Below are 57,449 nucleotides of genomic sequence, written 5' to 3'. Positions count from 1 at the left end.
GACGCCGGACTCGACATGCAGCCGCTCGGCTTCGCGCTCGGCCAGATCCACGGCATCTACGTGCTCGCGCAGAACGCGCAGGGCCTCGTGATCGTCGACATGCACGCCGCGCACGAACGGATCCTCTACGAGCAGTTCAAGGCCGCGCTCGCGAACCGCGCGATCGCGGTGCAGTCGCTGCTGCTGCCGGTGACGATGTCGGCCACGCCGGTCGAGATCGGCACCGCCGAAGAGGAGCGCGAGACGCTCGACGCGCTCGGCTTCGACCTGGCGACGCTCTCGCCCACCACGCTCGCGATCCGCGCGGTGCCGGCGCTGCTGCGCGACGCCGACCTGCCGACGCTGGCGCGCGCGGTGCTGGCCGACCTGCACGAATTCGGCGGCTCGCGCGTGCTGACCGAGCGCCAGCACGAGCTGCTCGGCACGCTGGCCTGCCATCACGCGGTGCGCGCGAACCGGCGCCTGACGCTCGACGAGATGAACGCGCTGCTGCGCCAGATGGAAGCCACCGAGCGCGCCGACCAGTGCAATCACGGCCGGCCGACCTGGTACCAGCTCACGCTCGGCGATCTCGACCGCCTGTTCATGCGCGGCCAATGAGCGGCGCGACCGGTTCCGCACGCGTCACCGTCGCCTGCCTGCTCGGCCCGACCGCCTCGGGCAAGACCGCCGCGGCGCTGGCGCTGGCCCGGCGGCGGCCGGTGGAGATCGTCAGCGTCGATTCGGCGCTCGTCTATCGTGGGATGGACATCGGCACCGCGAAGCCGGACCGCGCCGAACGCGAGTGCGTGCCGCATCACCTGATCGACATCCGCGATCCGCTCGACGCCTATTCGGCCGCCGAATTCCGCGCCGATGCGCTGCGCGTGGTCGGCGAGATCCTCGCGCGCGGGCACACGCCGCTGCTGGCGGGCGGGACCATGCTCTACTACCGGGCGCTGACGCAGGGGCTCAACACGCTGCCGGCCGCCGATCCGGAACTGCGCGCGCGGCTCGACGCCGAGGCCGCGCGCGACGGCTGGCCGGCGCTGCACGCGCGGCTCGCGCAGGCCGACCCGGACACCGCCGCGCGGCTCGCGCCGAACGATGCGCAGCGCATCCAGCGCGCGCTCGAAATCCTCGAACTGAGCGGCCAGCCGATGTCGGCGCTGCTCGCCGCGCCGCCGCCCGCCAGCGACGAGGCCCGGCGCTACCGCTTCGTGCCGGTGGCGCTGGAGCCGTCCGACCGCGCCGTGCTGCATGCGCGGATCGCCGCGCGCTTCGACGCGATGCTCGCGGCCGGCTTCATCGACGAGGTGCAACGGCTGCGCCGGCGCGGCGACCTGCATCTCGGCCTGCCGTCGATGCGCTGCGTCGGCTACCGGCAGGCCTGGGAATACCTCGACGGCGCCACCGATCTCGCGACGATGCGCGACAAGGGCGTGTTCGCCACGCGCCAGCTCTGCAAGCGGCAGCTGACCTGGCTGCGCTCGATGCCGGAGCGCATCGTGGTGGACTGCAGCGCCGACGACGCCCCGCGGCAGGCCGTGGCCGCGCTCGAACGCGTGCTCGACACGGCGGCCTGAGCGGCACGGCGCCGGCTAGGCGCGCGGCGGCATCAGCGGGACGACGGGCAGCGCGACCGCTGCCACTCGCGCCAAGGGATACCGCGCCCACCAACAAAAAGGGCCGCGAATCGCGGCCCTTCCTGCTGCACGGCGCGAGCGCCGCGCCACCGATCCTCTTGCGGCCTCGGCCTCAGACCACCACGGTCTGCGCCTCGCCCTCGCGCGTGGCGCGCACCTTGCCGATCTTCCAGACCTGCTCGCCTGCGGCGCTCAGCTCGGCCACCGCCGCGTCGGCGTCGGCCGCCGAGACGATCACGGCCATCCCGATCCCGCAGTTGAACACGCGGTGCATTTCCGCGTCGGCCACGCCGCCGTGCTGCTGCAGCCACTGGAACAGCGGCGGCAGCGTCCAGGCGGTCTGGTCGAGCTCGGCCGTCAGGCCCTCGCGCAGCACGCGCGGGATGTTCTCGACGAGGCCGCCGCCCGTGATGTGCGCCATGCCCTTGACCGGCAGCTTCGCCATCAGCGCGAGCAGCGGCTTCACGTAGATGCGGGTCGGCGCGATCAGCGCGTCGGCCAGCGTGCGGCCGTCGAACGCGGCGTCGAGGTCCGGATTCGCACGCTCGATGATCTTGCGCACCAGCGAGAAACCGTTCGAGTGGATGCCGCTCGACGCGAGGCCCAGCACCACGTCGCCCTCGACGATCGTGCTGCCGTCGATGATCCTGCTCTTCTCGACCGCGCCGACCGCGAAGCCGGCCAGGTCGTATTCGCCGTCCGGATACATGCCCGGCATTTCGGCCGTCTCGCCGCCGATCAGCGCGCAGCCGGCCAGCTCGCAGCCCGTGGCGATGCCCTTCACGACCGTCGCGGCCGTCTCGACGTCGAGCTTGCCGCACGCGAAGTAGTCGAGGAAGAACAGCGGCTCGGCGCCCTGCACGAGGATGTCGTTCACGCTCATCGCGACCAGATCCTGGCCGACCGTGTCGTGGCGGTTCAGGTGGAACGCGAGCTTGAGCTTGGTGCCGACGCCGTCGGTGCCCGACACCAGCACCGGCTCCCGGTACTTCTTCGGCACTTCGAACAGTGCGCCGAATCCGCCGATCCCGCCGAGCACGCCGTCGCGCAGCGTTTTCTTGGCAAAGGGCTTGATCTTGTCGACGAGCGCGTCGCCCGCGTCGATGTCGACGCCGGCGTCACGGTAGGACAGACCTTGGGCGTCGGGAGCGGATTTCGGAGAAGTCATGGGGGAATGCGAGAAGGTCGGTAAAATGCGATTTTACCCGAAGCCGGACGCCCGGCCGAATTCCCCGCGTCGATCTCTCCAGGTAAAGCATCGTGTCCGAATCGTCCCCGTTTTCATCGCCGGCCCAGCGGCCGGCAGCGGCGCCCGCCGCGCCGCCGCGCGGGTCGCCCCCGGCCGGCCCGGCGCGCGGCGCGGGCACGATGCCGGCCGGCGCCCGGGCGCGCCGCGCGCGCGGACGGAGCGGCGGCGTCTCGCGCTGGATCGCCGCGACAGCGGCCGCGATCTCGCCTCAAACCGCGCCTCAAACCACGGCCGAAACCGCGACGACGACGGCGGCAGCGCCGCAACGGCAGCAACGGCGAACGCGCGGCATCGGCCCCACCGCCGTGGAAGCAGCAACAGCAGCAGCAGCAGCGACCGCCCGGCGCCCGTTCCCCGCCGCCGCACGGCGCGAGCCCGACCTCACCCGATCCGCACCGTGACCGCCACCCGTCAACTGACGCTCGACCTCGGCACGCCGCCGCCCGCGACGTTCGAGAACTTCACCATCGGGCCGAACGACGAGCTCGTCTCGCGGCTGCGCCGGCTCGACCTCGCGCTCGCCGCCGGCCCGGTGGCCGACCGCTCGTTCTACGTCTGGGGCGAGGCCGGCAGCGGCCGCAGCCATCTGCTGCAGGCGCTCGTCTACGACACCTCGTATGGCAGCGCGCGCTACCTCACGCCGCAAAGCCCGCTCGGCGCGATCGCGTTCGATCCGCGCGTCTCGCTGTACGCCGTCGACGACATCGACGCGATGAGCGACACCCAGCAGATCGCCTTGTTCAACCTGTTCAACGAGGTGCGCGCGCATCCGTCGAGCGCGTTCGTCGGCGCCGGCCCGGCCGCGCCGCTCGCGCTCGACGTGCGCGAGGATCTGCGCACGCGGCTGGGCTGGGGCCTGGTGTTCCATCTCGCGCCGCTGTCGGACGCCGACAAGGCGGCCGTCTTCAAGCAGGCCGCCAAGGCGCGCGGCATCGCGATCGCCGACGACGTGCCCGCCTACCTGCTCACCCACTACCGGCGCGACATGCCGAGCCTGATGGCCCTGCTCGACGCGCTCGACCGCTTCTCGCTCGAACAGAAACGCGCGGTCACGCTGCCGCTGCTGCGTGCGCTGCTGGCCGCGCTGGAGCGCGAGGCGGACACTTCCGGCCGGATCAAGTAGCTTCAAGTAAAATGCCCTTCCATGACAAATCTGGCACTCTTTGACCTCGATCACACGTTGATCCCGACCGACAGCGACCACGAATGGGGCCGCTTCATCGTCAAGCTCGGCCTCGTCGACGCTGACAGCTTCACGCGTCAGAACGATCGCTTCTACGCCGACTACAAGGCCGGCACGCTCGACATCCATGCCTATCTGGCCGCGGTGCTGGCGCCGCTCGCGCAGCATCCGCGCGCGCAGCTCGACGCGTGGCACGAGCAGTACATGCACGAGGTGATCCGGCCCGCGATGCTGCCGGCCGCGCTCGAGCTGGTGCGCGAGCACCAGCAGGCGGGCGATCTCTGCTGCATCGTCACCGCGACCAACGCGTTCGTGACGCGGCCGATCGCCGACGCGTTCGGCGTCGAGACGCTGATCGCCTGCGACGTCGAAACCGTCGACGGCGATCCGGCCTCGGCGCTCACCGGCCGCGCGACCGGCACGCCGAGCTTCCGCGAGGGCAAGATCGCGCGCACCGAGGCGTGGCTCGCCTCGCTCGGCAAACGCCTCGCCGACTTCGAACGCAGCTACTTCTACAGCGACTCGCACAACGACATTCCGCTGCTCGAGAAAGTGACCGATCCGGTCGCGACCAACCCCGACGACACGCTGCGTGCGCATGCCCGCGAACACGGCTGGCGCGTCCTCGACCTCTTCCAACCGTCGTGATCAAGAAACTCATCCGCAAGCTGCTCGGGCAGGACGATTCCGCCGCCCAGGACACCCCCGGCTCGGCCGACGCCGCCCCGCCCTCCACCGGCCCCGCGGCCGCCTCGCCGGCCGCCGTCGCCGCCGCGAAGAAGCAGGCCGCGCGCGATGCCGCGAAGGTCGCCGCGAGCCGCACCGAGCCGACCCTCGTGCCGGCCGCCGTGCATGGCATCGATCCGTCGCTGATCTCGCGCAACGCCGTGCGCGTGACCGACACGCTGCAGCAGGCCGGCTTCCGCGCGTTCATCGTCGGCGGCGCGGTACGCGATCTGCTGCTCGGCATCGCGCCGAAGGATTTCGACGTCGCCACCGACGCGACGCCCACCGAGGTGCAGCGGCTGTTCCGCCGCGCCCGCCTGATCGGCCGCCGGTTCCAGATCGTCCATGTCCAGTTCGGCCAGGAGCTGATCGAGGTCTCGACGTTCCGCGCGCTGGTGGACGCGCCGGCCGACGCGCCCGCGGCGGCCCCCGCCGACGCCGCGCCGCCGCGGCGCATGAAGCGCGACGAGCTGGACCGCCGCACCCATGCGGTGGACGCCAGCGGGCGGGTGCTGCGCGACAACGTCTGGGGCGAGCAGCACGAGGACGCGGCGCGCCGCGACTTCACGATCAACGCGATGTACTACGACCCCGCCACGCAGACCGTGCTCGACTACCACGACGGCATGGCCGACGTGCGCGCACGACTGTTGCGCATGATCGGCGATCCGGCCACGCGCTACCGCGAGGATCCGGTGCGGATGCTGCGCGTGGTGCGCTTCGCGGCCAAGCTCGGCTTCGACATCGAGCCGCACACGCGCGAGCCGATCCAGCCGCTCGCCGACCTGATCAACAACGTGCCCGCCGCGCGCCTGTTCGACGAGATGCTGAAGCTGCTGCTCTCGGGCCACGCGCTCGCCTGCCTCAGGCAGCTGCGCAGCGAGGGCCTGCACCACGGGCTGCTGCCGCTGCTCGACGTGGTGCTGGAACAGCCGCAGGGCGAGAAGTTCATCACGCTCGCGCTCAACAACACCGACGCGCGCGTGCGCGCCGGCAAGTCGGTGTCGCCGGGCTTTTTGTTCGCGACGCTGCTCTGGCACGACATGCGCCAGCGCTGGAACCAGAACGTCGCGAACGGCGAGTTCCCGGTGCCGGCGCTGCAGCGCGCGATGGACGACGTGCTCGAGATGCAGACCGAGAAGCTCGCGATCCACAAGCGCTATTCGGCCGACATGCGCGAGATCTGGGGCCTGCAGCTGCGCCTCGAGAAACGCTCGGGCCGCAGCGCCATGAGGCTGCTGGAACACCAAAGGTTTAGAGCGGGGTATGATTTCCTCCTCCTGCGCAGCGAGTCGGGCGAACTGGACCCGGCCGTCGCGCAATGGTGGACGGATTTCATCGACGGCGATGCCGCGGCTCGCGAGGCATTGCTCACGAACGGCGCCCCGCGCGACCCGGCGGCACCGCGCAAGCGCCGCCGCCGCGGCGGCGCGCGCAACCGCAGGCCGGCCGACGGCACCGTGCAAGAGGCCGACGCGCCGGACGCGCAGGACTGAGCCGTCGAACGACGTAGGATGTGGATGCCATGACGGTTGCTTATCTCGGGCTGGGCGCGAATCTCGGCGATGCGCGCCAGGCGTTGAAGGACGCGGTGGTCTGCCTCGCGCAGCAATGCACGTTGATCACCGTGATCGGCAAGTCGAGCCTGTACCGGACGGCCCCCGTGGACGCCGGCGGCGACGACTACTACAACTGCGCGGTCAAGATCGACACGCGGCTGCCGGCCCGCGAATTGCTCCGGCTCTGCCAGCAGATCGAGCACCACTTCGGTCGCGAGCGGCCGTTTCGCAACGCGCCGCGCACGCTCGACATCGACATCCTGCTGTACGGCGACCATCTGATCGACGAGCCCGACCTCGTCGTGCCCCATCCGCGCCTGACCGCGCGCGCGTTCGTGCTGGTGCCGCTGCTCGAACTCGATCCGGCGCTCGCGATTCCCTCGCGCGGCGCCGCCCAGGCGTTCCTCGCCGCGGTGGCCGACCAGCGTATCGAGAAGGTGCAGACCTGCCAGTGCCTGGTGGCGATGAAGGCCGCCAACGAGACGCGCCGCTGCCGATGAACGCGACGCCGCTGACCGTCACGCCGCCCGACCCGCGCCCGCCCCACCGCTACCTCGCGATCGAGGGGCCGATCGGCGTCGGCAAGACCTCGCTCGCCGCGCTGCTGGCCGAACGCTGGGGAATGGGCACGCTGCTCGAGCGCCCGCAGGACAATCCGTTTCTCGAACGCTTCTACCGCGAGGGCGCGCGCTACGCGCTGCCGGCGCAGCTCGCGTTCGCGCTGCAGCGCGCGCACCAGGCCGGCGGGATCGCCGCCGCGCAGGCCGCCGGCGCCGCGCTGGTGGCCGATTTCATGCCGCAGAAGAACGAGATCTTCGCGCGCCTGACGCTCGCCGACGACGAATGGCAGCTCTACCGCGCGCTGGCCGAGCGCATCGACGCGCCAGCGCCCGCGCCCGACCTGGTGGTCTACCTGCAGGCCAGCCCCGAGGTGCTGTACGCGCGCATCCAGAAGCGCGGCGTCGCGATGGAACTGCAGATCGGCGACGCCTACCTGCGCGCGCTGTGCGACGCCTACAACGAATTCTTCTATCACTACGACCGCACGCCGGTCCTCACCGTCGCGGCGGAACACCTGAATCCGCTCGACTCGCCGGACGACCTTGCCCTGCTGATGACGCGCATCGAGACGATGCGCGGGCGCAAGGAATCCTTCGTCAAGGGCGGCGCCGGCCGCTGAGGCGGATCGCGGCGCCGCCTGTTTTTCTCCACGAAACCGGACCCTCCATGACCTACCTCCAGGAATCGAGCCGCGCGGCCGTGACCGTGCCGAAACTGCAGGCCATGCGCGACGCGGGCGACAAGATCGCGATGCTGACCTGCTACGACGCGAGCTTCGCGTCGCTGCTCGATCGCGCCGGCGTCGACGCGCTGCTGATCGGCGATTCGCTCGGCAACGTGCTGCAAGGCCAGACCACCACGCTGCCCGTCACGCTCGACGAGATCGCCTACCACACCGCCTGCGTGGCGCGCGCGCAGCCGCGCGCGCTGATCGTCGCCGACCTGCCGTTCGGCACCTACGGCACGCCGGCCGAGGCGTTCGCGAGCTCGGTCAAGCTGATGCGCGCCGGCGCGCAGATGGTCAAGCTCGAAGGCGGCGAATGGCTCGCCGAGACGGTGCGCTTTCTGGTCGAGCGCGCGGTGCCGGTGTGTCCGCACCTCGGGCTCACGCCGCAATCGGTCCATGCGTTCGGCGGCTTCAAGGTGCAGGGCAAGACCGAGGCCGGCGCCGCGCAGCTGCTGCGCGACGCGCAGGCGCTGGAGCAGGCCGGCGCGCAGCTGATGGTGCTGGAGGCGGTGCCGACGCTGGTGGCCTCGGAGCTGACCGCGGCGATCCGCACGCCGACCATCGGGATCGGCGCCGGCCTCAACTGCTCGGGCCAGGTGCTGGTGCTGCACGACATGCTCGGCATCTTCCCCGGCAAGCGCCCGCGCTTCGTGAAGGATTTCATGCACGGCCAGCCGAGCATCTTCGCGGCCGTCGAGGCCTACGTGCGCGCCGTCAAGGACGGCAGCTTCCCCGGCCCGGAGCATTCGTTCTGAGGGTGGCGTAAGGCGCGCGGGCGGCGCGCCGCCAACGAAAACGAAAAAGGCGCGGCATCCCCGGTGGGTGCCGCGCCTTTTTCATGTCACGCATTCACTGGAACGTGCGACGCCGCGCGTCGCGCCGTTGTGTCCTCAGGCGCGACGCAGCGTGGCCGGCACCGCGCCGCGCAGCGCGTTGCAGACCATCAGCGCGTCGGCGCGCAGCAGGTCGTCGGGCGTCATCACGCGCTCGCTCGCGTCCCAGGCCGCGTCGGCGAGCAGTGCCGCGCGCATCACGCCGGGCAACAGCCCGCAGGCGAGCTGCGGCGTATACCAGCGCCCGTCGAGCCGCACGAACAGGCTGGTGCGCCCGCCCTCGGTCAGCTCGCCGCGCTCGTTGACGAACAGCATGTCGAACGCGCCGGCCGCCTCGGCCTCGCGCCAGGCGCGATCGTATTCGGCGCGGCGCGTGGTCTTGTGCGCGAGCAGCGGATCGGACGACGCGGTCGGCGCGAAACCATGCTCGGCCGCGAGCAGCACCGTGACGCCGGGCGCGGCCAGCGCCGCCATCGGCGCCGCCACCAGTTCGAGCGTGCCGTCTTTGGCCAGCGCCGCGCGCAGGCGGATCGCGCCGTCGCCGTCGAACGACGCCACCCGCTCGGCGATCTGCGTCTCGAGCGCCGCGCGATCGCAGGCGAAACCGAGCGCCTCGGCACTGGCGGCGAGCCGCGCGAGGTGGCGCGCGAGATGGCGCACGCCGTCGGCGCGCGTCGCATGCATCGTCTCGAACAGCTGGAAGCCGGGGTCGGCATCGGTCAGGAAGCTGGCCTTCAATTCGCACTCCGCGTATTCGTCAGGGGCGGCGCTGTCGAGCACGATGCCGGCGCCGACGCCCATTGTACCGGCGCGCCAGCCGTCGGCGCGGCGCGCCGCGAGCACCAGCGTGCGGATCGTCACCGACAGGCAGAAGTCGCCGCAGGCGGCGCCGGGCGGCGCCGCGTCGAGCCAGCCGAGCGCGCCGGTGTAGAGGCCGCGCGGCGTCGATTCGAGCGCGTCGATCAGTGCCATCGTGCCGTGCTTCGGCGCACCCGTGATCGAGCCGCACGGGAACAGTGCGCGCAGCAGGTCGGCGAAGCCGGCCTCGGGCCGCGCCTCGGCCTCGACGGTCGAGGTCATCTGCCAGACCGACGCGTAGGGCTCGACGGTGAACAGCGCCGGCACGCGCACCGAGCCCGTCACGGCCACGCGCGAGACGTCGTTGCGCAGCAGGTCGACGATCATCAGGTTCTCGGCGCGGTTCTTCGCGTCGCCGGCGAGAAACGTCGCGGCGCGCGCGTCGGCGGCGGGATCGGCCGAACGCGGCGCGGTGCCCTTCATCGGCCGCGTGCGCAGCCGCGCGCCGGCCTTCTCGACGAACAGCTCGGGCGAGCACGACAGCACCCAGCGGTCGCCCGGCAGCGCGACCAGCGCGCCGTAGCGCACCGGCTGGCGCGCGCGCAGCCGCCGGTACAGCGCGAGCGGCGAGCCGTGCGCCTCGAAGCCGAGCCGATAGGTGTAGTTGACCTGGTAGGAATCGCCGGCGCGCAGCGCGGCGTGGATCGCGTCGATCGCCGCGTCGAATTCGCCGCGCGTGACGCTCTTGCGTAGCCGCGCGACGCCGGCCGCCGAGGGCTCGCCACCGGGGCCGCCGCCTCCAGCGTCGTGCGCGGCGAGCCACGCCTCGACCTCGTCGCGCGAGAGCCGCGCGAGCGAGGTGAACAGCAGGAAGCGCAGCGCGCCGTCGGCCTCGGTGTCGCCGGCCACGCCGCGCTGCAGGTTGCGGCCGAACGCGTAGTCGCCGAGCACCACCGCGTGCAGGCCGCGCGCCGCGTCGGCCGCCACCGCCGCGCAGACGGCGTCGAGTGCGGCCGGACCGGTGCAGACGCGCTGGTGCGAAAAGCCCGTGTACAAACGACTCGACCGCGCGGACGCGGTCGAGTCGCAGTCGTCGAGCAGCGCGAACGGCGCGCCGGCTCCGACTTCAGTCATGTTGCCACCCTTCCGATCACTCGAAGAAGCTCTTCACCCGGTCGAACCAGCTTTTGCTCTGCGGGCTGTGGCGACCGCCGCCTTCGGCCAGCGACTGCTCGAACTGCTTGAGCAGGTCGCGCTGCGCGTCGGTCAGCTTGACCGGCGTCTCGATCTGCACGTGGACGTAGAGATCGCCGGCGATGCTCGAACGCAGCCCCTTGATGCCCTTGCCGCGCAGCCGGAACGTCTTGCCCGACTGCGTGCCTTCGGGCACCGTGAACGAGGCGCGGCCGGCCAGCGTCGGCACCTCGATCTCGCCGCCCAGCGCCGCCGTCGTGAACGGGATCGGCATCTGGCAGTGCAGGTCGTCGCCGTCGCGCTCGAACACCGAGTGCGATTTGATGTGGATCTCGACGTAGAGGTCGCCCGACGGCCCGCCGTTGATGCCGGGCTCGCCGTTGCCGGCCGAGCGGATCCGCATGCCGTCGTCGATCCCGGCCGGGATCTTCACTTCCAGCGTCTTGGTTTCCTTCACCTTGCCCGAGCCGTGGCAGTGCGCGCATGGTTCCGGGATGTAGGTGCCGGTGCCGTGGCACTTCGGGCAGGTCTGCTGGATGCTGAAGAAACCCTGCGACATGCGCACCGAGCCCTGGCCGTGGCAGGTCGGGCAGGTGTCGGGCTTGGTGCCCGGCTTCGCGCCGGAGCCGTGACAGATCTCGCACGAGACCCAGCTCGGCACGCGGATCTGCGTCTCGTAGCCGTGCGCGGCCTGCTCCAGCGTGATTTCCATACTGTAGCGCAGGTCGGCGCCGCGATAGACCTGCGGGCCGCCGCGGCCGCCGCGCGCGGCACCGCCCGCGGCCTGGCCGAAGATGTCGCCGAAGATGTCGCCGAATGCGTCGGCGAAGCCGCCGAAGCCCTGCGCGCCGGCGCCGCCCATGTTCGGATCGACGCCCGCGTGGCCGTACTGGTCGTAGGCCGCCCGCTTCTGGTCGTCCGAGAGCATTTCATAGGCTTCCTTCACCTCCTTGAAACGCTCTTCCGCATCCTTGCTGTCCGGATTGCGGTCGGGGTGGTACTTCATCGCGAGCTTGCGATATGCCTTCTTGATTTCGTCGTCGCTCGCGTTCTTCGCGACGCCCAGAACCTCGTAGTAATCCCGTTTCGCCATATCGGTTCACTGCCGCTGCGCACCTCGCGCGGGCGGCTCCTCTCGCTTCCAGTAAAGTCTTGCGACCTGTAGAGCGGCGCTCGCGCGCCGCCCGCCATAAAACGAATGTGCCCGGCGAGCCGCAAGGCCCGCCAGGCGCAGGGATGATCCGCCCGTCCGGCAGTGACGGGGCGGATCGGAAGCGGCCGTGCCGCGCGGCACGGCCGCTTCCCGACTTCAGTCCTTCTTCACTTCCTTGAAGTCGGCATCGACGACGTCGTCGGCCGCCGCGCTCGCGCCGCCCGCATGCGCCGCGCCTTCGGCCGCGCCCGCCGCGCCGGCGGCACCGGCCTGCTGCGCCTGCATGTCGGCGTACATCTTTTCGCCGAGCTTCTGCGAAGCCGTCGACAGCGCCTCGACCTTCGCCTCGATCGCTTCCTTCTCGGCCGAGGCGTCCTTCAGCACGTCCTCGAGGTCCTTCAGCGCCGACTCGATCTTTTCCTTCTCGCCCGCGTCGAGCTTGTCGCCGTACTCGGCCACCGCCTTCTTCGTGCTGTGGACGAGCGCGTCGCCCTGATTGCGCGCGTCGGCGCGCTCACGCAGCTTCTGGTCTTCGGCCGCGTTCGCTTCGGCGTCCTTGATCATCTTGTCGATCTCGGCTTCCGACAGGCCCGAGTTCGCCTTGATGGTGATCTTGTTTTCCTTGCCGGTCGCCTTGTCCTTCGCGCCGACGTGCAGGATGCCGTTCGCGTCGATGTCGAACGTCACCTCGATCTGCGGCACGCCGCGCGGTGCCGGCGGGATGCCTTCGAGGTTGAACTCGCCGAGCAGCTTGTTGCCGGCCGCCATCTCGCGCTCGCCCTGGAACACCTTGATCGTCACGGCGCCCTGGTTGTCGTCGGCCGTCGAGTAGACCTGCGCGTGCTTCGTCGGGATCGTGGTGTTCTTGTTGATCATCTTCGTCATCACGCCGCCGAGCGTCTCGATGCCGAGCGACAGCGGGGTCACGTCGAGCAGCAGCACGTCCTTGCGGTCGCCCGACAGCACCTGGCCCTGGATCGCGGCGCCCACGGCGACGGCTTCGTCCGGGTTCACGTCGCGGCGCGGTTCCTTGCCGAAGAACTCCTTGACCTTCTCCTGCACCTTCGGCATGCGCGTCTGGCCGCCGACCAGGATCACGTCGTCGATGTCCGACACCTTCACGCCGGCGTCCTTGATCGCGATGCGGCACGGCTCGATGGTGCGCTCGACCAGTTCCTCGACCAGCGCTTCCAGCTTGGCGCGCGTGATCTTCAGGTTCAAGTGCTTCGGGCCCGAGGCGTCGGCCGTGATGTACGGCAGGTTGATCTCGGTCTGCTGGCTCGACGACAGTTCGATCTTCGCCTTCTCGGCCGCTTCCTTCAGGCGCTGCAGCGCGAGCACGTCCTTCGACAGGTCGACGCCCTGCTCCTTCTTGAACTCGCCGATGATGTAATCGATGATGCGCTGGTCGAAGTCCTCGCCGCCGAGGAACGTGTCGCCGTTGGTCGACAGCACTTCGAACTGCATTTCGCCGTCCACGTCCGCGATCTCGATGATCGACACGTCGAACGTGCCGCCGCCGAGGTCATACACGGCGATCTTGCGGTCGCCCTTCTCGGCCTTGTCGAGGCCGAACGCGAGCGCGGCCGCGGTCGGCTCGTTGATGATCCGCTTGACTTCCAGGCCGGCGATGCGGCCCGCGTCCTTGGTGGCCTGGCGCTGGCTGTCGTTGAAGTAGGCCGGCACCGTGATCACGGCTTCCGTGACCGGCTCGCCGAGGTAGTCCTCGGCCGTCTTCTTCATCTTGCGCAGCACTTCGGCCGAGACTTGCGGCGGCGCGAGCTTGTCGCCGTGCGCTTCGACCCAGGCGTCGCCGTTGTCGGCCTTGATGATCGAGTAGGGCATCAGGCCGATGTCCTTCTGCACTTCCTTCTCTTCGAAGCGGCGGCCGATCAGGCGCTTCACCGCGAACAGCGTGTTCTTCGGGTTGGTCACGGACTGGCGCTTGGCGGGCGCGCCGACCAGCACTTCGTTGTCGTCCATGTACGCAATGATCGACGGCGTGGTGCGGGTGCCTTCCGAGTTCTCGATGACCTTGACCTGATTGCCTTCCATCACGGCCACGCACGAGTTCGTGGTCCCGAGGTCAATACCGATGATCTTTCCCATTTTTCGTAATCTCCAGAAACTCTGTTTTGCTGCGGATTCCGGGGCGTTTTGCCCGGTTTGCCGCGCCGAATTCAACCATGCACACGAAATAGGTGCGTTCGCGCCGTTTTCAAGACCCCGAAAGCGATGCGGCTATTCAATTTTTTCAATCGGCGGGCGCCGCGGGCCGATACGGCCCCTGATCAACACGAAGCCGGGCGCAATCCGCCGCGCCCGGCTTCGGAACGTCACGCGGCCGCGCCGCCGACGCGCGCGGGGCGCGGCGCCGGCGGCGAGCCGGAAACGCTCAAATCATGCTTGGGTCATGCCGATGTGATGCGGACAACGCACCGATTTCGCGCCAGCCGCGCGCTTACTTCGGCTGCGAGACCGTCACGAGCGCGGGACGCAGCACGCGGTCGGCGATCGTATAGCCCTTTTGCAACACGGTGACGACGGTGTTCGGCTCCTGTTCGGCCGGCACCATCGAGATCGCCTGGTGCTGGTGCGGATCGAACTTCGCGCCGACCGGGTCGATCACCTGCACGCGGCCCTTTTCGAGCGCGCTCTGCAGCTGGCGCAGCGTCAGCTCGACGCCTTCACGGACCTTCGCGATGTCGTCGGACTTGTCGCCGACCGCGGCCTCGAGGCTGTCGATCACCGGCAGCAGATGCTCGGCGAAGCTCTCGATCGCGAACTTGTGGGCCTTGGCGACGTCGTCCTGGCCGCGGCGGCGCACGTTCTCGGTTTCGGCCTTGGCCCGCAGGAAGCTTTCCTGCAGGTCGGCGATCCTGGCTTGCGCCTCGGCCAGCGCGGCCTCGGCCTCGCCTGCCGCCGGCGGCACTTCGGCGGCCTGGGGTTGCGCAGCCTGCGCGTCGCGGCCGCTCTCGTCGGCCGGTTGACCAGCCGGATTCTCTTGCGTGTTTTCCATGTCGCTGAAATCGAATTGAGTGATGAAAGCCAGACCGGCGGCACCCCGCACGAGGATGCACCGCCGCACGACGTTGGCGCAGATAAGGCCGAAGACAATCTTTTCAAGAGGGTCTTTCGGCCAGCGCGACGAAATCGGCCGGTTTTGGCCCGTTTGAGCCGGTCCGGGACCGGATTCCGGCCCGAAACCGGGCGATTCTCCCCCGCTCCCGTGCCAACTCGAAGACAATGTCGAACGGCACCGGTTACGCCGCCAGGCGCCAGAACGGTCTGGCGGCATGACGAAACCCGCCGTAACAACCGTTACCCGCGCCCCACTGGATCGGCTTCGAGCACTACACTACACTTTGGTACAGGTTGCCCGAGCAAGCACGGTTCCCACCTCGGTCCCGCCAGGCAGCCCCCCACCGAACCCGTCCCGCCCGTCTTCCCGAGGGGAGTACCGTGAAACTGACCTTTGCGATATCGGTGGTCGCGCTGGTGCTGGCGGCCGGCACCACCACCATCTGTCTGTCGGGCGCCGTCACCGACCGCAACACCGAATACGGCAGCGCCCGGGCGACGTTCGAGCACCTCTTCAGCGCCCATTCGAAAGTTTGTCGATGATCCGGCGGTCGCGCTTGGTCGGCCGGCCATGCAGCTCGGCGGCCGGCTCGCGATAATGCCGTCGCCGCTCCAGTTCGGCAAGCCGCTTCGCGCGCCCTTCCCCGGTTTCCGCATAGAGCGTCTGCGCGATCGCGGCCGGCCCGCGCAGGTCGCAGATGCCGAGCACATCGACCTGCCAGACCGCCGTGTCGATCGTCACCTCGACGCGGTCGCCTACCCGCACGTCCTTTGACGGCTTGACCGGCACCCCGCCGATCCGCACCCGCCCTTTCTCGACGGCATCGGCCGCGAGCGAGCGCGTCTTGAAGAAGCGCGCGGCCCACAGCCATTTGTCGATGCGCAGCTTCGCGCCCGGTTCGGTCGAAATTCGGTAATTCATCGGAGCTATCCCGTCTCAATGGCCGCCGCGCGGCCGGTCCGCCTTCATGCCGCCGCGTCGGCCGGCGCCGGCGCGCGCACCGGCCAGCCCTGCAGGTTCTCGGCCACGATCTGACCGAGCGCGTCGATCCAGGCCGGCGACGCGTTCAGGCACGGAATCCGGTGGAACGTGCCGCCGCCGCCGTGCAGGAACTCGTCGCGCACTTCCATGCCGATCTCCTCGATCGTCTCGAGACAGTCGGCCGTGAAGCCGGGGCAGAACACGTCGGCGCGCTTGACGCCGGCCGCGCCGAGCTCGCGCAGCGTCGGCGCCGTGTAGGGCTGCAGCCATTCGGCCTTGCCGAAGCGCGACTGGAACGTGACGCGGCATTCGAGCGTGGTCAGTTCGAGCGCCGCCATCAGCAGCGCGGCCGTCTGCTGGCACTGGTCGTGATAGGGGTCGCCGAGATCGAGCGTGCGCTTGGGCACGCCGTGGAAGCTCAGCACCAGCTTGTCGCCGGCCGCGAAATCGGGGCGCCCGTGCTCGGCCCAGTAATGGCGGACCTGCTCGGCGAGCGCGTGGATGTAGGCGGGATGGTCGGCGTAGTGGCGCAGCGTGCGGACTTCGAGCTGGTTGCGCATGCGGCCGAGCGCGGCGAACGCCGCGTCGAACGCGGTGGCCGTGGTCGACGACGAATACTGCGGATACATCGGCATCAGCAGCACGCGCTCGGTGCCGGCGCGCTTCAGCTGGCCGAGCACGGTGCCGATGTCGGGCGTGCCGTAGCGCATCGCGTAGTCGATCAGCACCTGGTAGCCGTTCGCGGCGAACAGCGGGCGCAGGCCTTCGACCTGCCGCTCGGTGAACACGCGCAGCGGCGAGCCTTCCGGCATCCAGACCGAGCGGTATTTCTTCGCCGAGGCGCGCGAGCGGAACGGCAGGATCAGCCCGCGCAGGATCGGCTGCCAGGCGATGGCCGGGATTTCGACGACACGGGGATCGGACAGGAACTGCGCGAGGTAGCGCCGCACCGCGCCCGGCGTCGGTTCGTCGGGCGTGCCGAGATTGACGAGCAGGACGGCAACGCGATGCGCCGCGGCGTGTTGCGACGGCGGTTCGAGATCAAAACGCATGAACGGGGGTGGGCCTGGGCACCGGATCGAACGATCCTCATTATAGCGACGGCGCCGCGGCGCGACCGGTGCCGCCCCAATGACCCCGACGCGCGCATTGACAAGGCCGGGCGGCCCGTGCCGCCAGTCGCGGCGCTGCTGCCGGATTATTGCTGACTCAGCGTCAGCGACAGCAGGCGCGCGGTGATGTCGACGATCGGGATCACGCGGTTGTAGGCCATCCGGGTCGGCCCGATCACGCCGAGCGTGCCGACGATCTTGCCGTTGACCTCGTAGGGCGCCGTCACCACGCTCATTTCGTCGATCGGCACCAGCGTCGATTCCCCGCCGATGAAGATCTGCACGCCCTGCGCGTGGCTCGACACGTCGAGCAGTTGCAGCAGGCTCGTCTTCTGGTCGAATACGTCGAACAGCTTGCGCAGCCGCGCCATGTCCGACGACAGGTCGGCCACCTCGAGCAGGTTGCGCTCGCCCGAGATCAAGAGCGTGTCCTCGTCGTCGGAGGTCTCGGTGCTGGCCGTGACGGCCGCGTGCATCAGCGCCGTCATGTCGCCGCGCAGCGCGTCGATTTCCTCGCGCAGGCGGCGCCGCACCTCGTCGAACGACAGCCCGGCGAAATTGGCGTTGATGTAGTTCGAGGCCTCGGTCAGCTGCGACGACGAATAATCGCGCTGGGTCGCCATCATGCGGTTCTGCACGTCGCCCTCGGGCGTCACGATGATCAGCAGGATGCGCTTGTCCGACAGCCGCATGAACTCGATCTGCTTGAACACGTGGCTGCGGCGCGGCGTCAGCACCACGCCGGCGAACTGCGAGAGGTTCGACAGCACGCTGGCCGCGGCCGCCACCACCTTCTGCTGCGGCTCGCCCGCCTGCAGCGTGGTCTGCACGAGCCGCGTCACGGCCGCGTCGTCGATCGGCGACTCCACGCTCAGCAGCGTGTCGACGAACATCCGGTAGCCGCGCGGCGTCGGCACGCGGCCGGCCGAGGTGTGCGGGCTCGACACGAGGCCGAGTTCCTCCAGGTCGGACATCACGTTGCGGATCGTGGCCGGGCTCAGTTCGAGACCGGAATACCGGGACAACGTGCGCGAGCCGACCGGCTGACCGTCGGCGATATACCGTTCGATCAGGGTCTTGAGGAGGGTTCGGGCGCGGGGATCTAACATGACGGAAAATTCTAGCGCAACCGGGCGGCGCCCGCGAGATTTCCGGCGCCCGCCCCGCCCGTCCTGCTCCCCGGCCGCTCGGCCGGTTCCTTTTCGTCATCCAGCTATGGTGTAATGCCGGCATGAAAACCGGTAACCTGTTCCAGACCGTCGCGCTCGTCGGGCGCAGCAACACGCCCGGCATCGCCGAACCGCTCGCCGCGCTCGCCGCCGCCATCACGCAGCGCGGGCTCGAGGTCGTGTTCGAGGCCGAAACGGCGCGCGAATACGGCATCGACGGCCACCCGGCGCTCACGCCGAGCGAGATCGGCGCGCGCGCCGATCTCGCGATCGTGCTCGGCGGCGACGGCACGATGCTCGGCATCGGCCGCCAGCTCGCGCCCTACCGGACGCCGTTGATCGGCATCAACCACGGCCGGCTCGGCTTCATCACCGACATTTCCGCCTCGGAGATGCTCGAACTCGTGCCGCAGATGCTGTCGGGCAGCTTCGAGCGCGAGGAACGCACGCTGCTCGAGGCGCGCATCGTGCGCGACGGCGAACCGATCTATCACGCACTCGCGTTCAACGACGTGGTGGTGAACCGCAGCGGCTTCTCCGGCATGGCCGAGCTGCGCGTGTCGGTGGACGGCCGCTTCATGTACAACCAGCGCTCGGACGGCCTGATCGTCGCCACCCCGACCGGCTCGACGGCCTACGCGCTGTCCTCGGCCGGGCCGATCCTGCACCCGCAGCTGCAGGGCATCGTGCTGGTGCCGATCGCGCCGCACGCGCTGTCGAACCGCCCGATCGTGCTGCCCGACGACGTCAAGGTCGGCATCCAGATCATCGGCGGGCGCGACGTCAACGTGAACTTCGACATGCAGTCGTTCACCGCGCTGCAGCTGAACGACACGATCGAGGTGCGGCGCTCGCGGCACACCGTGCCGTTCCTGCATCCGGTCGGCTACAGCTATTACACGACGCTGCGCAAGAAGCTGCACTGGAACGAACATCCGTCGCACGACGACGACCCGGAATCCTGACGCGGCCGCGCCCGACATCATGCTTCGTCATCTCTCGATCCGCGACTTCGTCATCGTCGCCCGGCTCGACCTCGAATTCGATACCGGCTTCACCGTGTTCTCGGGCGAGACCGGCGCCGGCAAGTCGATCCTGATCGACGCGCTGGCGCTCGCGCTCGGCGAGCGCGCCGACGCCAGCGTGGTGCGCGCCGGCTGCCAGCGCGCCGACATCACCGCCGAATTCACGCCGCACGACCGCGTCGCGCAATGGCTCGAGGCGCACGCGTTCGACGCCGACGACAGCGTGATGCTGCGCCGCGTGATCGACGCGAACGGCCGCTCGCGCGCGTTCATCAACGGCACCAGCGCGACGCTGTCGCAACTGCGCGAGCTGGGCGAGATGCTGGTGGACGTCCACGGCCAGCACGCGCACCAGCTGCTGATGCGGCCCGACGCGCAGCGCGAGCTGTTCGACACGCACGCCGGGCTCGCCGCCGAGGCCGCGGTGGTGGCGCGCGGCTGGCGCGCGTGGCGCGACGCGCTGCAGAAGATCGAGGCCGCGCAGGTCCACGAACGCGAGCTGCAGCTCGAACGCGAGAAGCTCGCCTGGCAGCTCGCCGAACTCGACAAGCTCGCGCCGCAGCCCGGCGAATGGGACGAGGTGAACGCCGAGCACGGCCGCCTCACGCATTCGGCGAGCCTGATCCGCGGCGTGCAGGGCGCGCTGCTCGCGATCTCCGAATCCGACGACGCGCTGCTGCGGCAGCTCGGCGGCGTGATCTCGAAGGTGCGCCAGCTGGCCTCGATCGATCCGACGCTCAACGACGTGCTGGCCGCGCTCGATCCGGCCGAGATCCAGCTGCGCGAGGCCGGCTATTCGCTGTCGCACTACGCGCAGCGGCTCGAACTCGATCCGGAGCGGCTCGCGCAGGTGGAAGTGCGGCTCGACGCGCTGCACACGGCCGCGCGCAAGTTCCGGCTGCCGCCCGACACGCTGCACGACGAACACATGGCGCGCCGCGAGCAGCTCGCCGCGCTCGACGCGGCGGCCGATCTCAGCGCGCTCGAGGACGCGGCCGAGCGCGCGAAGCAAACCTACCTGGCCGACGCGCGCGCGCTGTCCGAGGCACGCGCGCAGGCCGCCGGCGCGCTCGGCGCGGCGGTCACGGCCGCGATGCAGGAACTGTCGATGGCGGGCGGCAGCTTCGACGTGACGCTGGTGCCGCTGGCCGAAGGCGGCGCGCACGGGCTGGAGCAGATCGAATTCCGCGTGGCGGGCCACCCAGGCGTGCCGCCGCGGCCGCTCGCGAAGGTCGCCTCGGGCGGCGAACTCGCGCGCATCAGCCTCGCGCTGGCGGTGATCGCGAGCGCCGCGAGCCTCACGCCGACGCTGATCTTCGACGAAGTGGACACCGGCATCGGCGGCGGCGTGGCCGAGGTGGTCGGGCGGCTGCTGCACCAGCTCGGCCGCGACCGGCAGGTGCTCTGCGTCACGCACCTGCCGCAGGTGGCCGCGCGCGGCGATCATCATTTCCAGGTCGCGAAGGGGCTCGACGCGGCCGGCGGCACGGTCTCGACCGTCACGCCGCTCGACCGCGCGAGCCGCGTCGAGGAAGTCGCGCGGATGCTCGGCGGGCTCGAGATCACGGCCACCACGCGCAAGCACGCGAAGGAGATGCTGGCGGCCTGACCAGCCGGGGCGCGGCGGCGCGGGCCGGGCGCGAGGATTGGCCGGCGGCGCGGCGCGCGTGGTCCGATCCGCCCGCCGGCGCGCGTCGCGAACGCCGTGGCCCGCTATTCCAGGCGTTCTCCCCGGGGTTCTCCCCCTGATCACCCGCCGATCGCCCGAGCCACGCGCTCCCGCCCTGCCGCGCCGCCGCTCAGCCGGCGGCCGCCCTGATCGCGTCCAGGTCCGCGAGCGCGAGCCAGTGGCAATAGCCGCCCAGCGTGGTCCGGTCGATCGTGGCCGGATCGATCTGCGCGTAGTCGCCGTTGCGGAACGCGTGCTTCGAGAAATACTCTTCGATGTGCCATGCGTGGATGTGCAGCACGTCGTCGCCGAGCCGGCGCGAGGCGTGCGGGAAATGATCGAGCAGGCCGAGCGTGCAGCGCTGCGGATAGGTCTGGCGCAGCGCCAGTTCGCCCGCGTACAGGGTCAGCACGTTCTTGCACCAGCCCGGCCACTCGCCCGGGTCCGCGGCGAATTCCTCGGCGAGCAGCCGTTGGCAATAGGCAAGCTGCGCGAGCAGGAACGCGCCGACCATCTCGCTCGGCCCGAACACCGACGCGCCCACGTTGTGCAGCCCCGAATGCGGAAACCCCCAGCGCTCGCTGCACTCCACCAGCTTGCGGCGCACCGCGTCCTGGTAGGCATAGGCGCCGAAGCCGAAGCAAAGGCCCGACGGCACGAAGCGCGCGAAGGCCGGCGTGACGAACGTGTCGCAATCGGTCTTCAGCACCACGTCGAACGCCGCGCAGGCGTCGAGCACGTCGGGCGCGCAGAGGTTCGCCACCGAGTTGATGTAGGGATAGCCGGCCCATTCGGCGTGCCGGTCGGCGTAGGGCGCCGCCGCGATCGTGATCAGGCGCGGGTCGGCCGGCAGATGGCCGAGCGCGTCGGGATGGCAGACGGCGATCAGCGCGCCGTCGTCGAGCGCCCGCGCGTGGAGCAGGCTTTTGTACAGCCAGAAGAACTCCTCGATCATCCGGCTGTTGTGGTCCACATAAACGAGGATCGCCTTTTTCATCGCAGTGCCGGCCCGGAGCTTGGACCGCTGCATCGTATCACCGGGCCGCGGCGATCTCCATGCGTGCCGGCCCGGCGCGGGCGCGGCGGCGCACACGGCAACGCGCCATGCCATGAGCGCGGGCCGCCACGGCCCGGCGCACCGCGGCTGCCTGGCGGCCCGGCCGCTGCCGCGAGCCGGCCGGCGGCCCGCTCAGCCTTGCGGATCGGCCGCCGTCGCGGCCGGCGCCACGCCGCCGAACACGCGCTGCCACAGCGCCAGCACGGCCGCGCGCTCGGCGGCCACCGTCTCGCCCGGCACGCGCGCCTTCTCCATCCCGTCGAGCCGCAACTGGTGCTGGCGCTTGCGGTAGCGCCGGTAGGCGGCGCCCACCGTCTCGGCCTCGGTATCGTCCATCAGCCCCAGGTGCGCCACCTCGCGCAGCAGCGCGATGTTGCCGGTGTTGCGGATCAGCTCCGGATCGCGCGCCGCGTGCAGCAGCACCCAGTACTGGACGATGAACTCGATGTCCACCATGCCGCCGCGATCGTGCTTGAGGTCGAACAGCTCGCCATGGTTCGGATGGCCGGCCGCCACCTTGTCGCGCATCCCGACGATCTCGCGCGCGAGCAGCTCGCCGTCGCGCGGCGTGGTCAGCACCTGCTCGCGGATCGCCTCGAACGCGGCGCCGATCCGTGCGTCGCCGGCGCTGAAGCGCGCGCGCGTCAACGCCTGATGCTCCCAGACCCAGGCGGTGTTGGCGCCGTCGCCCTCGCGCAGCTGATAGCGGCGGAACGCGTCGAGGTCGGTGACGAGCAGCCCGGCCTCGCCGTTGGGCCGCAGCCGCAGGTCGAGATCGAACAGCGCGCCCGCGCCGGTGGCGGTGGTGAGCCACGTGATCAGGCGGCGCGTGTAGGTGGTATAGACGTCGGCCGCGCGGTCGTCGGGATCGTCGTAGAGGAAGATCACGTCGAGGTCCGACGCGTAGCCGAGCTCCTTGCCGCCGAGCTTGCCGTAGGCGATCACGGCGAAGCGCGGCGCGTCGCGATGGCGCTTGGCGAGCTGCGACCAGACCACCTCGAGCGTGACGTCGAGCACCGCGTCGGCAAGTTCCGAAAGCCGGTCGCTGACATGCTCGACCGACAGCTTGCCGGCCAGATCGATCAGCAGGATCCGGAACACCTCGGCGTGCTGCGCGTGCCGCAGCAGGTCCATCTGCTGCTCCATGCCGTCGGCCGCCGCGAGCCGCGCGCGCAGCGAGGCCTTGAACGCGGGCCAGTCGAACGGGCTCGCGATCGCCTCGTCGTCGAGCAGCTCGTCGAGCAGCTGCGGATGGCGAATCAGGTAGCCGCCGCCCCAGCGCGTCGCGCCGAGCACCGACAGCACGCGCTCGAGCGCGGCCGGGTATTCGGTCAGCAGCGCCAGATAGGCGCCGCGCCGGCCCACCGTCTCGAGCAGGTCGAAGAAGCGGATGATCGTGTCGTCGCGATGCGCGGCGTCGATGCCGGCGGCCGCGTCGAGCGCGCGCTGCGCGACGCGGTCGAAGCGCTGCCGGCTGCTCTCGGGCAGCCCCGCGTAGCGCGACGACTGCCAGACCGCACGCAGCCGCGCCAGCACGGCGGCCGGCGTCACGAAGCCGAGCCCCGCGAGACGCGCGGCGAGCGCGTCGTCCTCGCCGTCGTCGGCCAGCGCGCCGCTCCAGATCCAGGCGGCGGCATCGTCGTCGGCGCCGTTGCCGTTGCCGTTGCCGCCGTTGCCGTTCGCCTCGCCGGGCCGGTTCGAGAAGATCTGGTCGAACTGCGCCTCGACGAACCCGCGGTGCCGGTCCAGCTCGGCGACGAGCGCCGCGTAGTCGGCGTGGCCGAGCGAGGCCGCCAGCGCCGCGCGGTCCTCGGGATCGACCGGCATCGCGTGGGTCTGCGCGTCGTTGCGATACTGCAGCCGGTGCTCGATCGTGCGCAGCAGCCGGTACGCCTCGGCGAAACGCTCGGCCACCTCGGCCGCGATCAGCCCGCGCTCGGTGGCATGGGCCAGCACCGCGAGCGTCGGACGAATCCGGAAGCCCGCGTCCTGGCCGCCGCGGATCAACTGGAACACCTGCGCGCTGAACTCGATCTCGCGAATCCCGCCGCGCCCGAGCTTGATGTCGTCGGCCTTGTCGGGACGCATCGTGGCGCGGCGCTGCGCCTCCTGGCGAATCTGCCGGTGCAGCTCCCGGATCGCGCCGATCACGCCGAAATCGAGATAACGACGGTAAACGAACGGCTTGACGATCGCGTCGAGTTGCGCGGCGAGCCGCTGCGCGGCCTCGCTGGCCGGCTCCGAGACGAGCCGCCCCTTGATCCACGCATAGCGCTCCCACTCGCGCCCCTGCACGTAGAAGTATTCCTCCAGCATGCCGAGGCTGCAGACCAGCGGGCCGGAATCGCCGTTCGGGCGCAGCCGCATGTCGACGCGGAACACGTAGCCGTCGGCGGTGGTGTCCGACAGCACGCCGATCAGGCGCCGGCCCAGGCGCGTGAAGTATTCCTGGGTGGCGAGGCCCGCGCGCGTGCCGCCGGTGGTTTCGCCGTCGTCCTCGTAGACGAAGATCAGGTCGATGTCGGACGAGACGTTCAGCTCGCGCCCGCCCAGCTTGCCCATGCCGACCACGCCGAGCGCGAGCCGCTCGCCGGCCGGCCCGTGCGGCTCGCCGTAGAGCGCCTCGAGCTCGGCCGACAGCACCGCGAGCGAGCGCTGGATCGCGATCTCGGCCAGGTCGGTCATCGCCGCCGTGACTTCGGCGACGTCGGCCGCGCCGGCCAGATCGCGCTCGGCGACGGCGCCGAACACCTCGATGCGCAGCTGGCGCAGCGCGCGGCGCAGCGCCTCCTCGCCCGGCGCGCCCGCCGGCGAGGCCGCCGCCAGCAGCTCGCCCAGGCGCGCGTCGATCGCCTCGCGCGTGAGCGGCGCGGCAGCGGTGTCGGCGATGCGCGCGGCGAGTTCGGGGCGCGCGGCGACGGCGCGGGCCAGATAGCGGGAATAAGCGGTGCTGAGCAAGGCGTTGGCGTCGGTCATGGCGGCGGCGCGCGAAGCGCGGGAACGGGGCACGAGGAACGGAGCACGAGGCGGGACGAAACGCGACGCGGAACTCCGCTGCCAGCGCGGCGCGGACCGGCCGGCGAACCGGCGGGACAGCGGCCGGAATCGCGACCGGAACCTCGGCCGGGCCACCATCCGGCGACAACCAGCCGGCGCCGCGCGCGGTGCCGCGGGGAAGTCCGGATGCCGGCCGAACGGCCGCCGGACCGGACCCCTGTGTTACATTTCAACGTCGATTCGCAACGCTACCATATCCCCGCCCGTCCGCCGCATGCCCGACCGTCAGGAATCCGCCGCCAGCAGTCCAGAAGCCGGACCTCCCAGGCACGATCACCCGGTCCTGCGGCGCGTTTGCCGTGTGGTGCTGATTAGCGGCGCAACGATCTACTTCGTCGCCGCGAGCGCCTACCTCGGCCTGCGCTACGCGCTGCTGCCGCAGGTCGACCGGCTGCGCCCGCGCATCGAATCGTTCGTCTCCGACAAGCTCCACGCCGAAGTCCGGATCGGCCGCCTCGCGCCGCACTGGTCCGGCATGCAGCCCGGCGTGGACGTGACCGCGCTGACCATCCGCGGCAAGGACGGCACCCTCGCGCTGACGATTCCGCACGCCACGGCCGCGATCGCCTGGGCTTCGCTGGCGCACCTTGCCCCGACGCTCTCGAGCCTCGTGGTCGACGCGCCGGACCTGCTGATCGAGCGCAACCGCGACGGCACGCTGATGATCGCCGGCGTGGCGGTGCCCACCACCCGCAAGAGCGGCAACGACGCGTTCAGCACCTGGCTGCTGCGCCAGCAGGCGATCGTGCTGCGCGGCGGCACGCTGCGCTGGCGCGATGCGCAGCGCAACGCGCCCGAACTGACGCTGACCGGCATCCGGCTCGCCGTGCTCAACGACGGCCTGGTCCACCGGCTGGCGCTGCAGGCGCCGGCCAACGACACGCTGTTCGCCGGCCCGCTCGATTTCCGCGCGCGCTTCACGCACCGCGCGCTCGGCGCGATCGGCCGGCCCGCCAACTGGACCGGCGACGCCTACCTGTCGACCGGCCCGGTCGACCTGCCGACGCTCGCGCGCTACCTGCCGGTGCCGCTCACGGCCTACGCGGGGCGCATCGACAACACCATCTGGCTCGGCTTCCAGGACGGGCGCCTGCGCGACGCGCACGGCACGCTCAGCGGCGCCGACGTCGCGCTGCGCGTGCGGCCCACCCAGCCGCGGCTCGACATGCCGATGGCGAACTTCGGCTGGGATCTCGCGCTCGATCCCGGCCGCGACTACACGCTGAACCTCACGAACCTGCACGCCGAGCTGGGCCAGCCGCCGCTCGACGACGGCACGCCGCTGTCGCGCGCGCTCGCGTTCACGACGCTGACCGCGCGCTACCGCGCGCCCGATGCCACCCACGGCCAGCTGATCCAGGTGGCCGGCGACCGTGTCGATCTCGGCATCCTCGCCGAGTTCGTGCGCGGCTTGCCGCTGCCGGCGCGGTTTCGCAACGCGCTGGTGCGCACCGATCCGCGCGGCCTGATCGCGAATTACGTGATGGAGGCCGAGCGCGCGCCGCCGGGCCGCGCCGAACTGGCCGGCGACGAGACCGCCCACGCCGCGCCGATCGTGCGCTACCGGATGTCGGGCGACCTGCAGGGCATCAGCTTCGAGGCGCAGGAGCCGGGGCCGGGCCTCTCGCCGCGCGGGCATCCGCGCGCCGGCGTGCCGGGCTTCGAGAACCTGTGGGGCCACGTCGACGCGAACGAGCACGCGGGCGAAGCGCGCATCGACACCGTCCGTGCCGCCGTCACGGTACCCGGCGTGTTCGCCGATCCGCGGCTCACCTTCGACCGGCTGCGCGCGCAGACCTCGTGGACCCTTACGCATGTACCCGGCGAGCCGCGCCCGCGCGTCGACGTGAAGGTGCCGCTGCTCTACGTGGCCAACCCCGACGCCGAGATCACCGTCGCCGGCGGCTACTCGAACCCGGGCCACGGGCGCGGCTCGCTCGACCTGAAGGCCGAGTTCGGCCGCGCGGCGGTCGCGCGCATCGTGCGCTACCTGCCGACCAGCATGTCCGACCACCTGCACCAGTATCTCGGCCATGCGCTGCAGGCGGGCACCGTCTCGAAGGGCGCGACGATCGTCGCGAAAGGCCCGCTCGAAACGTTCCCCTACGAACACGCGCCGCACGACGGCGTGTTCCACATCGTCGCGCCGTTCACGGGCGGGCGCTTCGAGCCGACGCCGCAGCCGCCGCGCAAGCTCGCCAACGGCACGCCGAGCGTGTGGCCCGCGCTCGACGGCATCAGCGGCGTGTTCGAACTCGAGCAGAACAAGCTGCGCTTCGACATCCCGCGCGCGCACTACAAGCGCGTGCAGCTGAGCGGCGTGAGCGGCCGGATCGCCGACCTCGGCAAGCCGGCGCAGTCGCCGCTCGTGATCGTGGGCCGCGCGCACGGCCCGCTCGCCGACCTGATCGACTACGCGAACCACAGCGCGCTGGGCGGCATGAGCCATCACCTGGGCGAGCGCGTCACGGCGCAGGGGCCGGCCTCGCTCGCGCTGAAGCTGACGGTCCCGCAGCGCGCCGCGCACAGCCACACGCAGGTGGAAGGCGCGCTCGCGTTCGGCGACAACGCGCTCGCCGCGGACGGCCTGCCGCCGCTGTCGCAGCTGCGCGGCACGATCCGCTTCACGCAGCAGAGCGCGGCGCTCGACCGGCTCTCGGCGCGCCTGCTCGGCGGCGACGTCCATGCCGACGGCAACTACCGCCGCAACGGCGGCTACGCGCTCGACGTGAACGGCCGGATCGCCGTCGATTCGGCGCGCGGGCTGAACCTGCGCGGGCCGGCCGCCGCGCTGCTCGGGCGCGTGGTCGGCGACGCGCCGTACCGGCTCTCGGTGCGCGGCGCGAAAGGCGCGCCGCCCCAGATCGACGCCTCGTCGGACCTGACCGGGCTCGCGCTCGATTTCCCCGCGCCGTTCACCAAGCCGGCCGGCACGCCGATGCCGTTCAGCTTCACGCTGGCGCCGCTCGCGCCCGAGGACGGTCGCACGCTCGAACAGGCCGACCTCGCGCTCGGCCCGGTCGCCGCGCACTACGTGCTCGACGCCACGCACGGCGAGCCGCTGCGCGCGGTGCGCGGCTCGCTCGGCATGAACCGCCTGCCGGACCTGCCGCGCGACGGCGTGACGGCGGCCGTGGATGCCTCCGAACTCGATGCCGACGCGTGGCTCGCGTTCGCGAAGACGCTGCGCGCGACGCCGGCCGCCCCGGCAACGCCAGCCCCGGCTCCATCGCCCGGGCCGGCGGCGCCCGCCGCCACGCGCGTCGATCTGGCGAGCTTCGCGCCGAAGCGCTTCGCGCTGCACTTCGGCCGGCTGAAGCTGCTCAAGCGCAATTGGGAAAACGTGATCGTCGGCGCCTCGCACGTCGACGATCTCTGGCAGGCCAACGTCGCCTCGAACCAGGTCTCCGGCTATCTGTCGTGGGCGCCGCCGGTGCCGGGCCAGACCGGCGCCGGGGTGCTGAACGCGCGGCTCGCGAAGCTGATCGTGCCCGACAGCGCCGACCATGATCTGGTGGGCCGTGCGATGGACCTGCCGACCAGCCGCGCGATGCCGTCGATCGACCTGGTGGTCGACCAGGTGGTGGCGCGCGGCCACGACATCGGCCGGCTGCAGGTCAACGCGCACAACTTCAGCGAGAACGGCATCCCGGTCTGGCAGCTCGACCGGTTCGAACTCGCGAACCCGGCCGCGAAGCTGACCGCGACCGCGAACTGGCGCACCTCGAAACGCGCGATCGCGCTCGGCGCCGACGAGGACGACGCGCCGCGCCGCACGGTGTTCGACTTCAAGCTCGCGATCGACGACGCCGGCGCCCTGCTCGACCGGGTCGGCCTGCCGCGCACCATCGCCGACGGCCGCGGCACGCTGCAAGGCAAGGTCGGCTGGCGCGGCGGCCCCACCGCGATCGACTATCCGACGCTCGACGGCCGGCTCTCGCTCGATCTCGCGCACGGCCAGATCCTCAAGGTCGATCCGGGCGCGGCCAAGCTGCTCGGCGTGCTGAGCCTGCAGGGCCTCGCGCGCTTCCTCACGCTCGACTTCCGCGACGTGATCGGCAAGGGCCTGCCGTTCGACTCGATCGAAGGCACCAGCCGCATCAACGACGGCATCGCCACCACCGACGACTTCCGCATGGCGACCGCGCCGGCCCGCGTGACGGTGAAGGGCTCGGTGGACCTGGCGCGCGAGACCCAGGACCTGCACGCGCACATCGCGCCGAAGGTCAGCGCGAGCGCGGCGGCGGTCGGCGCGGCGGTGGTCAACCCGCTGCTCGGGCTCGGCGTGCTGGCCGCGAACCTCGCGCTGTCGCAGACGCTCGCGCACGCGTTCGCGTTCGACTACGCGATCACCGGCTCGTGGGCGCACCCGCGGATTCAGCGGGTCGCGGACGATCGGGGTAAGATGGACCGCACGCCCGCCGACGCCGTCCGTCCCTGACGGCACGGGACGCACCCCTTTTTCACGTCCGACGACCTCCGATGACCGACCGATCCGATCGCCTCACCCCGTTGACGGTCGCCGCCCTGCAGACGGTCAGCTCGCCCGATCCCGCCCGCAACCTGGACGAGGCGGGCCGGCTGGTCGCCGAGGCGGCCGCGCTCGGCGCGAAGCTCGTGCTGCTGCCCGAATACTTCTGCTTCATGGGCCAGCGCGACACCGACAAGCTCGCGCTCGCCGAGCCCTATCAGGACGGCCCGATCCAGCGCTTCCTCGCCGACTGCGCGCGCCGCCACGGCGTCTGGCTGATCGGCGGCACGCTGCCGCTGGCCGCGCCGGAGCCGTCGCGCGTGCTGAACACCTCGCTGGTGTTCGATCCCGAGGGGCGCGAATGCGCGCGCTACGACAAGATCCATCTGTTCAGCTTCGAGAAGGACGGCGAATCGTTCGACGAGGCCCGCACGATCCGCCCCGGCGGCACCGACGCCTCGGCGGTACGCAGCTTCGAGGCGCCGTTCGGCCGGGTCGGCCTGTCGGTCTGCTACGATCTGCGCTTTCCGGAGCTGTATCGCCGCCTCGGCGACTGCGCGCTGATCGTCGTGCCGTCCGCGTTCACGTACACCACCGGCCGCGCGCACTGGGAAACGCTGCTGCGCGCCCGCGCGATCGAGAACCAGTGCTACGTGCTCGCCGCCGCGCAGGGCGGACGCCATGAGAACGGCCGGCGCACCTGGGGGCACAGCATGCTGGTGGACCCGTGGGGCGAGATCGTCGCCGTGCGCGACGAAGGCCCCGGCGTGGTGGTGGGCACGGTCGATCCGGCGCGCATCGCCGAGGTCCGCCAGAGCCTGCCCGCCTGGCGCCACCGCGTGCTTGACTGAGATACGCCACGAGGCCGCTTGATCCGCTCCGACCCGACACACCGCGACACACCGACGACTGACCCGACTCCGCTCAAAGCAACCCCGATACCCGACACCGCATGAACATCATCGAACCCGGCATCCGCAATCTCGCCCTCGCGAAGGACATCCTGCTCACGCCGTATGGCCTCGACGAAACGCTGCTCACGCGCACGCTCGCCGACATCTTCACGCATCGCGTCGACTACGCGGACCTGTACTTCCAGGCGACCCGCAGCGAAGCGTGGAGCCTCGAGGAAGGGATCGTGAAGTCGGGCAGCTTCAGCATCGACCAGGGCGTCGGCGTGCGGGCCGTGGCCGGCGAGCGCACCGCGTTCGCCTACTCGGACGACCTCTCGCCCGAGGCGATCCGCCAGGCCGCCAGCGCCACCAAGGCGATCGCGGCCGCGGGCGGCGGGCGCCGCAAGATCCAGGTCGCCTCGTCGCTGACCGGTGTGTCGGGGCGCGACCTGTACCTGCCGTCCGACCCGCTCGCCTCGCTCGACGCCACCGCCAAGGTCAAGCTGCTCGAACGCATCGAGCAGATGGCGCGCGGCCGCGACCCGCGCATCACGCAGGTGATGGCGGGCCTCGCAGGCGAATACGACGTGGTGCTGGTGGCGCGCAGCGACGGCGCGCTGGCCGCCGACATCCGCCCGCTGGTGCGCGTCTCGGTGACGGTGATCGCCGAGCAGGACGGGCGCCGCGAGATCGGCTCGGGCGGCGGCGGCGGCCGCTTCGACTACGGCTACTTCAGCGACGAGGTGCTGTCGCGCTACGTGGACGACGCGGTCCACGCCGCGCTCGTCAACCTCGACGCACGCCCGGCGCCGGCCGGCGCGATGACGGTGGTGCTCGGCTCGGGCTGGCCCGGCGTGCTGCTGCACGAGGCGATCGGCCACGGCCTCGAGGGCGACTTCAACCGCAAGGGCTCGTCGGCGTTCGCCGGGCGCATCGGCGAGCGCGTCGCCGCCAAGGGCGTGACGGTAGTGGACGACGGCACGCTGCCGAACCGCCGCGGCTCGCTCAACATCGACGACGAAGGCAACCCGACCCAATGCACGACGCTGATCGAGGACGGGATCCTGAAGGGCTACATCCAGGACACGCTGAACGCGCGCCTGATGAAGATGCCGGTGACCGGCAACGCGCGTCGCGAATCGTACGCGGCGCTGCCGATGCCGCGCATGACCAACACCTACATGCTGAACGGCGACAAGGATCCGCAGGAAATCATCGCGTCGGTCAAGCACGGCCTCTACGCGGTGAACTTCGGCGGCGGCCAGGTGGACATCACCAACGGCAAGTTCGTGTTCTCGGCCTCCGAGGCCTACATGATCGAGAACGGCAAGGTGACCTACCCGGTGAAGGGCGCCACGCTGATCGGCAGCGGCCCCGAGTCGCTCAAGTACGTCAGCATGATCGGCAACGACATGAAGCTCGATTCGGGCGTCGGCGTGTGCGGCAAGGAAGGCCAGAGCGTGCCGGTGGGCGTCGGCCAGCCGACGCTGCGGATCGACTCGATGACGGTCGGCGGCACGGCCTGAACCCGGCCGGGCCATCACGCTGCGGTGCGGCAATTCCGCACCGCAGCGCAGGGATCCTGCGCTACAAAGGACACTTGCGCGGATAATCCGCGTTTTTCGCCTCCCCCGGTTGCATTGCACGTGCCGCCCGGGTATAAAGTTGACATCGCTCCAACGACGACACACCGCCCGATCATGTCCGCCAAGTTTTATTTTTACTTTTTCTGGTATCTCAGACCGCTGGCGGATCGAGAGGAGTGATAGCGCGCGACGCGCGAACCAAATTCCCAGAAAACCGCCGGCGAAGCCGGCGGTTTTTTTTCGTCCCGCCGGTTCAGCAACTCCGGCGCCGATGAACCCGGCCGCATCCAGGCCACACCGATCGATACCCGCAACGGCCGAGCGCGACCGCCCCGGCGACGCGACACTGGAGAACACAAGCATGCCCCCGCACAACACCGACGATGTCCGGATTCGCGAATTGAAAGAACTGACGCCGCCCAATCACCTGATCCGCGAGTTCCCGTGCTCGGAAGCCGTGGCGGAACTGATCTACAGCACGCGCCGCTCGCTGCACCGGATCCTGCACGGCATGGACGACCGCCTGGTGGTGGTGATCGGCCCGTGCTCGATCCACGACACGAACGCCGCGGTCGATTACGCGAAGCGGCTCGTCGAACTGCGCCGGCGCTTCCAGGACGATCTCGAGATCGTGATGCGCGTCTACTTCGAAAAGCCGCGCACCACGGTCGGCTGGAAGGGGCTCATCAACGATCCGCACCTCGACAACAGCTTCAAGATCAACGAAGGGCTGCGCACCGCGCGCGAGCTGCTGCTGCAGATCAACGAGCTGGGCCTGCCGGCCGGCACCGAGTTCCTCGACATGATCAGCCCGCAGTACATCGCCGATCTCGTGTCGTGGGGCGCGATCGGCGCGCGTACCACCGAGTCGCAGGTCCACCGCGAACTCGCCTCGGGCCTGTCGTGCCCGGTCGGCTTCAAGAACGGCACCGACGGCAACGTGAAGATCGCCGTGGACGCGATCAAGGCCGCCTCGCAGCCGCACCATTTCCTGTCGGTGACCAAGGGCGGCCACTCGGCGATCGTCTCGACGGCCGGCAACGAGGACTGCCACGTGATCCTGCGCGGCGGCAAGACGCCGAACTACGACGCCGAGAGCGTCAACGTGGCCTGCGCCGACATCGGCAAGGCCGGCCTCGCCGCGCGCCTGATGATCGACGCGAGCCACGCCAACAGCTCGAAGAAGCATGAGAACCAGATTCCGGTCTGCGCCGACATCGGCCGCCAGCTCGCGGCCGGCGACGAACGGATCGTCGGCGTGATGGTGGAATCGCACCTGGTGGCCGGCCGCCAGGACCTGACGCCGGGCTGTCCGCTGACCTACGGCCAGAGCATCACCGACGCCTGCATCAGCCTGGACGACAGCGTCAAGGTGCTCGAAGGGCTGGCCGACGCCGTCAAGGCACGCCGCGTCGCGCGCGGCAGCGGCAACTAAGGCCCACGCCACGAAGCACGAAGGGCCGGGCGCCTCGCGGCGCACCGGCCCTTCCCTCGCCGCGACACGCATCGCCCGGGCCTGCCGGCGGCAGCCCGGGCGATCTGCCGTCAGGCATCTCGCCTCATCATTCCACCGCGCCCGAACCGAAGATCTCGGTATGCACGCGCGCCGCGGCGACGCCGAGCGCGAGCAGCGCGTCGCGCTGCGCGGTCATGAAGCCGACCGGCCCGCAGAGATAGTAGTCGGCATCGGGCAGCACGGCCGCGCGCAGTTCGGCCGGCGTGAGCCGTCCTTCGCGGTCGTGATCGACGCCGGCCTCGTCGTCCGGGCCGACGATCTCGTACAGCACGTGGCGCGTCGTGTCCGGGCGGCTCGCCACCAGCGCGTTGAGCCAGTCGCGGAACGCGTGGACGCGGCCCGAGCGGCAGGCGTGGACGAAATGGAGCGGCCGCCGGCTGCCGGCCGCGGCCAGCGCCGAGGCCATCGACACCATCGGCGTGATGCCGACCCCGCCCGAAATCAGCACGACCGGCGTGTCGGCCTCGCGCGCGAGCGTGAAATCGCCCATCGGCGCCGACACCTCGACGATCGCCCCTTCCTCGACGCCGTCGTGCAGCAGCGTCGACATCTTCCCGGCCGGCACCGCGGCGCGGCGCCCCGCGTCTCGCCCCGCTTCTCTCCCCGCCTCGCGCTTCACCGAGATCCGCAGCCACTTGCCGTTCGGCAGGTCCGACAGGCTGTACTGGCGCGGTTGGTCAACGCCGAGTTCGCCGATATAGCGCTTGACCGAGATGTACTGGCCCGGCTCGAAGTCCGGCGCGACGCCGCCGTCGGTCGGCTCCAGGTAGAACGAGGTGATCTCGTCGCTTTCGCGCACCTTGCGCGCGACCCGGAACGGCCGGTAGCCGGTCCACGGCGCCTGCGCGTAGAGCCGCGCCTCGACCCCGGTCAGGATCTGCACGAGCTGCGCGTAGGCGGCCCGCCAGGCATCGAGCGTCGGCGCGTCCACCGCCTCGCCGAGCACCTCGACGATCGCGGCCAGCAGGTTTTCGCCGACGATCGGGTAATGCTCGGGCCGCACCGACAGGCTCACGTGCTTGTGCGCGATGCGCGAGACCGTGCCGCCGAGCGCGCCGAGATTGTCGATGTTCGCCGCATAGGCCCACACCGCGCGCGCCAGCGCCTCGGGCTGGCCGCCGCCGGCCTTCTGGTGCGACTGGTTGAACAGGTTCCGCAGTTCGGGATGGTGGTGAAACATCCGCTGATAGAAATGCTGCGTGATCTTCGGTCCTTGGGCGGCAAGCACCGGGGCGGTTGCCTTGACACGGTCCATCTGCTCGGCGGTGAGCGTCGTCATCGTTGTTCTCCGTTGGGGGGGGGGCTGATTTAAAGATGCATTCACAATACATCTTTAAGGCCGAATATCGAGATGGACAAATTGCCGCAGCCGCAACGATTCCGCCCGGTATTGCCGTCGATGTCCACGCCGCGGCGGCGCGACCGCCCGCGCCGCCTCCGGCGCCCGCTTCAATCGGGCCGGCCGCGCTCCCAGAGCACGTCGCTGCCGCCGGCCGCGCGGTTCAGCACGCGCGCGAACACGAACAGCAGGTCCGAGAGCCGGTTGACGTAGCGGCGCGGCGTCGGCGCTACCTCGCCGGCCGCGCCGAGCGTCACGATCGAGCGCTCGGCACGCCGGCACACGGTCCGGCAGACGTGCGCGAGCGCCGCCGCGCGCGAGCCGCCGGGCAGGATGAACTCCTTGAGCGGCGGCAGCTGCGCGTTGTAGTAGGCCAGCCAGTCGTCGAGCCGCGCCAGGTGCGCGTCGGTCATCGCCACGTGGCCCGGGATGCAGAGTTCGCCGCCGAGGTCGAACAGGTCGTGCTGGATCGCCGACAGCGCGCCGCGCAGCGCCTCGGGCAGCGGCTCGGCCAGCAGCACGCCGAGCTGCGAGTTCAGTTCGTCGACGTCACCGATCGCCGCGATCCGCGCGTCGTCCTTGCCGACCCGGCTGCCGTCGCCGAGGCCGGTCGTGCCGTCGTCGCCGGTGCGGGTTGCGATCTTGCTCAGGCGGTTGCCCATCTCGTGTCCTCGTCGTGTCGTGTTGGTGACGTGCGCGATCGGCGCTCACTGCGCTTTCGTGCCGTTTTCAGCGTGATGCGTCTGCGTGGAGTTCGCGCCGCTTCCTGCCGCTTCCTGCCGCCTTCTGCGTCGATTCCCGCTCCGGCTCGCCCGCCGGTCCTGCCTCGCGGCAGATTCCTCGCGGGTGGCCGGCTACGCAGCGCACCGGCTCGCATCCGACGCCGCCGGACGGGCGGATCACGGCAGCCGACGGCGCTCCGGACCCTCCCATCGAGCCGCGAACCGGACCCCAAACCGGACCCCAAACCGCGCCGCCATTATCCCAGCGCCCGCCGCGGCGCGGCAGCGGGCTTTGCGCGTAGAATGATTCGCCGGTCGCCGCGCACCGCCTTCGAGCCCCCTCCCACGCAGGTCCGAAGCCGGCCCGTCGGCCACCGCGCGCAACGAACGAACCCGAACAAATCGCCCCAAGGAGACACGCGTGAACCATCCCGCCCCCCCGGCGTCGCTGCGCCGCCCGTTCCCCGATGCGCTGCGCGCGGCGCTCGTCGCCGCGTTCGGCGAGCGCGTGTCGACCTCGGAAGCGGTCCGCGCCCATCATGGCCGTGACGAATCGCCGTTCGATCCCGAACTCCCCGATGCCGTCGTGTTCGCGCAGAGCGCCGACGAGGTCGGCACCGTCGTCACGCTGTGCGCGCAGCACGACGTACCGCTGATCCCCTACGGCGCCGGCTCCTCGCTCGAAGGCCACCTGCTCGCGGTGCGCGGCGGCGTCTCGCTCGACGTGTCGCGCATGAACCGCGTGCTGTCGATCGACGCCGACGACCTGACCGTGACGGTCGAGCCCGGCATCACGCGCAAGACGCTCAACGAGGCGCTGCGCGACACCGGCCTGTTCTTCCCGATCGACCCGGGCGCCGACGCGAGCATCGGCGGCATGACCGCCACGCGCGCCTCGGGCACCAACGCCGTGCGCTACGGCACGATGCGCGAGAACGTGCTCGGCCTGACCGCCGTGCTGGCCGACGGCCGCGTCGTGAAGACCGGCAGCCGCGCGCGCAAGTCCTCGGCCGGCTACGACCTCACGCGCCTGTTCGTTGGCTCCGAGGGCACGCTCGGCGTGATCACGGAAGTCACGCTGCGCCTGCATCCGCTGCCCGAAGCGGTGTCGGCCGCGATCTGCACGTTCCCGTCGATGGGCGACGCGGTGCGCTCGGTGATCGAGACGATCCAGATCGGCGTGCCGATCGCGCGCGTCGAATTCGTCGACGCGCTCGGCGTGCGCGCCATCAACCGCCACTCGAACCTGACGCTCGCCGAGGCGCCCACGCTGTTCTTCGAATTCCACGGCACCGAGGCCGGCGTGCGCGAGCAGGCCGAGCGCGTGCAGGAACTGGCCGCGCAGAACGGCGGCCAGGGCTTCGAATGGGCGACGCGCCCCGAGGACCGCACGCGGCTCTGGTCGGCGCGCCACAACGCGTTCTTCGGCATGCTGCAGCTGAAGCCCGGCTGCCGCGCGGTGACCACCGACGTCTGCGTGCCGATCTCGCGGCTCGCCGAGTGCGTCGAGGAAACCGAGCTCGACCTGCGCGCCTCGACGCTGCCCTGCCCGATCGTCGGCCACGTCGGCGACGGCAACTTCCACGTCGCGATCCTGATCGATCCGGCGAAGCCGGAAGAACTCGAGGAAGCCGAGCAGATCAACCAGCGCATCGTCGAGCGCGCGCTGCGCATGGGCGGCACCTGCACCGGCGAACACGGCGTGGGCCTGCACAAGATGCGTTTCCTCGCGGCCGAGCACGGCGAGAACGCCATCGAGGCGATGCGCGCGATCAAGCTCGCGCTCGACCCGCGCAACCTGATGAACCCCGGCAAGATCTTCAGCCTCGACGCATGAACGCCGCCGAACCCGCGATCCACCAGGCCGATACCGATACGCGCCCCGACCCGGCCGGGCGGGCGCAGCGCCAGCGCGAGGTCGTGCAGGCGCTGATGGCGGTGCTGCCGAGCCACTGCCTGCTGCACCGCGACGAGGAAACCGCCGCCTACGAGTGCGACGGCCTCGCCGCCTGGCGGCGGCTGCCGCTCGCCGTGGCGCTGCCCGAGACCGAATCGCAGGTGCAGCGCATCGTGCAGATCTGCCGCCGCATGAACGTGCCGATCGTGCCGCGCGGCGCCGGCACCAGCCTGTCGGGCGGCGCGCTGCCCCACGAGGGCGGGATCGTGGTCTCGCTCGCGCGCTTCACGCGCATCGTCGAGGTCGACTCCTATGCGCGCACCGCCACGGTCCAGCCCGGCGTGCGCAACCTCGCGATCTCGGAGGCCGCCGCGCCCTACGGGCTCTACTACGCGCCCGATCCGTCCTCGCAGATCGCCTGCACCATCGGCGGCAACGTCGCCGAGAATTCGGGCGGCGTCCACTGCCTCAAATACGGACTGACGGTCCACAACGTGCTGCGCGTGCGCGCGGTGACGATCGACGGCGACGTGGTCGAGTTCGGCTCGCTCGCGCTCGACACGCCCGGCCTCGACCTGCTGGCCGTGATGATCGGCAGCGAGGGCATGTTCGCGATCGTGACCGAGGTCACGGTGCGGCTGATCCCGAAGCCGCAGGCCGCGCAGCTGGTGATGGCGAGCTTCGACGACGTCGTCAGGGGCGGCCAGGCGGTGGCCGCGATCATCGCCGCCGGCATCGTGCCGGCCGGGCTCGAGATGATGGACAAGCCGGCCACCCAGGCGGTCGAGGCGTTCACGCAGGCCGGCTACGATCTCGACGCGGCCGCGATCCTGCTCTGCGAATCGGACGGCACGCCCGACGAGGTGATCGAGGAGATCGCACGCGTCACCACGGTGCTGCAGGAGAACGGCGCGACGCGCATCCAGGTGTCGCGCTCGGAGAGCGAGCGGCTGCGCTTCTGGTCGGGCCGCAAGAACGCGTTCCCGGCCGCGGGCCGCATCTCGCCCGACTACTACTGCATGGACGGCACGGTGCCGCGCCGCGCGATCGGCCCGCTGCTCGCGCGCATCGAGCAGATGGAGGCCCGCTACGACCTGCGCTGCATCAACGTGTTCCACGCCGGCGACGGCAACATGCACCCGCTGATCCTGTTCGACGGCAACGATCGCGACCAGCTGCATCGCGCCGAGCTGTTCGGCGCCGAGATCCTCGAGAGCTGCGTCGAGCTGGGCGGCACGGTGACGGGCGAGCACGGCGTGGGCGTCGAGAAGCTCAACTCGATGTGCGTGCAGTTCTCGCCCGAGGAGCGCGACGCGTTCTTCGCCGTCAAGCGCGCGTTCGACCCGGCCAACCTGCTGAACCCCGACAAGGGCATCCCGAGCCGCGCGCGCTGCGCCGAGTACGGCCGCCTGCACGTGCGCGGCGGGCTGCTGCCGCATCCCGAGCTGCCGCGCTTCTGAACGCCCGGGCGGCGCGGGCCGCGGGATCCCTAGGGAGTTCGCCCGACTGTCGGCGCCGATGGCGCCGGTACAATCGAGGCACAAAAAATTTGAGGACGAGGCGGCACCGGATGGAACACGACGACATCGTCGCGCACTGGGCCGAACGCATCCGCGCGGCGGCCGCCGACGGCCGCGGCCTGCGGATTCGCGGCGGCGGCACGAAGGACTGGTACGGCGAGTCGCTCGACGGCGAGATACTCGACACGCGCGCGCATCACGGCATCGTGTCGTATGACCCGGCCGAGCTCGTGATCACCGCGCGGGCCGGCACGCCGCTCGCGCAGATCGAGGCCGAGCTTGCCGCGCATGGCCAGATGCTGGCGTTCGAGCCGCCCGGCTTCGGCGCCGCGGCCACCTTCGGCGGCGTGATCGCGGCCGGCCTGTCCGGCCCGCGCCGCGCCAGCGCCGGCGCGGTGCGCGACTTCGTGCTCGGCGTCACGCTGATGAACGGCCGCGGCAGCGTGCTGCGCTTCGGCGGCCAGGTCGTCAAGAACGTCGCCGGCTACGACGTGTCGCGGCTGATGGCGGGCTCGCTCGGCACGCTCGGGCTGATGCTCGACCTGTCGGTGAAGGTGCTGCCGGTGCCGGTGGCCGAGCTGACGCTGAAGTTCGACATGAGCGCGACCGACGCGGTGCGCAAGCTCAACGAATGGTCGGGGCATCCGTTTCCGGTCAGCGCGAGCGTCTGGCGCTTCGGCACGCTGGTGCTGCGGCTGTCGGGCGCCGAGGCCGCCGTGAAGGCCGCCAAGGCCACGCTCGGCGGCGAGGCGGTGGACGCGGTCGAGGCCGAGCGGTTCTGGGAAGGCGTGCGCGAGCAGGACGACCCGTACTTCAACATCCTCGCGCCGGGCCACGCGCTGTGGCGCCTGTCGCTGCCGTCGATCACCGAGCCGCTGCACCTGCCCGGCTCGCAGATGATGGAATGGGGCGGCGCGCAGCGCTGGTGGATCACCGACGCCGACGCGCAGACGGTGCGCATGAGCGCGAAGCAGGCGGGCGGCCACGCCACGCTGTACCGCGCCGGCAGCGGCTACGATCGCGGCGCCGGCGTGTTCACGCCGCTGGCCGGCCCGCTCGCGGCGATGCATCGCGGCCTGAAGGCCGCGTTCGACCCGGAGCGCGTGTTCAATCGCGGCCGGCTCTACCCCGACCTCTGAGCCCATGCAGACGAATCTCGCCGACTTCATCCGCAATACGCCCGACGGCGACGAAGCCGAATCGATCCTGCGCAAGTGCGTCCACTGCGGCTTCTGCACGGCGACCTGCCCCACCTACCAGCTGCTCGGCGACGAGCTCGACGGCCCGCGCGGACGCATCTACCTGATCAAGCAGACGCTCGAAGGCGCGCCCGTCACGCGCAGCACCCAGCAGCACCTGGACCGCTGCCTGACCTGCCGCAGCTGCGAGAGCACCTGCCCGTCGGGCGTGCAGTACGGGCGGCTGGTCGAGATCGGCCGCCAGCAGGTGGACGCGCGCGTGCCGCGCCCGCTGTCGCAGCGCCTGATGCGCCGCGCGCTCGCCAGCTTCGTGCCGAACGCGGCGCTGTTCGCGCCCGCCATGCGGCTCGGCCAGCAGCTGCGCCCGCTGCTACCGCGGCGGCTGCGCGACAAGGTGCCGGCCCGGACCCGGCCGCTCGAATGGCCGAGCGCGCGCCATCCGCGCAAGATGCTGATGCTGGCCGGCTGCGTGCAGCCCGCGATGATGCCGAACGTCAACATCGCGACGGCGCGCGTGCTCGACGCGCTCGGCATCGAGACCGTGATCGCGCCCGAGGCCGGCTGCTGCGGCGCGATCCGGCTGCACCTGAACTACCGCGACGAGGCGCTCGCCGACGCGCGCCGCAACATCGACGCGTGGTGGCCGTTCGTCGAGCAGGGCGTCGAGGCGATCGTGATGAACGCGAGCGGCTGCGGCGCGACCGTGCTCGAATACGCGCACCTGCTGCGCGACGACGCCGCCTACGCCGACAAGGCGCGCCGCATCGTCGAGCTGACCCGGGACGTGTCCGAGCTGCTGGCCGGCTTCGAGACGCGGCTCGTCGCGCTCGCCCGGCATCGCGCGCTGCAGCCCGTCGCCTACCATCCGCCCTGCACGCTGCAGCACGGCCAGCAATCGCGCGGCAAGGTCGAGCGGCTGCTCGAGGCGCTCGGCGTCGAACTGCGCCTGCCGGCCGACAGCCATCTCTGCTGCGGCTCGGCCGGCACCTATTCGCTGACCCAGCCGGCGCTGTCGTACAAGCTGCGCCGGCAGAAGCTCGCGAAGCTCGGCGAGCTCGACCCGCAGCTGATCGTGTCGGGCAACGTCGGCTGCATCACCCACCTGCAGAGCGGCACGGCCACGCCCGTGATGCACTGGGTCCAGCTGGTCGAGCAGTTGCTCGACGATTGACGCAGTCGCGGCGCGCGCGCCGCCATGCCGCGCCGGGGCCGCCCGCGACCGGACGCGCTCCGTATAATGGGCCGTGCCGCGTTCGCGCGGCGCCCTTTTCGTTTTCCGACCATCCTTCCGCGTATGTCCGATCTCGCCGCCCGTCTCGCCTCCGTCCACCGCCGCATCGACGATGCGGCCCGTTCCGCCGGCCGCGCGCCGGGCGACGTCGCGCTGCTCGCGGTGTCGAAGACGTTCCCGGCCGAGGCCGTGCGCGCCGCCCACGCGGCCGGCCAGCGCGCGTTCGGCGAGAACTACGTGCAGGAATCGCTCGACAAGATCGCCGCGCTCGCCGATCTGCGCGCCTCGCTCGAGTGGCATTTCATCGGGCCGCTGCAATCGAACAAGTCGCGCGCGGTGGCCGAGCAGTTCGACTGGGTGCATTCGGTCGACCGCCTGAAGATCGCCCAGCGTCTGGCCGAACAGCGCCCCGCGCACCTGCCGCCGCTCAACGTCTGCGTGCAGGTCAACGTCAGCGGCGAGGCGACCAAGAGCGGCGTCGCGCCGGCCGAGGTCGCCGCGCTCGCGCAGGCCATCGCGGCGCTGCCGACGCTGCGTCTGCGCGGCCTGATGGCGATTCCCGAACCGGCCGGTGACCTCGCGGCGCAGCGCGCCCCGCACCGCGTGCTGCGCGAGCTGTACGACACGCTGCGCGCCGGCGGCCTCGCGCTCGACACGCTGTCGATGGGGATGTCGGCCGACCTCGAGGCGGCCGTGCTCGAAGGCGCGACGATCGTCCGGATCGGCACCGCGATCTTCGGCGCCCGTGATTATTCGACGCCGAGCGCGTCCTGACCCTTCGCTCCCTCCTTCCAACCATCATGAAAATTGCATTCATCGGCGGCGGCAACATGGCCTCCGCCCTGATCGGCGGCATCGTCAAGCGCGGCACCGCCGCGCCGGACTCGCTCTACGTGATCGATCCCAACGACAGCTCGCGCACCAGGCTGCGCGAGACGTTCGGCGTGCGCACCGGCGAGGCGATCGACGCCACGCTGGCCGGCTACGACGCGATCGTGCTGGCGGTCAAGCCGCAGGTGCTCGGCGAAGTCGCGAAGACGCTCGCGCCGCATCTGGGCGGCGCGCTCGTGATCAGCATCGCGGCCGGCATCCGCGCGGCCGACCTGTCGCGCTGGCTCGGCGGCTACGCGCGCATCGTGCGCACCATGCCGAACACGCCGGCGCTGGTCGGGATGGGCGTGACGGGCCTCGCCGCGCTGCCGGGCGTGGACGCGGCGGGCCGCGACCTCGGCTCGGCCGTGCTCGGCGCGGTCGGCGAGACGGTCTGGTTCGACGACGAGGCGAAGCTCGACGCCGTCACCGCGATCTCGGGCAGCGGCCCCGCCTACGTGTTCTATTTCATCGAGGCGCTGCAGGACGCCGCGCGCCAGCTCGGCATGAGCGACGAGCAGGGCCGCGCGCTGGCGGTGGCGACGTTTACCGGTGCGGCGCAGCTGGCCGCTCATTCGGGCGAGCCGGCCGGCGTGCTGCGCGAGCGCGTGACCTCGAAGGGCGGCACGACGGCGGCCGCGCTCGCGGCGTTCGACGCGCAGGACCTGAAGCAGGCGATCGTGCGCGGCGTGCTGGCCGCCGAGGCGCGCGCGCGCGAACTCGGCGACGAGCTGGGCGGCGCGTAAGCCGACGCGGCGGGCATGCCGGACCGCGGACGCCACGGCGGCCGTGCAGCGGCCCGGCGCCCCGCCGGCAACGCGTACAGAAAATCCTCCGGCGCCTCCCCGGCGCCGTAAACGACGAAGCGGCCTTTCCGGCCGCTCCGTGCTTTTCACCTCACCGGCCGCCCGCTGCGGGCCGGCCGCCGCGCTCAAAGCGCGGCCACCACGTAGTGCGCGGCGATCCCGACGAACAGCGCGCCGCCGAGCCAGTTGTTGTGCAGGAACGCGGCGAAGCACTTCATGCGGTCGCGATCCTTGATCAGCGTGTAGTGGTAGACCGAGCAGCCGAGCGCGACGGCCCAGCCGAGCCAGTAGAGCGGCCCGAAGTGCTCGACCAGGCCGACCCAGACGTAGATCGCGAACACCATCGCGTAGCAGAGCATGATCGCCAGCACGTCGTGGCGGCCGAACGTGATCGCCGAGGTGCGCATGCCGATCTTCAGGTCGTCGTCGCGATCGACCATCGCATAGGCGGTGTCGTAGGCGACCGACCAGAACACGTTGGCGGCCAGCATCACCCAGGCGATCAGCGGCACGGTGTCCTGCACGGCCGCGAACGCCATCGGGATCCCGAAGCCGAACGCGATGCCGAGGTAGGCCTGCGGGATCGCGAAGAAGCGCTTCATGAACGGATAGGTGCCGGCGATGATCACGGCTACCACCGACAGCTCCTTCGTCAGCAGGTTGAGCGGCAGGATCAGCAGGAACGCGGCGATCACGAGGCCCGCCGCGATCACCACCGCCTCCCATGCGCGGATCCTGCCCGAGGCCAGCGGCCGGTCCACGGTGCGCTTGACGTGGCTGTCGAAATCGCGGTCGGCGTAGTCGTTGATCGCGCAGCCGGCCGAGCGCATCAGCAGCGTGCCGACGATGAAGATCACCAGCAGCAGCGGCGAGGGCCGCCCGTTCGAGGCGATCCACAGCGCGTTCAGCGTCGGCCACAGCAGCAGCAGGCTGCCGATCGGCTTGTCCATCCGGACCAGCTTCAGATAGAGGGGGAAACGGGCAAACATGTCGGGATTCCACCACGGAAACGATGGCGGCATTGTAACGCGCATGGCCGCGCGGCCTCGCCTCGCCGCCGACACGCGGCCTGCGGCCGGGCAAGGCCGGACGTGGTGCGGACAGGCACGGTGGCCCGGTCAGGCGTCGTCCCCCTTCACGACCACCGTGTCGGCCGCCGCCAGCGGCCGGCCGTCGTGCGCGAGCGGGCGCATCGGCGCGACCGGCCGGCCGCCGTCGCGCTCGACCAGCCGCGAATGCGCGTCGCCGGGCGCGAACAGCTGCGCCTCGCCCCACTGCCGCAGCGCGACGATCACCGGAAACAGCGCGCGGCCGCGCTCGGTCAGCTCATAAGCCTGATAGGCCGAGCCGTCGGCGGCCGGCGCGAGCGCCAGCACGCCGGCGCCGACCAGCGCCTGCAGCCGGTCGGCCAGCATGTTGCGGGCGATGCCGAGATTGCGCTGGAATTCGCCGAAGCGGCGCATGCCGTCGAACGCGTCGCGCACGATCAGCAGCGACCAGCGATCGCCGATCACGTCGACGGCGCGCGCGACGGGACAGGTGGCGGACTGCGGATCGGGACGTCGGCTCATGCGGATTTCGGGGTTCGGTCTCGGAGTGGCGGGCGGCCTGCCGTGTACACGGGGGCCGGCGCCGGGGCACGGAAGCGCTCGCGGGCATTGTAAACCGGCACCGCCCGCGCCCGCCGCCTCCGCTATCGTCCCGGCCGAGGACGAAAAAAAACCTCCCGCGCGAGCGGGAGGTTCGGCCGCGATGGCGGCGTGCGCGCCTGCTGCAATCGCTTATTGCAGCAGCGAGCGCAGCATCCAGGCGGTCTTTTCATGCGTCTGCAGACGCTGCGTGAGCAGGTCGGCGGTCGGTTCGTCGCCCGCCGCGTCGGCGTCCGGGAACAGCGCGCGCGCCGTGCGCACCACCGTCTCGTGGCCCTCGACGAGCTGGCGGATCATGTCTTCCGCGACCGGCACGCCGCTCGCTTCCGGCACCGAGGTCAGCTTCGCGAAGTCGCCGTAGGTGCCCGGCGCGACCACACCCAGCGTGCGGATCCGCTCGGCGATCGAATCGACCGCGAGCCAGAGCTCGTTGTACTGCTCCTCGAACATCAGGTGGAGCGTGTTGAACATCGGCCCCGTGACGTTCCAGTGGAAATAGTGGGTCTTCAGATACAGCGAAAACGTATCGGCCAGTAGCCGCGACAGGCCTTCCGCGATCTTCTTGCGGTCCTTGTCGCTGATGCCGATGTTGATCTGCGTTGCGTTGCCCTTTTTGGCCATGTTGCTGACTCCTTGTCGATGAGTTGAACCGGCGAAACGCGTCGAGAAATACCCCGATGGTGTTGCCTGAAACGGTCGATTCAAGCCCGCCCAGTGTAACGTAGAACGCCCGAAAGGGACGGATGAGCGGCACCGGCCGGGCGCCTTGCCGGCGCGGGTGCGCCGTCAAGCCGCGCCGTGCAGACGCGCTGCGGCCTGCGCGGCCAGCGTGACGATGCCGGCGAACGTCACCGCGAAGCCGAAGGTCTGGCGAAACGCCGAGGTGGCCGCCCGATTGACGGCGACGGCGCGGGGCCCGGCGGGCTGCCCGGCCTGCGGGTGCTGGCGTGGCGTGTCCATGTTACGTTCTCCTGCGAATGTCGTGACATGCCGCTCGCGGCGGCGGATGGTCCCGGAGCGGCCGATAGCGGCATACTCCGCTCCGGGGCGGAACGACGGAGGCGGCGCACACCCCGCCGCCGGGTGTCAGGCGGACCGCGCCCGGGCCGCCGCGATCTCGTCGATCGCCTGCTTCACGCCTTCTGCGTAGGCCGGATCGATCTTCTCGAAGTGGGCGAGCGCGTCCGCGACGATTTCGGCCGGCACGCCGTCGATGTGACGCGCGATGTTGCCGAACAGGCGCGCCTTCTCGGCGTCGCTGAACAGCCGGAACAACGCGGCCGGCTGGCTGTAATAGTCGTCGTCCTCGCGGTGATCGTAGTGATCGACCGCGCCGCCCTGCCATGCCGGCTCCTGCGCGCGGCGGTCCTGCGCGAAATCGCCGTGACGGTTCGGCTCGTAGTTCACGGTGCCGCCGAGGTTGCCGTCGGTGCGCATCGCGCCGTCGCGGTGGTACGAGTGGAACGGGCAGCGCGGCGCGTTCACCGGGATCTGGTGGTGATTGATGCCGAGCCGGTAGCGCTGCGTATCGCCATACGAGAACAGGCGGCCCTGCAACAGGCGGTCCGGCGAAAAGCCGATGCCCGGCACCACGTTGGCCGGCGTGAACGCGGCCTGCTCGACGTCGGCGAAATAGTTTTGCGCGTTGCGGTTCAGCTCGATGGTGCCGACCTCGATCAGCGGATAGTCCTGGTGCGGCCAGACCTTCGTGATGTCGAACGGGTTGTACGGCACCGTGGCCGCGTCCGCCTCGGGCATCACCTGGATCTTGAACGCCCAGCGCGGGAAGTCGCCGCGCTCGATGCTGCCGATCAGGTCGCGCTGCGCGCTCTCGCGGTCGGCGGCGACCACCGCCGCCGCTTCCGCGTCGGTGTAGTTCTCGATGCCGTTCAGCGACTTGAAGTGGAACTTCACCCAGAAGCGCTCGCCGTCGGCGTTCACGAGCGAATAGGTGTGCGAGCCGAAGCCGTGCATCTGCCGGTAGTTCCTCGGAATCCCGCGATCGCTCATCAGGATCGTGACCTGGTGCAGCGATTCGGGATGACGCGTCCAGAAATCCCAGGCGGCCACGTTGCTGCGCAGGTTCGTGTACGGGTCGCGCTTCTGCGTGTGGATGAAGTCGGGGAACTTCAGCGGATCGCGGATGAAGAACACCGGCGTGTTGTTGCCGACCACGTCCCAGTTGCCTTCCTCGGTGTAGAACTTGATCGAGAAGCCGCGCACGTCGCGCTCGGCATCGGCCGCGCCGCGCTCGCCGGCCACCGTGGAAAAGCGCATGAAGAGCGGCGTCTCGGTACCGGCCGCCGCGAACAGCTTCGCCTTCGTGTAGCGGCTGACGTCGTGCTCGACCTTCAGCACGCCGAACGCGCCGGAGCCCTTGGCGTGGACGCGCCGCTCGGGGATCACCTCGCGGTCGAAATGGGCGAGCTTCTCGATCAGCCACACGTCCTGCAGCGCGACCGGGCCGCGCGCTCCGGCGGTCATCGAGTTCTGGTTGTCGGCGACGGGGGCGCCGGAAGCAAGGGTCAAGGTTTTGCGGTCGCTCATGGCGGACTCCTGGATCAGGTGAAATTCGGAAACGGAACCGGCAGCGCGGGCGGATGGCCCGCGCTCCGGGCGCGCTCAGGCGCCGAGCAGACGACCTTCGAGGTACGCGAACGCGAGCGGCCGCAGGCGGCGGATCACGGCGCGGGTCCGGGAAAGCGCGCGAGCCGGGGCGGCGGCGGGGCGGGAAGATGTCGTCATGGCGGGCTCCGTGGTTCGGGTTCGGGACCGGCGGTGAACTGTCCGGCGGGTCACCTCGGGCAACCCATGGAGGCCATCATAAAAAATCCTATCGAATTCGTATATTTAATTGAATTCATCTATTCGATAGGCAAAATAAAACCGGGACGGCTGGCGCCCCGGTTTTCACGCGCGACGCTCAGTTCAGCGTGGCGGGCATGTCGAGCTTGGCGACGCCGGGCAGCGTGCAGGCCGAGATCGCCTCGCTGATCGCGTCGATCGCCGGCATGCGCGTGAAGCTCTTGCGCCACACCAGCACCACGCGGCGGTCCGGTACCGGCTCGTCGAACGGCACGTAGGACAGCAGGTCCGAATCGGTGTTGTTGGCGGTCGGCCCGATCTCGGCCACCGACATGCGCGGCAGCACGGTGATCCCGACCCCGCTCGCCACCATGTGGCGGATCGTCTCCAGCGACGAGCCCTCGAAGGTCTTCTGGATGCCGTCGGCCGTCTGCGAGAAGTGCATCAGCTCGGGGCAGACGCCGAGCACGTGGTCGCGGAAGCAATGGCCGTTGCCGAGCAGCAGCATGGTTTCCTGCTTGAGGTCGGCCGCGTCGATCTTGCGGCGCTTTGACCACGGATGGCTCGACGGCAGCGCGACCACGAACGGCTCGTCGTAGAGCGGGCGCACCATCAGCCCGGTCTCGGGGAACGGCAGCGCCATGATCGCCGCGTCGATCTCGCCCTGCTTGAGCAGCTCGAGCAGCTTGAGCGTGTAGTTCTCCTGCAGCATCAGCGGCATCTGCGGCACGCGGCGGATCATCTGCTTGACGAGCGTGGGCAGCAGGTACGGCCCGATCGTGTAGATCACGCCGAGCCGGAACGGCCCGACCAGCGGATCCTTGCCCTGCTTGGCGATCTCCTTGATCGCGAAGGTCTGTTCGAGCACGCGCTGCGCCTGCGTGACGATCTGGTCGCCGATCGGCGTCACGCTCACCTCGCTCGCGCCGCGTTCGAAGATCTGCACGTTCAGCTCGTCCTCGAGCTTCTTGATCGCGACCGACAGCGTGGGCTGGCTTACGAAGCACGCTTCGGCCGCGCGGCCGAAATGCCGCTCGCGCGCAACCGCGACGATGTATTTGAGTTCAGTAAGCGTCATTGTGGGTCAATCAGGTGGATGCAAACGATAGCTTTAATTTATACACCGGATAGACCCATTTCGCCAACCTTCTTGATCGTCATATTTTGCGGCAGGTAGTCCGCCGCTCCCGGGGACGGATCGAACGCGGCCCGGGGCGGGACGGTGAAAGCCCCGCCGGGCGGCCTTCCCGGCGAGGTCGCGGCCCGGCGCGCGCCCGTCAGGCCTTCAGGAACTGCTCGCGCGCGCCGAGCCAGCGTGCCAGATGCTGGGTCACCACGTCCGGATGGCGCGCGATCAGCACGCCGGCCGCCTCGCGGGCCGGCTCGATCAGCCAGCCGTCCTGCTCCAGGTCGGCGAAACGCAGCATCGCGGCGCCGGATTGCCGCGCGCCGAGGAACTCGCCGGGGCCGCGGATTTCCAGGTCGCGGCGCGCGATCTCGAAGCCGTCGTTGGTCTCGCGCATGGTCTTCAGGCGCTCGCGGCCGGCGATCGACAGCGGGCCGCTGTACATCAGCACGCAGGCCGAGGCCGCCGTGCCGCGCCCGACGCGCCCGCGCAGCTGGTGCAGCTGGGCGAGGCCGAAGCGCTCGGCGTGCTCGATCACCATCAGCGAGGCGTTCGGCACGTCCACCCCGACCTCGATCACGGTGGTTGCCACCAGCAGCTGCACCTCGTTGCGCGAGAACGCCTCCATCACGGCCGCCTTCTCGGCCGGCGCGAGGCGCCCGTGGACCAGCCCGACCTGGATGCCGGGCAGCGCCGCGGCGAGCGTCTCGTAGGTTTCCACGGCGGTCTGCAGCTGCAGCGTCTCGCTCTCCTCGATCAGCGGGCACACCCAGTACACCTGCCGCCCGCCCAGCGCGGCGTCGCGCACGCGGCCGATCACTTCCTCGCGGCGCGCGTCGCCGATCAGCTTGGTGACGATCGGGCTGCGGCCCGGCGGCAGCTCGTCGATGGTCGAGACTTCCAGGTCGGCGTAGTACGTCATCGCGAGCGTGCGCGGGATCGGCGTGGCCGACATCATCAGCTGGTGCGGCTGGAAGCCGGCCGGGCCGCCCGCCTTGGCGCGCAGCGCGAGCCGCTGGGCCACGCCGAAGCGGTGCTGCTCGTCGACGATCACGAGGCCGAGCCGCGCGAACTCGACGCCGTCCTGGATGATCGCGTGAGTGCCGATCACGAGCTGCGCGGTGCCGAGCGCGGCGGCCTCGATCGCCGCGCGCTTGTCCTTCGCCTTCAGGCTGCCGGCCAGCCACGCCACCGTCACGCCGAGCGGTTCGAGCCAGCCGCGCAGCTTGCGCGCATGCTGCTCGGCGAGGATCTCGGTGGGTGCCATCAGCGCGGCCTGGTAGCCGGCGTCGATCGCCTGCGCGGCGGCCAGCGCCGCCACCACCGTCTTGCCGCTGCCGACGTCGCCCTGCAGCAGCCGCTGCATCGGGTGCGGCTGCGTGAGGTCCTGCGAGATTTCGTCGACCACGCGCGTCTGCGCGCCGGTCAGCGCGAACGGCAGCGCCGCGAGCAGCCGCGCGGCCAGCGAGCCGGCGTCGGCCGGCGCGCGGCGCGGCATGGCGGGCGCCGCGCGCGTGCGGCGCTCCTCGTGCGCGCGCTTGAGCGAGAGCTGCTGCGCGAGCAGTTCGTCGAACTTGATGCGGATCCAGGCCGGATGCGTGCCGTCGATCAGCGCGGTCTCGTCGTCGTCGACGGCCGGGTGATGGAGCTGGCGCACCGCGTCGGCCAGCGCCGGCACGCCGAGCGGCTGCAGGTAGGCGGCGGCCACCTCGGGCGGCAGCAGTTCGGGCAGCGGCGTGCGCGACAGCGCATTGTCGATCGCCTTGCGCAGATAGGCCTGCGAGACGCCGGCCGTGCTCGGGTAGACCGGCGTGAGCGCCTGCGACAGCGGGGTATTCTCGTCGACCACGCGCACCGCCGGATGCACGATCTCGAGCCCGAAGAAGCCGCCGCGGATGTCGCCGCGCACGCGCAGCCGCTGGCCCACCGCCATCTGCTTGACCTGCGAGCCGTAGAAGTTCAGGAAGCGCAGCACCAGTTCGGCGCCGTCGTCGTCGCGCAGCTTGACGAGCAGCTGGCGGCGCGGGCGGTAGGTGATCTCGTTGTCGTAGACCACGCCCTCGGTCTGCGCGACTTCGCCGGGCAGCAGTTCGCGGATCGGCGTGAGCGTGGTCTCGTCCTCGTAGCGCATCGGCAGATGCAGCACGAGGTCGATCGAGCGCGTGAGGCCGAGCTTGGCGAGCTTGTCGGCGGTCTTGACGAGCTTGGCGGGCGCGGCCTTGGCCGGCCTGGCGGCTTTCGCGCCCTTGGGCGGCGGCGTGCCCGCATCGGCGGCATCGGCGGGACCGTCGGCCGATGCGGCGTGGTTGCCGGCCGGCACGTCGCCGTCGGGCGCGTCGCCGTCGGGCGCGGCGCCGCTGGCCTGTCGGCGACCACGCCGGGCCGGCGTCTTCGGCGGTGCGCCGGCATCACCCGGATCCGTCGCTCGCGCCGCATCGGGGCCGCCTTTGCTCCCCTCGCCGCGCGAGGCGTCGGCTGCTTCCACGGCGGGCTCGGCGAGCCGTCCGTCGCGGCCGCGCCGCGGCGCGCGGCTGCGTGTCGGCGGCTCCGCCGGAGCACGTGGCGCGCCGCCGTGGCCGTCCTCGCGCGCGGCGTCGCCGAACCCGGCATCGGTGGCGGCGACGGAGGAAACGGAGCGGCGGGCGGGTACGGGCATCGGATCGGAAGTTCGCAAGGGACAAGCAACGTACAATAACGGCTTTGACGTCGCGCGACCGGGCGGCGCCCGCGAGCCGCGCGACCCCGCCATCATAGCGGCTCGCGCCGGCGCTGCGCGGCATGCACGCCGCCGCGCCTCCCGCCGCGCCCCGGCCCGGCCCCCATTTCCCAGTTCATGTTCAAGCTTTCCGATTTCGATTTCGACCTGCCGCCCGAGCTGATCGCGCAGACGGCGCTGCCCGAGCGCAGCGCGAGCCGGCTCCTCGAGGTGGACGGCGCCGCCATGCCCGCGCGGCTCGTCGACCGCCGCTTCACCGAGCTGCCCGACTGCCTCGCCGCCGGCGACCTGCTGGTGTTCAACGACACCAAGGTGTTGAAGGCGCGCTTCTTCGGCCAGAAGGCGAGCGGCGGCCGGATCGAGGTGCTGGTCGAGCGCGTGACCGGCCCGCGCACGGCGCTGGCGCAGATCCGCGCCAGCAAGAGCCCGCTGGCCGGCACCACGCTGACGCTGGCCGACGCGTTCGAGGTGACGGTCGGCGAGCGCGTCGAGCCGTTCTTCACACTGCATTTCCCCGACGACTGCCTGACGCTGATCGAGCGCCACGGCCGCCTGCCGCTGCCGCCCTACATCGAGCACGACCCCGACGCGACCGACGAGACGCGCTACCAGACCGTGTTCGCGAACAATCCCGGCGCGGTGGCCGCGCCCACCGCCGGCCTGCACTTCGACGACGCGCTGCTCGCCACGCTGCGCGCGCGCGGCGTTGAAACGGCCACGCTCACGCTGCACGTGGGCGCGGGCACGTTCCAGCCGGTGCGCGTCGACGACATCGCCGAACACAGGATGCACAGCGAGTGGTACGAGCTGACCGACGCGCTGGTCGAGCGGATCGCGGCCACGCGCGCGCGCGGCGGCAAGGTGATCGCGGTCGGCACCACCTCGATGCGCGCGCTGGAAGCGGCCGCGCGCGACGCCGAGGCGGCCGGCCGGCCGCTCGCGGCCACGCGTGCCGAGACCGACATCTTCATCACGCCGGGCTACCGGTTCCGCGTGGTGGACCGGCTCGTCACCAATTTCCATTTGCCGAAATCGACGCTGCTGATGCTGGTGTCGGCGTTCGCCGGCATCGAGCCGATCCGCGCCGCGTACCGCCACGCGATCGCCGGACGCTACCGCTTCTTCAGCTACGGCGACGCCATGCTGCTGACGCGGCGCGAGCCCGACTGACGCCGCGTCCCACCCGGTGCCCCAGCCTTTTTCCGCCGCCGGCGCGTTGCGCGCACCGGCGGCATCCGCAACCACTCGCAACGCGCGCCGGACTGTCTTCCGGTGGCCAGGAGTACCCGAATGACCGATCGCCAACCGGAATCCGTGTCGCCCCACGTACCGCCCGACAACGGGCTGAAATTCGACCTGCTGACGACCGACGGCCACGCGCGCCGCGGCCGCGTCACGCTGAACCACGGCGTGGTCGAGACGCCGATCTTCATGCCGGTGGGCACCTACGGCACCGTCAAGGCGGTGCAGCCGCGCGAGCTGCGCGAGATGCAGGCGCAGATCATCCTCGGCAACACGTTCCACCTGTGGCTGCGCCCCGGCCTCGAGACGATCGGCGCGCACGGCGGCCTGCACCGCTTCATGGGCTGGGACAAGCCGATCCTGACCGACTCGGGCGGCTTCCAGGTGTTCTCGCTCGGCGACCTGCGCAAGATCACCGAGGACGGCGTGACGTTCGCCTCGCCGATCAACGGCGACAAGCTGTTCCTGTCGCCTGAAGTATCGATGCAGATCCAGAAGGTGTTGAACTCTGACGTCGTCATGCAGTTCGACGAATGCACGCCCTACGCCACCGACAACGTGCCGACCACCCACCGGGAGGCGGCCGAGTCGATGCGCATGTCGCTGCGCTGGGCGAAGCGCTCGCTCGACGAATTCAACCGGCTCGGCAACCCGAACGCGCTGTTCGGGATCGTGCAGGGCGGCATGTTCGAGGATCTGCGCGACGAGTCGCTGGCGGGCCTCGCCGCGCTCGACTTCCACGGCTACGCGATCGGCGGGCTATCGGTGGGCGAGCCGAAGGAGGACATGATGCGCGTGCTGCGCCACGTCGGCCCGAAGCTGCCGGCGCACAAGCCGCACTACCTGATGGGCGTGGGCACGCCCGAGGATCTGGTCGAGGGCGTGGCCAACGGCGTCGACATGTTCGACTGCGTGATGCCGACCCGCAACGCGCGCAACGGCTGGCTGTTCACGCGCTTCGGCGACGTGAAGATCCGCAACGCGACGCACCGCAACTCGCTGAAGCCGCTCGACGAGAGCTGCGACTGCTACACCTGCCGCAACTTCACGCGCGGCTACCTGCATCATCTGCACCGCGTGGGCGAGATCCTCGGCGCGCAACTGAACACGATCCACAACCTGCACTACTACCTGAAGCTGATGAGCGAGATCCGCGAGGCGATCGAGACGCATGCGTTCGACGCGTTCCGCGCGCGCTTCGCGGCCGACCGCGCGCGCGGCGTCGATGCCGAGCCGGTCGCGCCGGCGGCGGCGGGCGGATGACGGTCATGAACAACCGCGGCAGCCCGCGGAAGTCGCGCCGCCGCGGCATTCGTCATACGCTTGTCGAATGCCGCGGCGATGCTCCCGGGACCGCGTTTTTCGCGGGTCGCACCGGCCGTGGGCACCCCGACACATTACACTCTGCTTTCGCGAAACACGGCAAATCGCCGGAACCCGGCTTAACAGCTTGATCCCAAAGCGCATTTGCGATGCCGTCGCGTTTTTCGCCGGTGGTAGAATAGCCGGCTTATTTTTCTGATCATCCCAACGGAGAGACCAAGGTGTCGTTCATTTCCAATGCATTCGCGCAAGGCGCCGGCGGTGGCGCCGAATCGAGCCTGATGAGCTTTCTGCCGCTCGTCCTGATGTTCGCGGTGCTCTACTTCATCATGATCCGCCCGCAAATGAAGCGCCAGAAGGAGCATCGCAATATGCTCGCCGCGATGGCCAAGGGCGACGAGGTCGTGACGAACGGCGGCCTGGTGGGCAAGGTCACGAAGGTCGGCGAGGCCTACGTCGGCGTCGAGGTGTCGGAAGGCACCGAGATCACGGTCCAGAAGTCGGCCGTGACGACGATCCTGCCGAAGGGCACGATCAAGTCGCTGTAAGCGGTACCCCGAGCGTCCGGCGCCCTCGCGGCCCGTGCGAACGACGCGCGGGCCGCGAGGGCGCCGGACGCGACGCTTTCCAAGCCAACTTTCCCGTTCGGCCCTTTCATGAATCGTTACCCACTCTGGAAATATGTCGTGATGGTCGTCGCGCTCGCGATCGGCCTTCTGTACACATTGCCCAACTTCTACGGCGAGGCGCCGGCGGTACAGGTGTCGAGCGGCAAGGCCACGGTCAAGATCGACTCGGACACGCTCGCCCAGGTCGAGGCGGCGCTCACGGCCGCCAGGATCACGCCGGACGACGTCACGTTCGACAACTCGGCGAACAACGCGAACATCCGCGTGCGCCTGAAGGACACCGATACCCAGCTGCACGCGAAGGATCTCTTGCAGAAGGCGCTCAACAGCGACCCGAGCGATCCGCAATACGTCGTCGCGCTGAACCTGCAGAGCGCCTCGCCGCGCTGGCTGACCGCGCTGCACGCGCTGCCCATGTACCTCGGCCTGGACCTGCGCGGCGGCGTCCACTTCCTGCTGCAGGTCGACATGACGGGCGCGCTGAACAAGAAGCTCGATTCCGACGCCACCGACGCGCGCACCCAGCTGCGCGATCGCGGCCTGCGCGACGGCGGCGTGAACCGCGTCGACCAGTCGGTGGTCGCGAACTTCGCCAACCAGGACACCGCCGAGCAGGCGCGCCGCTTCCTGGCGGGCTCGATCGCCGAACTGCAGTGGGCCACGCAGCCCGGCGGCGGCGGCTACCAGGTGGTCGGCACCTTCACGCCGGCGGTCCAGCAGGCCGTGGAAGATGCCGCGCTGAAGCAGAACCTGACCACGCTGCACAACCGCGTCAACGAACTTGGCGTGTCCGAGCCGATCCTCCAGCAGCAGGGGCGCGACCGCATCGTGGTCGAACTGCCGGGCGTGCAGGACACGGCGAAGGCGAAGGACATCATCGGCCGCACCGCCACGCTCGAAGCACGCCTCGCCGACCCGGTCAACCTGCATCCGAACCCGACCGACCCGGTGCCGCCGGGCGACGAGCTGTTCACGCAGGGCAACCAGGCGCCGGTGCTGCTGCGCAAGCAGGTGATCTTCACCGGCGACCGCATCATCGACGCGTCGGCCGGCTTCGACGAGCACAACCGCCCGTCGGTCAACATCCGCCTCGACTCGAACGGCGGCCGCGCGGTGCGCACGGTCTCGCGCGAGAACATCGGCAAGCCGATGGCGATGGTGCTGTTCGAGAAGGGCAAGGGTGAAGTGCTGACGGTCGCGACGATCCAGTCCGAACTCGGCGACCGCTTCCAGATCACCGGCCAGCCGACCCCGCAGGCCGCGGCCGACCTCGCGCTGCTGCTGCGCGCCGGCTCGCTCGCCGCACCGATGGACATCATCGAGGAACGCACCATCGGCCCGAGCCTCGGCGCCGACAACATCCGCATGGGCGTGCATTCGGTGATCTGGGGCTTCGTGGCGATCACGATCTTCATGGCCGCCTACTACCTGCTGTTCGGCGTGGTGTCGGTGATCGGCCTGTCGGTCAACCTGCTGCTGCTGGTGGCCGCGCTGTCCGTGATGCAGGCCACGCTGACGCTGCCCGGCATCGCCGCGATCGCGCTCGCGCTCGGCATGGCGATCGACTCGAACGTGCTGATCAACGAACGCGTGCGCGAGGAGCTGCGCAACGGCGCCTCGCCGCAGATCGCGATCCAGCAGGGCTACGCGCATGCCTGGGCGACGATTCTCGACTCGAACGTCACCACGCTGATCGCCGGCCTCGCGCTGCTCGCGTTCGGCTCCGGCCCGGTGCGCGCGTTCGCGATCGTCCACTGTATCGGCATCCTGACCTCGATGTTCTCGGCCGTGTTCTTCTCGCGCGGCCTCGTGAACCTCTGGTACGGCGGCCGCAAGAAGCTCAAGTCGGTCTCGATCGGCCAGGTCTGGAAGCCGGCGGCCGCCGCCGCGCCGGGCGCGGGCCAGGCGCTGCTCGACCAGGACGGCGACGCCGGCACCGCGAAGCCGGCCCGCCCGGCCGCCAAGGCCGCGAACGCCGGCAACCCGGCGCGCGGCGCGAAGCCGGTGGCGCGCCGCCGCTCCGGCCCCGGCGTCCCGCCGAAGAAGCCGGGCTCGTCCCAATAAGCGCCGGAGAACGCACATGGAATTTTTCCGCATCCGTAAAGACATCCCGTTCATGCGGCACGCGTTGGTCTTCAACGTGATCTCGCTCGTGACGTTCCTGGCCGCCGTGTTCTTCCTCGTGCATCGCGGCCTGCACCTGTCGGTGGAGTTCACCGGCGGCACCGTGCTGGAAGTGCAGTACCAGCAGACGGCCGAACTCGAGCCGGTGCGCGCCGCGCTCGGCAAGCTCGGCTACGCCGACGCGCAGGTGCAGAGCTTCGGCACCTCGCGCAACGTGATGATCCGCCTCGCGCTGAAGTCGGGCCTGACCTCGGCGCAGCAGAGCGACCAGGTGATGGCGGGCCTCAAGGCGCAGAACCCCGACGTGCAGCTGCAGCGCGTGGAGTTCGTCGGCCCGCAGGTCGGCAAGGAACTGGCCACCGACGGCCTGCTCGCGCTCGCCTGCGTGGTGGTCGGCATCGTGATCTACCTGTCGTTCCGTTTCGAGTGGAAATACGCGGTGGCCGGCATCATCGCCAACCTGCACGACGTGGTGATCATTCTCGGCTTCTTCGCGTTCTTCCAGTGGGAGTTCTCGCTGTCGGTGCTGGCCGCGGTGCTGGCCGTGCTCGGCTACTCGGTCAACGAGTCGGTCGTGATCTTCGACCGGATCCGCGAGACGTTCCGCCGCGAGCGCAAGATGACCGTGCAGGAAGTGATCAACCACGCGATCACGAGCACCATGTCGCGGACCATCATCACGCACACCTCGACCGAAATGATGGTGCTGTCGATGTTCTTCTTCGGCGGCCCGACACTGCACTACTTCGCGCTGGCGCTGACGGTCGGCATCATGTTCGGCATCTATTCGTCGGTGTTCGTGGCCGGCTCGCTGGCGATGTGGCTCGGCATCCGCCGCGAGGACCTGATCCGCGGCGACAAGAAGGGCGCGCACGATCCGAACGATCCGAACGCGGGCGCGCAGGTCTGACGCGCGGCGCTCCCCGTTCAGACAACCGGCCCGCCTGGGCTAATGCCGTTCAGTTAAGGTTCTTTCTGAGGAACCGAACGGCATAACGAGCAGGACGGGACTTGACGGCCCGATC

At 70.4% G+C, this 57,449-nt stretch carries 46 protein-coding genes (1 of these 46 only partly in view); 26 read left to right on the top strand and 20 right to left on the bottom strand.

Annotation, left to right across the window (positions count from 1 at the left end; translation table 11 throughout):
• Nucleotides 1–600, top strand: the final stretch of a protein-coding gene (gene mutL, locus BpN12_RS17820) for a DNA mismatch repair endonuclease MutL (protein WP_246796821.1). The gene continues 1,536 nt to the left of window position 1, outside the view; only the last 600 of its 2,136 coding nucleotides appear in the window; its start codon lies beyond the left edge, outside the window; it ends in the stop codon at nucleotides 598–600.
• Complete coding sequence (miaA, locus tag BpN12_RS17815) at nucleotides 597–1,565, top strand: tRNA (adenosine(37)-N6)-dimethylallyltransferase MiaA (RefSeq protein ID WP_246796820.1); 969 nt, start codon at nucleotides 597–599, stop codon at nucleotides 1,563–1,565. The genes mutL and miaA overlap by 4 nt, the downstream gene beginning before the upstream one ends.
• 172 nt (nucleotides 1,566–1,737) lie before the next feature.
• On the opposite strand, the gene purM is transcribed toward miaA, so the two are convergent.
• Nucleotides 1,738–2,793 (bottom strand): phosphoribosylformylglycinamidine cyclo-ligase, encoded by a 1,056-nt coding sequence (gene purM, locus BpN12_RS17810; RefSeq protein ID WP_042623935.1) that lies wholly within the window; start codon nucleotides 2,791–2,793, stop codon nucleotides 1,738–1,740.
• Between the two features lie 478 nt (nucleotides 2,794–3,271).
• Between purM and hda the strand changes: the two genes are divergently transcribed.
• The 6 genes from hda to panB are packed head-to-tail and all read left to right on the top strand — an operon-like array spanning nucleotide 3,272 to nucleotide 8,385.
• Nucleotides 3,272–3,997: a DnaA regulatory inactivator Hda gene (gene hda, locus BpN12_RS17805; RefSeq protein WP_246796819.1), complete on the top strand. Its 726-nt coding sequence runs from the start codon at nucleotides 3,272–3,274 to the stop codon at nucleotides 3,995–3,997.
• A 21-nt stretch (nucleotides 3,998–4,018) separates the two neighbouring features.
• Nucleotides 4,019–4,705: a histidinol-phosphatase gene (locus BpN12_RS17800; RefSeq protein WP_246796818.1), complete on the top strand. Its 687-nt coding sequence runs from the start codon at nucleotides 4,019–4,021 to the stop codon at nucleotides 4,703–4,705.
• Nucleotides 4,702–6,279, top strand: coding sequence for a polynucleotide adenylyltransferase PcnB (gene pcnB, locus BpN12_RS17795; protein WP_246796817.1), 1,578 nt, complete (start codon nucleotides 4,702–4,704; stop codon nucleotides 6,277–6,279). Before BpN12_RS17800 ends, pcnB begins: the two co-directional genes overlap by 4 nt.
• A 29-nt stretch (nucleotides 6,280–6,308) precedes the next feature.
• Nucleotides 6,309–6,842 carry a 2-amino-4-hydroxy-6-hydroxymethyldihydropteridine diphosphokinase gene (gene folK / locus BpN12_RS17790; protein WP_246796816.1) on the top strand — a complete coding sequence of 178 codons (534 nt, stop codon included), beginning with the start codon at nucleotides 6,309–6,311 and terminating at the stop codon, nucleotides 6,840–6,842.
• A complete protein-coding gene (locus BpN12_RS17785; protein WP_246796815.1) occupies nucleotides 6,839–7,522 on the top strand; it encodes a deoxynucleoside kinase in 684 nt (227 codons plus the stop codon). Before folK ends, BpN12_RS17785 begins: the two co-directional genes overlap by 4 nt.
• Nucleotides 7,523–7,569: 47 nt before the next feature.
• Entirely contained in the window at nucleotides 7,570–8,385 is an 816-nt protein-coding gene (panB, locus tag BpN12_RS17780; protein ID WP_246796814.1) for a 3-methyl-2-oxobutanoate hydroxymethyltransferase, read from the top strand.
• A gap of 135 nt (nucleotides 8,386–8,520) precedes the next feature.
• Here the strand turns inward: panB and pabB are convergent, their stop codons facing one another.
• The 4 genes from pabB to grpE all read right to left on the bottom strand — a co-directional run bounded on the left by pabB (nucleotide 8,521) and on the right by grpE (nucleotide 14,627).
• On the bottom strand, nucleotides 8,521–10,395 hold the full coding sequence (pabB, locus tag BpN12_RS17775; RefSeq protein WP_246796813.1) for an aminodeoxychorismate synthase component I: 1,875 nt from the start codon (nucleotides 10,393–10,395) through the stop codon (nucleotides 8,521–8,523).
• A 16-nt stretch (nucleotides 10,396–10,411) separates the two neighbouring features.
• On the bottom strand, nucleotides 10,412–11,548 hold the full coding sequence (gene dnaJ, locus BpN12_RS17770; RefSeq protein ID WP_042623927.1) for a molecular chaperone DnaJ: 1,137 nt from the start codon (nucleotides 11,546–11,548) through the stop codon (nucleotides 10,412–10,414).
• 216 nt (nucleotides 11,549–11,764) lie between these two features.
• Nucleotides 11,765–13,717: a molecular chaperone DnaK gene (dnaK, locus tag BpN12_RS17765; RefSeq protein WP_246796812.1), complete on the bottom strand. Its 1,953-nt coding sequence runs from the start codon at nucleotides 13,715–13,717 to the stop codon at nucleotides 11,765–11,767.
• A gap of 352 nt (nucleotides 13,718–14,069) precedes the next feature.
• Complete coding sequence (gene grpE, locus BpN12_RS17760) at nucleotides 14,070–14,627, bottom strand: nucleotide exchange factor GrpE (RefSeq protein WP_042623925.1); 558 nt, start codon at nucleotides 14,625–14,627, stop codon at nucleotides 14,070–14,072.
• Nucleotides 14,628–15,070: 443 nt separating this feature from the next.
• Here grpE and BpN12_RS17755 point away from each other — a divergent pair, with 443 nt between their 5' ends.
• Nucleotides 15,071–15,232 carry a hypothetical protein gene (locus tag BpN12_RS17755; protein WP_171907436.1) on the top strand — a complete coding sequence of 54 codons (162 nt, stop codon included), beginning with the start codon at nucleotides 15,071–15,073 and terminating at the stop codon, nucleotides 15,230–15,232.
• Here the strand turns inward: BpN12_RS17755 and BpN12_RS17750 are convergent.
• The 3 genes from BpN12_RS17750 to hrcA form a co-directional block, all read right to left on the bottom strand.
• A complete protein-coding gene (locus BpN12_RS17750) occupies nucleotides 15,204–15,611 on the bottom strand; it encodes an RNA-binding S4 domain-containing protein (RefSeq protein ID WP_246796810.1) in 408 nt (135 codons plus the stop codon). The genes BpN12_RS17755 and BpN12_RS17750 overlap by 29 nt on opposite strands.
• Nucleotides 15,612–15,655: 44 nt before the next feature.
• Nucleotides 15,656–16,723, bottom strand: a complete 1,068-nt coding sequence (gene hemH, locus BpN12_RS17745) for a ferrochelatase (protein WP_246796808.1) — start codon at nucleotides 16,721–16,723, stop codon at nucleotides 15,656–15,658.
• Between the two features lie 146 nt (nucleotides 16,724–16,869).
• Complete coding sequence (gene hrcA / locus BpN12_RS17740; RefSeq protein WP_070108268.1) at nucleotides 16,870–17,892, bottom strand: heat-inducible transcriptional repressor HrcA; 1,023 nt, start codon at nucleotides 17,890–17,892, stop codon at nucleotides 16,870–16,872.
• Nucleotides 17,893–18,014: 122 nt separating this feature from the next.
• On the opposite strand from hrcA, the gene BpN12_RS17735 reads away from it, so the two are divergent.
• Together BpN12_RS17735 and recN are read left to right on the top strand one after the other, a co-directional pair.
• Nucleotides 18,015–18,917, top strand: a complete 903-nt coding sequence (locus BpN12_RS17735) for an NAD kinase (RefSeq protein WP_042623921.1) — start codon at nucleotides 18,015–18,017, stop codon at nucleotides 18,915–18,917.
• Between the two features lie 19 nt (nucleotides 18,918–18,936).
• A complete protein-coding gene (gene recN, locus BpN12_RS17730; protein WP_246796806.1) occupies nucleotides 18,937–20,586 on the top strand; it encodes a DNA repair protein RecN in 1,650 nt (549 codons plus the stop codon).
• 190 nt (nucleotides 20,587–20,776) lie between these two features.
• Here recN and BpN12_RS17725 read toward each other — a convergent pair whose 3' ends face one another.
• Nucleotides 20,777–21,643 (bottom strand): DUF7164 domain-containing protein, encoded by an 867-nt coding sequence (locus BpN12_RS17725; RefSeq protein WP_246796805.1) that lies wholly within the window; start codon nucleotides 21,641–21,643, stop codon nucleotides 20,777–20,779.
• A gap of 192 nt (nucleotides 21,644–21,835) precedes the next feature.
• Nucleotides 21,836–24,679, bottom strand: coding sequence for a bifunctional [glutamate--ammonia ligase]-adenylyl-L-tyrosine phosphorylase/[glutamate--ammonia-ligase] adenylyltransferase (gene glnE, locus BpN12_RS17720; RefSeq protein ID WP_246796804.1), 2,844 nt, complete (start codon nucleotides 24,677–24,679; stop codon nucleotides 21,836–21,838).
• 295 nt (nucleotides 24,680–24,974) lie between these two features.
• Between glnE and BpN12_RS17715 the strand changes: the two genes are divergently transcribed.
• The 4 genes from BpN12_RS17715 to aroG all read left to right on the top strand — a co-directional run bounded on the left by BpN12_RS17715 (nucleotide 24,975) and on the right by aroG (nucleotide 33,145).
• Nucleotides 24,975–29,201: a YhdP family phospholipid transporter gene (locus BpN12_RS17715; protein WP_246796803.1), complete on the top strand. Its 4,227-nt coding sequence runs from the start codon at nucleotides 24,975–24,977 to the stop codon at nucleotides 29,199–29,201.
• 41 nt (nucleotides 29,202–29,242) lie between these two features.
• Nucleotides 29,243–30,082, top strand: a complete 840-nt coding sequence (locus BpN12_RS17710; RefSeq protein WP_246796802.1) for a carbon-nitrogen hydrolase family protein — start codon at nucleotides 29,243–29,245, stop codon at nucleotides 30,080–30,082.
• A gap of 101 nt (nucleotides 30,083–30,183) precedes the next feature.
• Nucleotides 30,184–31,650: a metalloprotease TldD gene (gene tldD, locus BpN12_RS17705; RefSeq protein ID WP_246796801.1), complete on the top strand. Its 1,467-nt coding sequence runs from the start codon at nucleotides 30,184–30,186 to the stop codon at nucleotides 31,648–31,650.
• Nucleotides 31,651–32,071: 421 nt separating this feature from the next.
• Nucleotides 32,072–33,145: a 3-deoxy-7-phosphoheptulonate synthase AroG gene (gene aroG / locus BpN12_RS17700; protein WP_246796800.1), complete on the top strand. Its 1,074-nt coding sequence runs from the start codon at nucleotides 32,072–32,074 to the stop codon at nucleotides 33,143–33,145.
• A gap of 127 nt (nucleotides 33,146–33,272) precedes the next feature.
• Here aroG and hmpA read toward each other — a convergent pair whose 3' ends face one another.
• Nucleotides 33,273–34,505: an NO-inducible flavohemoprotein gene (gene hmpA / locus BpN12_RS17695; protein WP_246796799.1), complete on the bottom strand. Its 1,233-nt coding sequence runs from the start codon at nucleotides 34,503–34,505 to the stop codon at nucleotides 33,273–33,275.
• Nucleotides 34,506–34,675: 170 nt separating this feature from the next.
• The gene (locus BpN12_RS17690; protein WP_246796798.1) at nucleotides 34,676–35,227 is read right to left on the bottom strand and encodes a cob(I)yrinic acid a,c-diamide adenosyltransferase; all 552 of its coding nucleotides are present in this window, start codon (nucleotides 35,225–35,227) and stop codon (nucleotides 34,676–34,678) included.
• Between the two features lie 481 nt (nucleotides 35,228–35,708).
• Between BpN12_RS17690 and BpN12_RS17685 the strand changes: the two genes are divergently transcribed.
• The 6 genes from BpN12_RS17685 (at nucleotide 35,709) to proC (ending at nucleotide 42,750) form a co-directional block, all read left to right on the top strand.
• Nucleotides 35,709–37,124 (top strand): FAD-binding oxidoreductase, encoded by a 1,416-nt coding sequence (locus BpN12_RS17685; protein WP_246796797.1) that lies wholly within the window; start codon nucleotides 35,709–35,711, stop codon nucleotides 37,122–37,124.
• The gene (locus tag BpN12_RS17680; protein ID WP_246796796.1) at nucleotides 37,121–38,644 is read left to right on the top strand and encodes an FAD-linked oxidase C-terminal domain-containing protein; all 1,524 of its coding nucleotides are present in this window, start codon (nucleotides 37,121–37,123) and stop codon (nucleotides 38,642–38,644) included. Before BpN12_RS17685 ends, BpN12_RS17680 begins: the two co-directional genes overlap by 4 nt.
• Before the next feature lie 110 nt (nucleotides 38,645–38,754).
• Complete coding sequence (gene glcE / locus BpN12_RS17675) at nucleotides 38,755–39,843, top strand: glycolate oxidase subunit GlcE (protein WP_246796794.1); 1,089 nt, start codon at nucleotides 38,755–38,757, stop codon at nucleotides 39,841–39,843.
• A gap of 4 nt (nucleotides 39,844–39,847) precedes the next feature.
• Nucleotides 39,848–41,074, top strand: coding sequence for a glycolate oxidase subunit GlcF (gene glcF, locus BpN12_RS17670; protein WP_246796793.1), 1,227 nt, complete (start codon nucleotides 39,848–39,850; stop codon nucleotides 41,072–41,074).
• A gap of 123 nt (nucleotides 41,075–41,197) precedes the next feature.
• Nucleotides 41,198–41,908, top strand: a complete 711-nt coding sequence (locus tag BpN12_RS17665; RefSeq protein ID WP_246796792.1) for a YggS family pyridoxal phosphate-dependent enzyme — start codon at nucleotides 41,198–41,200, stop codon at nucleotides 41,906–41,908.
• Between the two features lie 26 nt (nucleotides 41,909–41,934).
• Nucleotides 41,935–42,750, top strand: a complete 816-nt coding sequence (gene proC, locus BpN12_RS17660; protein WP_246796791.1) for a pyrroline-5-carboxylate reductase — start codon at nucleotides 41,935–41,937, stop codon at nucleotides 42,748–42,750.
• Nucleotides 42,751–42,935: 185 nt separating this feature from the next.
• On the opposite strand, the gene ubiA is transcribed toward proC, so the two are convergent.
• From ubiA to recG, 8 genes are all read right to left on the bottom strand, one after another.
• On the bottom strand, nucleotides 42,936–43,799 hold the full coding sequence (ubiA, locus tag BpN12_RS17655; RefSeq protein ID WP_246796790.1) for a 4-hydroxybenzoate octaprenyltransferase: 864 nt from the start codon (nucleotides 43,797–43,799) through the stop codon (nucleotides 42,936–42,938).
• 129 nt (nucleotides 43,800–43,928) lie between these two features.
• On the bottom strand, nucleotides 43,929–44,381 hold the full coding sequence (locus BpN12_RS17650; protein ID WP_246796789.1) for a winged helix-turn-helix transcriptional regulator: 453 nt from the start codon (nucleotides 44,379–44,381) through the stop codon (nucleotides 43,929–43,931).
• Between the two features lie 210 nt (nucleotides 44,382–44,591).
• Nucleotides 44,592–45,080 carry a Dps family protein gene (locus BpN12_RS17645; protein ID WP_246796788.1) on the bottom strand — a complete coding sequence of 163 codons (489 nt, stop codon included), beginning with the start codon at nucleotides 45,078–45,080 and terminating at the stop codon, nucleotides 44,592–44,594.
• A 165-nt stretch (nucleotides 45,081–45,245) separates the two neighbouring features.
• Nucleotides 45,246–45,419, bottom strand: coding sequence for a hypothetical protein (locus BpN12_RS17640; protein WP_246796787.1), 174 nt, complete (start codon nucleotides 45,417–45,419; stop codon nucleotides 45,246–45,248).
• 126 nt (nucleotides 45,420–45,545) lie between these two features.
• A complete protein-coding gene (locus BpN12_RS17635) occupies nucleotides 45,546–47,006 on the bottom strand; it encodes a catalase (RefSeq protein ID WP_246796786.1) in 1,461 nt (486 codons plus the stop codon).
• 75 nt (nucleotides 47,007–47,081) lie between these two features.
• A complete protein-coding gene (locus BpN12_RS33315; RefSeq protein ID WP_280529154.1) occupies nucleotides 47,082–47,204 on the bottom strand; it encodes a hypothetical protein in 123 nt (40 codons plus the stop codon).
• Nucleotides 47,205–47,382: 178 nt separating this feature from the next.
• Nucleotides 47,383–48,342, bottom strand: a complete 960-nt coding sequence (locus BpN12_RS17630) for a hydrogen peroxide-inducible genes activator (RefSeq protein WP_198250267.1) — start codon at nucleotides 48,340–48,342, stop codon at nucleotides 47,383–47,385.
• Nucleotides 48,343–48,541: 199 nt separating this feature from the next.
• Complete coding sequence (gene recG, locus BpN12_RS17625) at nucleotides 48,542–51,046, bottom strand: ATP-dependent DNA helicase RecG (RefSeq protein WP_246796784.1); 2,505 nt, start codon at nucleotides 51,044–51,046, stop codon at nucleotides 48,542–48,544.
• Nucleotides 51,047–51,223: 177 nt separating this feature from the next.
• On the opposite strand from recG, the gene queA reads away from it, so the two are divergent.
• From queA to secF, 5 genes are all read left to right on the top strand, one after another.
• A complete protein-coding gene (gene queA, locus BpN12_RS17620) occupies nucleotides 51,224–52,276 on the top strand; it encodes a tRNA preQ1(34) S-adenosylmethionine ribosyltransferase-isomerase QueA (protein WP_246796783.1) in 1,053 nt (350 codons plus the stop codon).
• Nucleotides 52,277–52,396: 120 nt separating this feature from the next.
• Nucleotides 52,397–53,611 (top strand): tRNA guanosine(34) transglycosylase Tgt, encoded by a 1,215-nt coding sequence (gene tgt / locus BpN12_RS17615; protein WP_246796781.1) that lies wholly within the window; start codon nucleotides 52,397–52,399, stop codon nucleotides 53,609–53,611.
• Between the two features lie 281 nt (nucleotides 53,612–53,892).
• Nucleotides 53,893–54,219 carry a preprotein translocase subunit YajC gene (gene yajC, locus BpN12_RS17610; RefSeq protein WP_042623898.1) on the top strand — a complete coding sequence of 109 codons (327 nt, stop codon included), beginning with the start codon at nucleotides 53,893–53,895 and terminating at the stop codon, nucleotides 54,217–54,219.
• A 108-nt stretch (nucleotides 54,220–54,327) separates the two neighbouring features.
• Nucleotides 54,328–56,364, top strand: a complete 2,037-nt coding sequence (gene secD, locus BpN12_RS17605) for a protein translocase subunit SecD (protein WP_246796779.1) — start codon at nucleotides 54,328–54,330, stop codon at nucleotides 56,362–56,364.
• Nucleotides 56,365–56,380: 16 nt separating this feature from the next.
• Nucleotides 56,381–57,334, top strand: coding sequence for a protein translocase subunit SecF (secF, locus tag BpN12_RS17600; protein WP_246796778.1), 954 nt, complete (start codon nucleotides 56,381–56,383; stop codon nucleotides 57,332–57,334).
• Nucleotides 57,335–57,449: the final 115 nt, after the last annotated feature.

The organism is Burkholderia perseverans, from assembly GCF_022870505.1.
Taxonomy (GTDB): domain Bacteria; phylum Pseudomonadota; class Gammaproteobacteria; order Burkholderiales; family Burkholderiaceae; genus Burkholderia; species Burkholderia plantarii.
This window is presented reverse-complemented; position numbering and strand designations above follow the sequence as displayed.

What these genes read in the sequence shown, in the direction of transcription:
- BpN12_RS17715 (WP_246796803.1), top strand. Translation starts at nt 24,975, where the DNA reads ATGCCCGACCGTCAGGAATCCGCCGCCAGCAGTCCAGAAGCCGGACCT.
- hrcA (WP_070108268.1), bottom strand. Translation starts at nt 17,892, where the DNA reads ATGTTAGATCCCCGCGCCCGAACCCTCCTCAAGACCCTGATCGAACGG.
- glnE (WP_246796804.1), bottom strand. Translation starts at nt 24,679, where the DNA reads ATGACCGACGCCAACGCCTTGCTCAGCACCGCTTATTCCCGCTATCTG.
- BpN12_RS17725 (WP_246796805.1), bottom strand. Translation starts at nt 21,643, where the DNA reads ATGAAAAAGGCGATCCTCGTTTATGTGGACCACAACAGCCGGATGATC.
- ubiA (WP_246796790.1), bottom strand. Translation starts at nt 43,799, where the DNA reads ATGTTTGCCCGTTTCCCCCTCTATCTGAAGCTGGTCCGGATGGACAAG.
- purM (WP_042623935.1), bottom strand. Translation starts at nt 2,793, where the DNA reads ATGACTTCTCCGAAATCCGCTCCCGACGCCCAAGGTCTGTCCTACCGT.
- tldD (WP_246796801.1), top strand. Translation starts at nt 30,184, where the DNA reads ATGAACATCATCGAACCCGGCATCCGCAATCTCGCCCTCGCGAAGGAC.
- folK (WP_246796816.1), top strand. Translation starts at nt 6,309, where the DNA reads ATGACGGTTGCTTATCTCGGGCTGGGCGCGAATCTCGGCGATGCGCGC.
- glcF (WP_246796793.1), top strand. Translation starts at nt 39,848, where the DNA reads ATGCAGACGAATCTCGCCGACTTCATCCGCAATACGCCCGACGGCGAC.
- BpN12_RS17800 (WP_246796818.1), top strand. Translation starts at nt 4,019, where the DNA reads ATGACAAATCTGGCACTCTTTGACCTCGATCACACGTTGATCCCGACC.
- pabB (WP_246796813.1), bottom strand. Translation starts at nt 10,395, where the DNA reads ATGACTGAAGTCGGAGCCGGCGCGCCGTTCGCGCTGCTCGACGACTGC.
- BpN12_RS17645 (WP_246796788.1), bottom strand. Translation starts at nt 45,080, where the DNA reads ATGGCCAAAAAGGGCAACGCAACGCAGATCAACATCGGCATCAGCGAC.
- secD (WP_246796779.1), top strand. Translation starts at nt 54,328, where the DNA reads ATGAATCGTTACCCACTCTGGAAATATGTCGTGATGGTCGTCGCGCTC.
- BpN12_RS33315 (WP_280529154.1), bottom strand. Translation starts at nt 47,204, where the DNA reads ATGACGACATCTTCCCGCCCCGCCGCCGCCCCGGCTCGCGCGCTTTCC.
- hmpA (WP_246796799.1), bottom strand. Translation starts at nt 34,505, where the DNA reads ATGACGACGCTCACCGCCGAGCAGATGGACCGTGTCAAGGCAACCGCC.
- dnaJ (WP_042623927.1), bottom strand. Translation starts at nt 11,548, where the DNA reads ATGGCGAAACGGGATTACTACGAGGTTCTGGGCGTCGCGAAGAACGCG.
- BpN12_RS17710 (WP_246796802.1), top strand. Translation starts at nt 29,243, where the DNA reads ATGACCGACCGATCCGATCGCCTCACCCCGTTGACGGTCGCCGCCCTG.
- panB (WP_246796814.1), top strand. Translation starts at nt 7,570, where the DNA reads ATGACCTACCTCCAGGAATCGAGCCGCGCGGCCGTGACCGTGCCGAAA.
- recG (WP_246796784.1), bottom strand. Translation starts at nt 51,046, where the DNA reads ATGCCCGTACCCGCCCGCCGCTCCGTTTCCTCCGTCGCCGCCACCGAT.
- aroG (WP_246796800.1), top strand. Translation starts at nt 32,072, where the DNA reads ATGCCCCCGCACAACACCGACGATGTCCGGATTCGCGAATTGAAAGAA.
- hemH (WP_246796808.1), bottom strand. Translation starts at nt 16,723, where the DNA reads ATGCGTTTTGATCTCGAACCGCCGTCGCAACACGCCGCGGCGCATCGC.
- grpE (WP_042623925.1), bottom strand. Translation starts at nt 14,627, where the DNA reads ATGGAAAACACGCAAGAGAATCCGGCTGGTCAACCGGCCGACGAGAGC.
- miaA (WP_246796820.1), top strand. Translation starts at nt 597, where the DNA reads ATGAGCGGCGCGACCGGTTCCGCACGCGTCACCGTCGCCTGCCTGCTC.
- BpN12_RS17650 (WP_246796789.1), bottom strand. Translation starts at nt 44,381, where the DNA reads ATGAGCCGACGTCCCGATCCGCAGTCCGCCACCTGTCCCGTCGCGCGC.
- tgt (WP_246796781.1), top strand. Translation starts at nt 52,397, where the DNA reads ATGACCGATCGCCAACCGGAATCCGTGTCGCCCCACGTACCGCCCGAC.
- recN (WP_246796806.1), top strand. Translation starts at nt 18,937, where the DNA reads ATGCTTCGTCATCTCTCGATCCGCGACTTCGTCATCGTCGCCCGGCTC.
- queA (WP_246796783.1), top strand. Translation starts at nt 51,224, where the DNA reads ATGTTCAAGCTTTCCGATTTCGATTTCGACCTGCCGCCCGAGCTGATC.
- BpN12_RS17630 (WP_198250267.1), bottom strand. Translation starts at nt 48,342, where the DNA reads ATGACGCTTACTGAACTCAAATACATCGTCGCGGTTGCGCGCGAGCGG.
- glcE (WP_246796794.1), top strand. Translation starts at nt 38,755, where the DNA reads ATGGAACACGACGACATCGTCGCGCACTGGGCCGAACGCATCCGCGCG.
- proC (WP_246796791.1), top strand. Translation starts at nt 41,935, where the DNA reads ATGAAAATTGCATTCATCGGCGGCGGCAACATGGCCTCCGCCCTGATC.
- BpN12_RS17635 (WP_246796786.1), bottom strand. Translation starts at nt 47,006, where the DNA reads ATGAGCGACCGCAAAACCTTGACCCTTGCTTCCGGCGCCCCCGTCGCC.
- BpN12_RS17690 (WP_246796798.1), bottom strand. Translation starts at nt 35,227, where the DNA reads ATGGGCAACCGCCTGAGCAAGATCGCAACCCGCACCGGCGACGACGGC.
- BpN12_RS17735 (WP_042623921.1), top strand. Translation starts at nt 18,015, where the DNA reads ATGAAAACCGGTAACCTGTTCCAGACCGTCGCGCTCGTCGGGCGCAGC.
- BpN12_RS17665 (WP_246796792.1), top strand. Translation starts at nt 41,198, where the DNA reads ATGTCCGATCTCGCCGCCCGTCTCGCCTCCGTCCACCGCCGCATCGAC.
- BpN12_RS17640 (WP_246796787.1), bottom strand. Translation starts at nt 45,419, where the DNA reads ATGGACACGCCACGCCAGCACCCGCAGGCCGGGCAGCCCGCCGGGCCC.
- BpN12_RS17750 (WP_246796810.1), bottom strand. Translation starts at nt 15,611, where the DNA reads ATGAATTACCGAATTTCGACCGAACCGGGCGCGAAGCTGCGCATCGAC.
- secF (WP_246796778.1), top strand. Translation starts at nt 56,381, where the DNA reads ATGGAATTTTTCCGCATCCGTAAAGACATCCCGTTCATGCGGCACGCG.
- dnaK (WP_246796812.1), bottom strand. Translation starts at nt 13,717, where the DNA reads ATGGGAAAGATCATCGGTATTGACCTCGGGACCACGAACTCGTGCGTG.
- BpN12_RS17680 (WP_246796796.1), top strand. Translation starts at nt 37,121, where the DNA reads ATGAACGCCGCCGAACCCGCGATCCACCAGGCCGATACCGATACGCGC.
- BpN12_RS17785 (WP_246796815.1), top strand. Translation starts at nt 6,839, where the DNA reads ATGAACGCGACGCCGCTGACCGTCACGCCGCCCGACCCGCGCCCGCCC.